At 67.8% G+C, this 48,907-nt stretch carries 50 protein-coding genes (1 of these 50 cut by a window edge); 35 read left to right on the top strand and 15 right to left on the bottom strand.

What is annotated here, in order from left to right:
* From AB4120_RS18395 to AB4120_RS18375, 5 genes are all read left to right on the top strand, one after another.
* On the top strand, window positions 1–204 hold a 204-nt coding region (locus AB4120_RS18395), incomplete at its 5' end, for a hypothetical protein (protein ID WP_441642676.1).
* Window positions 201–587 carry a DUF488 domain-containing protein gene (locus AB4120_RS18390; protein ID WP_149137201.1) on the top strand — a complete coding sequence of 129 codons (387 nt, stop codon included), beginning with the start codon at window positions 201–203 and terminating at the stop codon, window positions 585–587. The genes AB4120_RS18395 and AB4120_RS18390, both read left to right, overlap by 4 nt.
* Before the next feature lie 84 nt (window positions 588–671).
* Entirely contained in the window at window positions 672–1,916 is a 1,245-nt protein-coding gene (locus AB4120_RS18385; protein WP_149137200.1) for a nucleoside recognition domain-containing protein, read from the top strand.
* Window positions 1,917–2,298: 382 nt separating this feature from the next.
* Window positions 2,299–4,410 (top strand): FUSC family protein, encoded by a 2,112-nt coding sequence (locus AB4120_RS18380; RefSeq protein WP_149137199.1) that lies wholly within the window; start codon window positions 2,299–2,301, stop codon window positions 4,408–4,410.
* A 111-nt stretch (window positions 4,411–4,521) separates the two neighbouring features.
* Window positions 4,522–4,800: a DUF1488 domain-containing protein gene (locus AB4120_RS18375; protein WP_144201944.1), complete on the top strand. Its 279-nt coding sequence runs from the start codon at window positions 4,522–4,524 to the stop codon at window positions 4,798–4,800.
* Window positions 4,801–4,818: 18 nt separating this feature from the next.
* On the opposite strand, the gene AB4120_RS18370 is transcribed toward AB4120_RS18375, so the two are convergent.
* On the bottom strand, window positions 4,819–5,286 hold the full coding sequence (locus AB4120_RS18370; protein WP_441642675.1) for a universal stress protein: 468 nt from the start codon (window positions 5,284–5,286) through the stop codon (window positions 4,819–4,821).
* Between the two features lie 258 nt (window positions 5,287–5,544).
* On the opposite strand from AB4120_RS18370, the gene paaA reads away from it, so the two are divergent.
* From paaA to AB4120_RS18335, 7 genes are all read left to right on the top strand, one after another.
* Window positions 5,545–6,561: a 1,2-phenylacetyl-CoA epoxidase subunit PaaA gene (gene paaA / locus AB4120_RS18365; RefSeq protein ID WP_149137171.1), complete on the top strand. Its 1,017-nt coding sequence runs from the start codon at window positions 5,545–5,547 to the stop codon at window positions 6,559–6,561.
* A 42-nt stretch (window positions 6,562–6,603) separates the two neighbouring features.
* A complete protein-coding gene (paaB, locus tag AB4120_RS18360; RefSeq protein WP_149137636.1) occupies window positions 6,604–6,897 on the top strand; it encodes a 1,2-phenylacetyl-CoA epoxidase subunit PaaB in 294 nt (97 codons plus the stop codon).
* Window positions 6,898–6,910: 13 nt separating this feature from the next.
* Window positions 6,911–7,759, top strand: a complete 849-nt coding sequence (paaC, locus tag AB4120_RS18355; protein WP_441642678.1) for a 1,2-phenylacetyl-CoA epoxidase subunit PaaC — start codon at window positions 6,911–6,913, stop codon at window positions 7,757–7,759.
* A gap of 14 nt (window positions 7,760–7,773) precedes the next feature.
* Entirely contained in the window at window positions 7,774–8,379 is a 606-nt protein-coding gene (gene paaD, locus AB4120_RS18350; RefSeq protein ID WP_149137635.1) for a 1,2-phenylacetyl-CoA epoxidase subunit PaaD, read from the top strand.
* A gap of 27 nt (window positions 8,380–8,406) precedes the next feature.
* A complete protein-coding gene (gene paaE, locus AB4120_RS18345) occupies window positions 8,407–9,498 on the top strand; it encodes a 1,2-phenylacetyl-CoA epoxidase subunit PaaE (protein WP_149137170.1) in 1,092 nt (363 codons plus the stop codon).
* A 150-nt stretch (window positions 9,499–9,648) separates the two neighbouring features.
* Entirely contained in the window at window positions 9,649–10,446 is a 798-nt protein-coding gene (locus tag AB4120_RS18340; protein ID WP_144201957.1) for a DUF1835 domain-containing protein, read from the top strand.
* 7 nt (window positions 10,447–10,453) lie between these two features.
* On the top strand, window positions 10,454–11,095 hold the full coding sequence (locus AB4120_RS18335; RefSeq protein ID WP_149137169.1) for a TetR/AcrR family transcriptional regulator: 642 nt from the start codon (window positions 10,454–10,456) through the stop codon (window positions 11,093–11,095).
* A gap of 1 nt (window position 11,096) precedes the next feature.
* On the opposite strand, the gene kefC is transcribed toward AB4120_RS18335, so the two are convergent.
* Together kefC and kefF are read right to left on the bottom strand one after the other, a co-directional pair.
* Window positions 11,097–12,911, bottom strand: a complete 1,815-nt coding sequence (gene kefC / locus AB4120_RS18330; protein ID WP_149137168.1) for a glutathione-regulated potassium-efflux system protein KefC — start codon at window positions 12,909–12,911, stop codon at window positions 11,097–11,099.
* Window positions 12,908–13,504 (bottom strand): glutathione-regulated potassium-efflux system oxidoreductase KefF, encoded by a 597-nt coding sequence (gene kefF / locus AB4120_RS18325; RefSeq protein WP_149137167.1) that lies wholly within the window; start codon window positions 13,502–13,504, stop codon window positions 12,908–12,910. The genes kefC and kefF overlap by 4 nt, the downstream gene beginning before the upstream one ends.
* A gap of 334 nt (window positions 13,505–13,838) precedes the next feature.
* Here kefF and AB4120_RS18320 point away from each other — a divergent pair, with 334 nt between their 5' ends.
* On the top strand, window positions 13,839–14,546 hold the full coding sequence (locus AB4120_RS18320; RefSeq protein ID WP_144201963.1) for a GNAT family N-acetyltransferase: 708 nt from the start codon (window positions 13,839–13,841) through the stop codon (window positions 14,544–14,546).
* Between the two features lie 91 nt (window positions 14,547–14,637).
* Here the strand turns inward: AB4120_RS18320 and AB4120_RS18315 are convergent, their stop codons facing one another.
* The 5 genes from AB4120_RS18315 to AB4120_RS18295 form a co-directional block, all read right to left on the bottom strand.
* Window positions 14,638–15,129 (bottom strand): Lrp/AsnC family transcriptional regulator, encoded by a 492-nt coding sequence (locus AB4120_RS18315; protein ID WP_144201965.1) that lies wholly within the window; start codon window positions 15,127–15,129, stop codon window positions 14,638–14,640.
* Between the two features lie 229 nt (window positions 15,130–15,358).
* Complete coding sequence (locus tag AB4120_RS18310) at window positions 15,359–15,982, bottom strand: EF-hand domain-containing protein (protein ID WP_441642674.1); 624 nt, start codon at window positions 15,980–15,982, stop codon at window positions 15,359–15,361.
* A 163-nt stretch (window positions 15,983–16,145) separates the two neighbouring features.
* On the bottom strand, window positions 16,146–16,841 hold the full coding sequence (locus tag AB4120_RS18305) for a general secretion pathway protein (protein ID WP_262389523.1): 696 nt from the start codon (window positions 16,839–16,841) through the stop codon (window positions 16,146–16,148).
* Between the two features lie 102 nt (window positions 16,842–16,943).
* Window positions 16,944–18,164 carry a globin domain-containing protein gene (locus tag AB4120_RS18300; protein ID WP_149137166.1) on the bottom strand — a complete coding sequence of 407 codons (1,221 nt, stop codon included), beginning with the start codon at window positions 18,162–18,164 and terminating at the stop codon, window positions 16,944–16,946.
* Window positions 18,165–18,264: 100 nt separating this feature from the next.
* Entirely contained in the window at window positions 18,265–18,717 is a 453-nt protein-coding gene (locus tag AB4120_RS18295) for an RrF2 family transcriptional regulator (protein WP_144201971.1), read from the bottom strand.
* A gap of 176 nt (window positions 18,718–18,893) precedes the next feature.
* Between AB4120_RS18295 and gspG the strand changes: the two genes are divergently transcribed.
* From gspG to AB4120_RS18225, 14 genes are all read left to right on the top strand, one after another.
* Window positions 18,894–19,373 (top strand): type II secretion system major pseudopilin GspG, encoded by a 480-nt coding sequence (gspG, locus tag AB4120_RS18290; protein ID WP_149137165.1) that lies wholly within the window; start codon window positions 18,894–18,896, stop codon window positions 19,371–19,373.
* A 29-nt stretch (window positions 19,374–19,402) separates the two neighbouring features.
* Window positions 19,403–19,921, top strand: a complete 519-nt coding sequence (locus AB4120_RS18285) for a prepilin-type N-terminal cleavage/methylation domain-containing protein (RefSeq protein ID WP_149137164.1) — start codon at window positions 19,403–19,405, stop codon at window positions 19,919–19,921.
* On the top strand, window positions 19,918–20,337 hold the full coding sequence (gene gspI / locus AB4120_RS18280; RefSeq protein ID WP_149137163.1) for a type II secretion system minor pseudopilin GspI: 420 nt from the start codon (window positions 19,918–19,920) through the stop codon (window positions 20,335–20,337). Before AB4120_RS18285 ends, gspI begins: the two co-directional genes overlap by 4 nt.
* Window positions 20,315–21,067 carry a PulJ/GspJ family protein gene (locus AB4120_RS18275; RefSeq protein WP_441642673.1) on the top strand — a complete coding sequence of 251 codons (753 nt, stop codon included), beginning with the start codon at window positions 20,315–20,317 and terminating at the stop codon, window positions 21,065–21,067. The genes gspI and AB4120_RS18275 overlap by 23 nt, the downstream gene beginning before the upstream one ends.
* Entirely contained in the window at window positions 21,064–22,077 is a 1,014-nt protein-coding gene (gene gspK, locus AB4120_RS18270; protein ID WP_149137161.1) for a type II secretion system minor pseudopilin GspK, read from the top strand. The genes AB4120_RS18275 and gspK overlap by 4 nt, the downstream gene beginning before the upstream one ends.
* A 189-nt stretch (window positions 22,078–22,266) precedes the next feature.
* Window positions 22,267–23,760 carry a type II secretion system protein GspL gene (gene gspL / locus AB4120_RS18265; protein ID WP_149137160.1) on the top strand — a complete coding sequence of 498 codons (1,494 nt, stop codon included), beginning with the start codon at window positions 22,267–22,269 and terminating at the stop codon, window positions 23,758–23,760.
* A complete protein-coding gene (locus AB4120_RS18260; RefSeq protein WP_149137159.1) occupies window positions 23,757–24,347 on the top strand; it encodes a type II secretion system protein M in 591 nt (196 codons plus the stop codon). The genes gspL and AB4120_RS18260 overlap by 4 nt, the downstream gene beginning before the upstream one ends.
* A complete protein-coding gene (locus AB4120_RS18255) occupies window positions 24,347–25,153 on the top strand; it encodes a type II secretion system protein N (protein WP_441642672.1) in 807 nt (268 codons plus the stop codon). Before AB4120_RS18260 ends, AB4120_RS18255 begins: the two co-directional genes overlap by 1 nt.
* Before the next feature lie 46 nt (window positions 25,154–25,199).
* Window positions 25,200–27,590, top strand: a complete 2,391-nt coding sequence (gspD, locus tag AB4120_RS18250) for a type II secretion system secretin GspD (RefSeq protein ID WP_149137633.1) — start codon at window positions 25,200–25,202, stop codon at window positions 27,588–27,590.
* Window positions 27,591–27,704: 114 nt separating this feature from the next.
* Window positions 27,705–29,180 (top strand): type II secretion system ATPase GspE, encoded by a 1,476-nt coding sequence (gene gspE / locus AB4120_RS18245; RefSeq protein WP_144202148.1) that lies wholly within the window; start codon window positions 27,705–27,707, stop codon window positions 29,178–29,180.
* A 16-nt stretch (window positions 29,181–29,196) separates the two neighbouring features.
* Entirely contained in the window at window positions 29,197–30,414 is a 1,218-nt protein-coding gene (gene gspF, locus AB4120_RS18240) for a type II secretion system inner membrane protein GspF (RefSeq protein ID WP_149137157.1), read from the top strand.
* A gap of 73 nt (window positions 30,415–30,487) precedes the next feature.
* Window positions 30,488–30,772, top strand: a complete 285-nt coding sequence (locus tag AB4120_RS18235; protein WP_441642671.1) for a hypothetical protein — start codon at window positions 30,488–30,490, stop codon at window positions 30,770–30,772.
* 334 nt (window positions 30,773–31,106) lie between these two features.
* The gene (locus tag AB4120_RS18230; RefSeq protein WP_441642677.1) at window positions 31,107–31,445 is read left to right on the top strand and encodes a DUF2778 domain-containing protein; all 339 of its coding nucleotides are present in this window, start codon (window positions 31,107–31,109) and stop codon (window positions 31,443–31,445) included.
* Entirely contained in the window at window positions 31,442–31,705 is a 264-nt protein-coding gene (locus tag AB4120_RS18225) for a hypothetical protein (RefSeq protein ID WP_149137154.1), read from the top strand. The genes AB4120_RS18230 and AB4120_RS18225 overlap by 4 nt, the downstream gene beginning before the upstream one ends.
* A gap of 57 nt (window positions 31,706–31,762) precedes the next feature.
* Here the strand turns inward: AB4120_RS18225 and AB4120_RS18220 are convergent, their stop codons facing one another.
* Window positions 31,763–33,133 carry an NYN domain-containing protein gene (locus tag AB4120_RS18220; RefSeq protein ID WP_441642670.1) on the bottom strand — a complete coding sequence of 457 codons (1,371 nt, stop codon included), beginning with the start codon at window positions 33,131–33,133 and terminating at the stop codon, window positions 31,763–31,765.
* A 280-nt stretch (window positions 33,134–33,413) separates the two neighbouring features.
* Here AB4120_RS18220 and AB4120_RS18215 point away from each other — a divergent pair, with 280 nt between their 5' ends.
* Together AB4120_RS18215 and AB4120_RS18210 are read left to right on the top strand one after the other, a co-directional pair.
* Entirely contained in the window at window positions 33,414–37,007 is a 3,594-nt protein-coding gene (locus tag AB4120_RS18215) for an indolepyruvate ferredoxin oxidoreductase family protein (RefSeq protein WP_441642669.1), read from the top strand.
* Window positions 37,008–37,251: 244 nt separating this feature from the next.
* On the top strand, window positions 37,252–38,727 hold the full coding sequence (locus tag AB4120_RS18210; RefSeq protein ID WP_441642668.1) for a LamG-like jellyroll fold domain-containing protein: 1,476 nt from the start codon (window positions 37,252–37,254) through the stop codon (window positions 38,725–38,727).
* A 57-nt stretch (window positions 38,728–38,784) separates the two neighbouring features.
* Here the strand turns inward: AB4120_RS18210 and AB4120_RS18205 are convergent, their stop codons facing one another.
* From AB4120_RS18205 to AB4120_RS18185, 5 genes are all read right to left on the bottom strand, one after another.
* Window positions 38,785–39,597: a carbohydrate ABC transporter permease gene (locus AB4120_RS18205; RefSeq protein WP_092300097.1), complete on the bottom strand. Its 813-nt coding sequence runs from the start codon at window positions 39,595–39,597 to the stop codon at window positions 38,785–38,787.
* Window positions 39,594–40,478, bottom strand: coding sequence for a carbohydrate ABC transporter permease (locus AB4120_RS18200; RefSeq protein WP_441642667.1), 885 nt, complete (start codon window positions 40,476–40,478; stop codon window positions 39,594–39,596). The genes AB4120_RS18205 and AB4120_RS18200 overlap by 4 nt, the downstream gene beginning before the upstream one ends.
* A 36-nt stretch (window positions 40,479–40,514) precedes the next feature.
* The gene (locus AB4120_RS18195) at window positions 40,515–41,810 is read right to left on the bottom strand and encodes an ABC transporter substrate-binding protein (protein WP_149137150.1); all 1,296 of its coding nucleotides are present in this window, start codon (window positions 41,808–41,810) and stop codon (window positions 40,515–40,517) included.
* Window positions 41,811–41,874: 64 nt separating this feature from the next.
* Complete coding sequence (locus tag AB4120_RS18190; RefSeq protein ID WP_441642666.1) at window positions 41,875–42,855, bottom strand: ABC transporter ATP-binding protein; 981 nt, start codon at window positions 42,853–42,855, stop codon at window positions 41,875–41,877.
* 46 nt (window positions 42,856–42,901) lie between these two features.
* Complete coding sequence (locus AB4120_RS18185) at window positions 42,902–43,672, bottom strand: DeoR/GlpR family DNA-binding transcription regulator (RefSeq protein WP_149137149.1); 771 nt, start codon at window positions 43,670–43,672, stop codon at window positions 42,902–42,904.
* 115 nt (window positions 43,673–43,787) lie between these two features.
* Between AB4120_RS18185 and AB4120_RS18180 the strand changes: the two genes are divergently transcribed.
* From AB4120_RS18180 to AB4120_RS18160, 5 genes are all read left to right on the top strand, one after another.
* Window positions 43,788–44,207 carry a GNAT family acetyltransferase gene (locus tag AB4120_RS18180; RefSeq protein ID WP_149137148.1) on the top strand — a complete coding sequence of 140 codons (420 nt, stop codon included), beginning with the start codon at window positions 43,788–43,790 and terminating at the stop codon, window positions 44,205–44,207.
* Between the two features lie 31 nt (window positions 44,208–44,238).
* A complete protein-coding gene (locus AB4120_RS18175; protein ID WP_149137147.1) occupies window positions 44,239–44,589 on the top strand; it encodes a GFA family protein in 351 nt (116 codons plus the stop codon).
* 17 nt (window positions 44,590–44,606) lie between these two features.
* On the top strand, window positions 44,607–45,032 hold the full coding sequence (locus tag AB4120_RS18170; protein ID WP_149137146.1) for a VOC family protein: 426 nt from the start codon (window positions 44,607–44,609) through the stop codon (window positions 45,030–45,032).
* 101 nt (window positions 45,033–45,133) lie between these two features.
* Window positions 45,134–46,375: an MFS transporter gene (locus tag AB4120_RS18165; protein WP_149137145.1), complete on the top strand. Its 1,242-nt coding sequence runs from the start codon at window positions 45,134–45,136 to the stop codon at window positions 46,373–46,375.
* A complete protein-coding gene (locus AB4120_RS18160) occupies window positions 46,372–47,523 on the top strand; it encodes an MFS transporter (RefSeq protein ID WP_262389520.1) in 1,152 nt (383 codons plus the stop codon). Before AB4120_RS18165 ends, AB4120_RS18160 begins: the two co-directional genes overlap by 4 nt.
* Before the next feature lie 43 nt (window positions 47,524–47,566).
* Here the strand turns inward: AB4120_RS18160 and AB4120_RS18155 are convergent, their stop codons facing one another.
* A complete protein-coding gene (locus AB4120_RS18155; protein ID WP_149137144.1) occupies window positions 47,567–48,451 on the bottom strand; it encodes a dioxygenase family protein in 885 nt (294 codons plus the stop codon).
* A gap of 314 nt (window positions 48,452–48,765) precedes the next feature.
* Between AB4120_RS18155 and AB4120_RS18150 the strand changes: the two genes are divergently transcribed.
* Window positions 48,766–48,907, top strand: the 5' portion of a protein-coding gene (locus AB4120_RS18150; protein WP_392388521.1) for a hypothetical protein. It continues 134 nt past the right edge of the window; only the first 142 of its 276 coding nucleotides appear in the window; it begins with the start codon at window positions 48,766–48,768; its stop codon lies off the right edge, out of view.

Genomic DNA, 48,907 nt, shown 5'->3' with positions numbered 1-48,907 from the left:
TTTCGCTGCGGTCAGCGCTGTAAAACTGCTCAGCCCGACCACCCATCAACCCCGCAACCCTTGTCGCTGCTGCGTTTGCAGCGCGGTTTGTGTTGCGAGGGGACGAATAGTAGGCGACTGATGGCGGGCTGGCAAGCGATTTCGCAAAATAATTCTAAAGTTCATCTCAAGTTACGTTTAAGGCACAAAACAGGAAGATTATGACCATCCGCATCGTGAGATTGGGATCACCGCGCGTCGAGGACGAAGGGCTACGCATGGGCACCGTCCGGCGGCCGCCGCGAGGCGTGCCCAAAGCCGAGTTCGCCAGCCGGGATTATTACGATGTCTGGTACCCGGCGCTCGCGCCGTCCGCAGACCTCGTCGCGCTGGCCCAGGCGGCCACGGACGACAAGGCTTGGCGCGCCTTCGAAAAGAAGTACCGCGCCGAGATGGCCGACCCCGATGCCAGCCGCACGCTTGATCTGCTCGCGGCCTTGTCTCATCAGACAAACTTCTCGCTCGGGTGCTATTGCGAAGACGAATCTCACTGTCATCGCACCATCCTGCGCGACCTGCTGGCCAAGCGGGGCGCCGACCTGGCGTAATCCGCACGCTATGATGCGAAGCTTCGCCGCCTCCTTATTAGTAAGAAGGCGAGGCGAAGCTTCTCACTGGCCTCTCATACGCCGATGGCACTGAACTTCGTCTGGCTTGGATTCTTTCTGATTTCCTTCCTGGCCGCCTGCGTGCGGCTAGCCCACGGCGACACGGCGGTCTTCCCCGCCATGCTCGCCAGCCTGTTCGACAACGCGCGCACCGCTTTCGAGATTTCTCTTGGGCTGGCCGGCGTCATGTGCCTCTGGATTGGCATCATGCGGATTGGCGAGCGTGCCGGCGTCGTCGATCTCTTCGCCCGGGCCATGAACCCACTGCTGCGTCACTTCTTCCCCGGCGTGCCGCAGGGCCATCCGGCACAGGGCGCGATGATGATGAATGTGTCGGCCAACCTGCTTGGCCTGGACAACGCCGCCACGCCGCTCGGGCTCAACGCGATGCGCGAGCTCCAGGCGCTGAACCCCAAGCCAGACACTGCCAGCAACGCCCAGATCATGTTCATCGTCCTGAACACGGCCGGGCTGACGCTGATTCCGACGTCCGTCATCGCCATCCGGCAGGCGATGGCGGTCAAGCAGGGGCTCACTGGCTTCAATGCGGCCGATATCTTCCTGCCTACCCTGCTCGCCACTGGCGTTTCCTGCCTGGCCGGGCTGCTGGCCGTGGCCTGGGTGCAGCGGCTGAACTTATTCAAACCCGCGGTGCTGGCCGCGTTCGCGATCATGGCGGCGGCCGTCGGGGGCCTGTTCGTCTGGCTGCGGCAGGCACCGCCGGACCAGGTCAGCCAGTTGGCGGCGCTCGCCGGTAGCGCATTCATCCTGTCGCTGATCACCCTGTTCCTGGTTTGCGGCGCGGTACGGCGGGTCAATGTCTACGACGCCTTTATCGATGGCGCGAAGGAAGGCTTCGGCGTCGCGGTGCAGATCATTCCCTATCTGGTCGCGATCCTCGTGGCAATTGGGCTGCTCCGCGCCTCGGGGTGCATGGATGTGCTCATGCAAGGTCTGTCGGCCGGATTCGCATGGCTGGGACTCAATACCGACTTCGTTCCCGCCCTGCCGGTCGGCCTGATGAAGATCCTGTCCGGCGCCGGCGCACGCGGGCTGATGGTCGATGTGATGAGCACCTACGGTGTCGACTCCTTCCAGGGGCGTCTTGCCGCAATCATCCAGGGATCGACCGAGACCACCTTTTATGTGATGGCCGTCTACTTCGGCAGCGTCAATGTGCGCAATACCCGTCACGCACTAGGCTGCGCGCTGTTTGCCGATGTCATCGGCATGACCGCCGCCGTGTGGATCGCCTATCTCTTTCGATAAGACTGTTGTCCAAATGCAACGTGATTGTGCGCTTTTGAAGTCATTCTCGAACACAGGACTTGGTGCGTCGCAACAACTTGTGTATAGTGAAGTCTGTCTCCTCCACCACCTCGGTGGATTCCAACCCGCGCATCACCTGCGCGGGTTTTTTTTGCCCAAAATCCGCGGAATCCTCAGATCGATAGGTAGTTTTTAATCGGTCTACATCACGAATCTGACATCTGCACCGGTCAGCGTCACATTTCCCCACCGTGGTGCAAACGCGCACAGTTGCCGCGCAAATCGCAGAAAACCCACAGCTTTGTTGCGATGCACCAATCGGCATCGTAGAGTGGCATCAGCAATAACCCTGATCCCCGCCGCTCTCCTTTATTTGCCTGCGATGCCTACCGCCGCGCGCCTTCTCCGCTACTGGCCCGATGCCGCCTACCTGCGACGTGGCATCGTCTACGCGTTGTCTTTCCTTGCGCTGGCTGGCACTGGCTGGCTGACCGGCGAACACGGTTATCTTTGGTCCGCGACGGCGTCGATCTGGACCTGCCTGGCCGACCGCCAAGGCACGGCGGCAGCCCGCATGCGCGCGCTCGGTACGGTGGGCATCGGCGGCGCGCTGGCCAGCGGTCTGGGCGCGAGCCTTTCGGGGTCGCCGCTGCTGGCGCTGCTCGTGGTGCTGGCCGCAGGGCTGGCAGCCGGTTTGGTCGAGCTGCGCGGCCCCGCAGCCGCTTTGTGCTTCAAGCTGCTCTATGTCGTGCTGATCGCCGCCTGCCTGCAGCCGGCCGAAGGCTTGCCGATCGGCACCTACGCGTGGACTAGCAGTGTCGACTACCTGCTGGGCGGCGTCTTTGCCTGCCTGACTTGCCTGCTGTTGATTCCCTCCCAGCGCGACACCCGGCCGCGTACCGAGGTGGTTGCCGTCTACGACGCCCTGCTGCGATTTGCCGATTTCCTGGCGACAACCTCGCCCGCCCACGACAGCACGCCGCACAAGCAGGAGATCCGCCTTCGCATCGAAGCCGCGCGCGCCGCCGTGACCGCCCGGCGTGGCCTGCGGGACCCGCTGGGCCTGCTCCACTACGCCTACGCCGTGGCGGTAGCCGACGCGATCTTCGCCCTGTTGATCGTTGCCGGCGAACTGCGCGAGCGCGCCGGCGACACCCACGGCCTGCCGCTGGCCTATGCCGCCCGCTGCCTTGCCGATACGCAGGAGCAGGTTCGCCAGGCCCTCGCCCGCCATGCCCCGGACCTGCCGGCTCTCAGCGCGATGCTGACCCGCGACCTGCGCAGCCTTGTGGCGCAGCGCCCCAATGCATCCGCGCCGCCCCCCTACCAGTCCGCCCTGGCCGCGCTGGCCCAGCACCCCGGTTTCGACCGCTGGCGCGAGCGCTTCGTCTGGCCGAATACCGGCGTCACGGCCGTGCTCGACCGTCTGGCCCATACGCTGGCCGACCTCGCCGCGCGCGATGCCCGGGTGTCGCGTCACGCGGTCCGGCTGGCGCTGGCGGGCGGACTGAGCCTGTTGCCGTCGCAGATCTGGCAGGTTCATCACAGCTACTGGGTCGCCGTCACCGTGATCATGGTGCTGAGCCCGCGCCTGCAAACCACGCGGCAGATCTCATTTCTGCGCTTTGCCGGTTCGCTGGGCGGCGCGCTGCTGGCCTGCGGCATCAGCCTGATGCATCCCACCCCGGCGCTGGCGCTCGGCATCAGCGCCGCGTTCCTTGCCGCCGCCTATGCCACGCGACTGGCCGGCAATGCCGGGGCCTTCGCGTTCTGCCTGACGCCGGCCGTCATCCTGTTCTCGTGGCTGGGCGAGCCCGCCGCCAGCAGCAGCCATGTGGCGGCGCTGCGCGGCGCCGATACGGCCATCGGCTGCCTGATCGCGCTGGCCAGCTATGTGGTGCTGGCGCCTCGTGCGGAGCTGTCGCGCGCGTTCCGCCACAGCCTGGATGCGCTCGCGGTCAATGCCGTCTACCTCCGTGCATCGATCAGCGCGGCGCGCGCGCTGTCGGCGGCGCCGGCTCGGCTCGAGGCGCTGCGCGTGGCCGCAGGCCGCGCTTCCACCCGGGCCGAGGACACCCTTGCCCAATGTGCTGCCGAGCTGGACCCCGCTCTCGCGGCCACCCATCGCGCCCTGCACGCCACTGCGCGCCGCATGGCGGCGCTGGCGGGCCTGCTGCGCGCCGGCACCGAATCGGGGGAGATCTACACGCGGCCCGTGCCGGCCGTGCAGGCGCTGCTGGGCGACCTCGAGGCGCGGCTGGCCGAGGTGGCCGTCCGGCCGGGTCACACCGGCGTGACGGACGCGGTTGCGCCGGCCCGGCTGGCACCGCTGACGCCCGCCGATCCGCCCTTCGACCGCTTCCTGGCCGAACAGGCCGGCTACGCGGACAACCATATCGATGCCGCGCATCACACGGTGGCCCGACTGCGCGCCTTGGTGGCAGAACAGGCGCTGGCAACGCGCTCGCGCTTGCGCGGGGTCAAGGCGGGATGAGATAGCCCGGCGTTTTGGGGTTCGGGCAGGCGATCGGGCAGACACCGGCAACTATCCTAGAATGATTGGATACCCGCCGTTTCCCCGTTCCCGACAAGTCCGAGGTGCGCCATGGCTCAAATCTCCTTCCCGACCAGCGTTCCGTCTTACTGCGCCGCCAGTCTGACGCTATCGTGCCCCGCCACGGTCAATGGCAATTCATCGCAGTATTCCGTCACGGCCGAGGCGCTCGAGAATCATTGCGGCGCCCAGTCGCCGCGCGAGGACGACCTGCGCGCCGCGTTCACGAGTCACCGCCAGCGCATCGAACATCTGGCGGAAACCATGTTCGAGCTGACCAAGGCTCGCGAGATTGTCCTGCGCAGCGGGCATTTCCGCTTCGCGGACTGAGCGATTACGACTAAGCGATTACCCTTCGGCCGCCTGCCCGCGTACCAGCAGCACCGGCATCGTCGCCTGACGGATTACCGCCTCGGCCACGCTGCCGAGCACGATACGCCGCACGCCGCGCCGGCCATGGGTGCCGATGACCAGCAAGTCCCCGCCCCACCCGCGCGCGGCTTCATTGATCGACCCGGCGATGTCGCCGGCCACGGCGGGCTCGGTCACCAGCTTGGTCTCGAACGTCGCGTCCGCATCGGCCAGCACCTTGCCGGCCGCCTCCAGCGCGCGTTTGCCGCTGTCTGCGAAGGCGCGCTCGATCTGCGTGGGATCGTAGTAGCCCGCGTCGAACAGCATCACGCCATTGTCCACCACATAGAGCGCCAGAATCGTCGCACCGCCGCCGGCCACCCGTAGGGCCTCGCGCAGGGCCAGGTCGGACGTGCTGCTGCCGTCCACCGCCACCACGATCCTGTTGTAAGCCGTGCTAGTCATCGCCTTGTCCTCCGGTAAGAAGAGAGAAGCGTCGCAGCCGTGCTGCGATCGCTACATCCGATACTACACGTGGCGCCAAACCCACGTGATGAGCCGATGCTGAAAATGGGATAGGCGGATCACCCATCAGCCGCACCCGTCCACGCGGCATTAAATTGACCGACCGGTCGGTTTATATATATAGTGAGCAGACCCGCGCCGCCGTCCAGCCCTCGACAAGAACAACCACCGCGCGGCCACCCACCAGAAGGAGACGTTATGTACACGCAGAGTCTCGACCTGCCCGGCCAGCCCAGCGCAGCCGCGCCACATGGCGGGCCGCAGGACGCCGGCCTCGCCGCGCGCCAGGCCGCGTTCGACGCGCGCATGGCGGAAGACGGCAAGATCGAGCCGATGGACTGGATGCCCGACGCCTACCGCAAGACGCTGGTGCGCCAGATCTCGCAGCACGCGCACTCGGAGATCGTTGGCATGCTGCCGGAAGGCAACTGGATCAGCCGCGCGCCGTCGCTCAAGCGCAAGGCCATCCTGCTGGCCAAGGTGCAGGACGAAGGCGGCCACGGCCTCTATCTATATAGCGCGGCCGAAACGCTCAATGCCTCGCGCGACGATCTGGTCGATGCCCTGCACACCGGCCGCGCCAAGTATTCGTCGATCTTCAACTACCCGACGCTGACCTGGGCGGACGTCGGCGTGATCGGCTGGCTGGTGGATGGCGCGGCGATCATGAACCAGATTCCGTTGTGCCGCTGCTCGTACGGCCCGTACGCGCGCGCGATGATCCGCATCTGCAAGGAGGAGTCATTCCACCAGCGCCAGGGCTTCGACGCCCTGCTGGCCATGATGCGCGGCACCGACGCCCAGCGCGAGATGGTCCAGGACGCAGTGAACCGCTGGTGGTTCCCGGTGCTGATGATGTTCGGCCCGCCGGACGCCGCCTCCACCAACAGCAGCCAGACCATGGCCTGGGGCATAAAGCGCATCTCGAATGACGACCTGCGCCAGAAGTTTGTCGATGCGACCGTCGAGCAGGCCAAGGTGCTGGGCGTGACGCTGCCCGACCCCGGCCTGAAGTGGAATGCCGAGCGCGGCCACCACGACTACAGCCCGCTCGACTGGGATGAATTCTGGCGTGTGATCAACGGCGACGGCCCCTGCAACAAGGAGCGGCTGGCCACGCGCGTGAAGGCGCACGAAGACGGGGCCTGGGTGCGCGAGGCCGCGCTGGCCCATGCCCGTCGCCGCGCCGAACGACCCCAGCGCGAAGCCGCCTGAACGCGGCCCAAGGAGACAGAAATGGCGCAATCGACACCCGAGATGCACCCGAGCAAGAAGGAATGGCCGCTGTGGGAGGTGTTTGTCCGCAGCAAGCAGGGCCTGGAGCACAAGCATTGCGGCAGCCTCCACGCCGCGGACGCCGAGCAGGCGCTGCACATGGCCCGCGATGTCTACACGCGCCGGCAGGAAGGCGTGTCGATCTGGGTGGTGCCCTCGTCCGCCATCACGGCCAGCGCGCCGACGGAGAAGGCCGAGCTGTTCGACCCGGCCGCCGACAAGATCTACCGGCACCCGACGTTCTACCAGCTCCCCGACGAAGTCAACCATATGTAAGGCCGGCCCCATGATGCAACCCCCCGTCGCCGACGACCGCCCCCTCGACCGCACCGCAGACCTCGCCCGCACCGCGCCGTTGCAGTACGTGCTGCGGCTGGCCGACAACGCGCTGATCCTGGGCCAGCGCAACGCCGAATGGTGCGGCCACGGCCCGGCGCTGGAAGAAGACATCGCGCTGGCCAATATCAGCCTGGACCTGATCGGCCAGGCGCGGCTGTTGTACACCCATGCCGGCGAACTCGAGGGCCGGCTGACCGGCCGCGCGCGCCAGGAGGACGAGTACGCGTACTGGCGGGAGGAGCGCGAATTCCGCAACTGGACCCTGCTGGAACTGCCGCACACCGGCCCGCTGGCCGGCACCGCCCGGACCGAGCGCGACTACGCGGTCACCATCATGCGAAATTTCCTATACGGGGCGCTGATGGCCGCACTCTGGCCCGCGCTGGAGAGCAGCCGGGACGCCGGGCTGGCCGCCATCGCCGCCAAATCGGCCAAGGAGGCGCGCTACCACCTGCAGCATGCGGCGGGATGGGTCGTGCGGCTGGGCGATGGCACCGATGCGTCCCACGTCCGCATGCAGCGCGCGCTGGACCACCTGATGCCGTATATGAACGAGTGCTTCGCGCCCGATCCGGTCGAGCAGGCCGCCGCTGACCAGGGCGTGGCCGTGCCGACGGCGAGCCTGCGCGACGACTGGGAGGCCATCGTCCACGCCACCCTGGAGGACGCCACGCTGCGCCTGCCGGCCCCGTCGGCGTTCGTCTCCACGGGCAAGCTCGGCGTGCATTCGGAACACATGAGCTACCTGCTGGCCGAAATGCAGGGGCTGGCGCGCGCCCACCCCGGCGCGCAGTGGTAGGCGGGGATCCGGCCATGCGGATTGCGTCGACGATCCCCTCCCCCTTCGCGCCGGCCTTCCCTGCCGCTCCTCCGGCCGGCCCGCGCTCGGCCGACGACCGGCTCGCCGCCGCGTGGGTCGCGCTAGAGGCCGTGCCAGACCCCGAAATCCCGGTCGTGTCGATCCGTGATCTCGGCATTTTGCGAGACATACGGCTGGCCGACGACGGCGCGACGGTCGAGGCGATCATCACGCCGACCTACTCCGGCTGCCCGGCCATGTCACAGATCGAGGAAGACGTGGGCCGTGCGCTCGAAGCCGCCGGACTGGCGCCGTGGCGCGTGCGCACGGTGCTGGCGCCGGCCTGGACCACCGACTGGATCACCGAGGCCGGCCGCGCCAGCCTGCGCGCGTACGGCATTGCCCCGCCCGGGCGTTGCGGATCGCAAGACAGCGAGATGGGCGCGGGCGCCGCGGTCCGGCCGCTGCGCTTTGTACCGCGCGCAACCCAGGTCATCGCCTGCCCCCATTGCGGCAGCACGCATACCGAGGAGCTGTCGCGCTTTGCCTCCACGGCGTGCAAGGCGCTCCACCGTTGCCTGGACTGCCGCGAGCCGTTCGACTACTTCAAGCCCTACTAAGTCCAGAAAGCCAGAGGCAGACACGCGATGACCCCACAGTTCCACCCGCTGCGCGTGGCGCAGGTACGCCCGGAAACGTCCGACACGGTCTCGATCGCCTTCGAGGTGCCCGAGCCGCTGCGCGACGCCTACCGCTTCACGCAGGGCCAGTTCCTCACGCTGAAGGCCGCCGTCGATGGCAAGGACGTGCGTCGCTCCTATTCGATCTGTTGCGGGGTGCAGGACTACGACGAGCGCGGCGAGCTGCGCGTGGCCGTGAAGCTGGTGGACGACGGCCTGTTCTCCACCTGGCTGCACGACACCGTGGCGCCCGGCCAGGTTTTCGAGGTAATGACGCCCGATGGCCGCTTCCACGTGCCGCTGGACACCGCCGCCGCGCGCCACTACGTGGCCTTTGCCGCCGGCAGCGGCATCACGCCGGTGCTGTCGCTGATCCGCACCACGCTGGCGCGCGAGCCGCACAGCCGCTTCACGCTGGTCTACGGCAACCGCAGCGTGGACAGCATCATCTTCTCCGAGGCGCTGGAGGATCTGAAAAACCAGTATCTGTCCCGTTTCACGCTCTATCACGTGCTGTCCCGCCAGCCACAGGAGGTGGACCTGCTGCACGGCCGGCTCGACCGCGCGCGCGTGGCCGCCTTCCTGGAAACGCTGATTCCCGTCGACGATATCGACGCCGCCTTTGTCTGCGGCCCGGCCTCGATGATCGACGAAGTGGAGGCGGCACTGAAGGCAGCGGGGCTGGATCCCCACCAGATCCATGCCGAACGCTTTGGCGTGCCGCTGGCGTCCGCGCCGCGTAAAACGTCGACGGAACACCACGCCAGCCACGCCGGCACGGCCGAGCTCGTGGTCGTGCTGGACGGCAAGCAGCACAAGATGCGCCTGCCGCTGGAAGACGCCAATGTGCTGGACACCGCGCTGGCGGCCGGGCTGGACCTGCCCTACGCCTGCAAGGGCGGGGTCTGCTGCACCTGCCGCGCCAAGGTGCTCGAGGGCAAGGTCGAGATGGAGAAGAACTACACGCTGGAGCCGTGGGAGATGGAAAAGGGGTTCGTGCTCACCTGCCAGGCGCGCGCGCTCACGCCCCGGGTGGTGGTCAGCTACGACGAACGCTAGTTGTTGCTGGTGGCACGACTGTTGCCGTGATTACAATGGCGGGACACGCTCCATGCGTCGCATCGCCCGCCACAGGGCCGTCCGCTGACGGCGGGGCCGATGACGGCCGGGATTCCTCCGGGACACGTCGCACCCTATACAATCACGGTCATGCAATATATCCATGTCGTCAACGGCGATGTTGCGGGCAACACGCTGCGCCAGGCCCTGGCCCAGGCGGCCCGTCCCGACCCGGTGGTCGTCCTGCGCGACGACCTGGCCGTCGGCCCCATCGCGGACGTGGACAGCACCGGCCTGATCCGCTCCGGCTTCTGGCAGCGGGTGGCGCCCCATACCGATATCGACTTCGCGGCCGAGATGCGCCAGGCGCTGGACCAGCTCCAGTCGCTGCGCCGCGCCGACATGGAGGTCGCCATCTGGCACGGCCAGAGCGCCTCCGACCAGTTGATGCTGCGCCGGGTGGTCTTCCACCTGTACCAGGCGCCCCAGCGGATCAATGAAGTGTCGATGGACCTGCGCGAACTGGAGGTGCCCGCCCAGGGCAACCTCGCCGCCATCGGCATGTACCCGGCCGCGCGGCTGGCGCGGCGGTTCTCGACCATCGCCCCGGTCTCGGTGCTGCGGCTGGGCCGGCTGGGCTACGAATGGCAGCAGAACGTGAAGGAGAACGCCGACGTGCGGCTCTGGAAGGGCAACACGCTCGTGCCTGCCGCCTACCATAACGTCGACGACGTGATCCTGGAGCGCGCCCCCGAGGACTGGAAGCCGGCCGCCGAGGTAGTGGCCAGCGTCATGGGCGCCATCGAGGGCCTGCTGGCCAGCGACTGGTTCGTGTTCTGGCGCTGCCGGGAGTTGATCGGCACGGGCCAGCTCGTACTGCGCGGCAACGCCGATTCGCTCCAGACCTGCGAACTGCGCCGCAACCAACTCAACGCAAGCGCGGAATAAGCGGCCCATGGCAAGAACCAAGGCGCCCGATTTCGAGGCACAGCGCGAGCAGATCCTGGACCTGGCCGCCGCCGCCTTCGCGGCGAGCAGCTACCCGAGCACCTCGATGGCCGACCTGGCAGCGGCCTGCGGCACGTCCAAGGCGCGGCTCTATCACTATTACGAGAGCAAGGAAGCGATCCTGTTCGACCTGCTGGACCGCTACACGCGCCAGCTGATGCTGATCGTCACCGAGGTGGAGGCCGAAAGCGAGCGCCAGGGCCGTACGGACGCCGAGAGTTTCGGCGATCTGCTGCGCGCCTTCCTCGCCGAGTACGAAACGTCTCAAACCCGGCACATCGCGCTGATCAACGACGTCAAGTTCCTGGCCGAAGAGCAGCGCGACCTGATCCTGAAGCGCGAGCGCGACGTGGTGGCCGCCTTCTCCCGCAAGCTGCGGCTGGCCTACCCGGCGCGCGTCACGCGCGACAACCAGACCGCGCTGGCGATGACCGTGTTCGGCATGATCAACTGGACTTTCACCTGGCTCAAGCCGGGCGGCAAGCTGTCTTACGCCCAGTTCGCCGAGATGGTCGTGGACCTGCTCGACAATGGGTTGGCAACCGGGTTGGCAACCGGGCTGGCGCGCAGTGCGCCGGCCCAGCCCTGAATCAGGACCACTCCGCGTCTTCCTGCTTCTGCCGCTGTTCGCGGTCCTGGCGGAACATTTCCTCGAGTTCGTCGCGCGCCTGCCGCGCCAGCGACACCAGCTTGGTCTGGTCGCGGTAGTGCGGGTAGAAGCGGTCGATCGCCTGGATATTGTGACGCCGGAAGCGCAATGCCACGCTGCGCGCATCGGCCGGATCGATTCCCAACCCTTCCAGCACGCGGCGCCCCATCATCAGCGAACCCTCGAACATCTCGCGCTCGAAGATCTCCACGCCACGGTCCTTGAGCTGGTACACGTGCGAGACGTGGCGCGCCCGCGCGTAGATCTTCAGGTGCGGAAAGCGCGCCCGCACGCGGTCGATCAGCGCCAGGCTGTCTTCCATGCCCTCGATGGCCACCACGAGGATCTTGGCCGTGCCGGCGCCCGCCGCCTCGAGCAGGTCCACGCGGGTGGCATCGCCATAGAACACCTTGAAGCCGAAGCCTTTGAGGAACTCGATCTGGTCCGGGTCGTGGTCGAGAATCGTCGCCGTAATGCCCTGCGAGTACAGCAGGCGGCCGACGATCTGGCCAAAGCGCCCGAAGCCGGCAATCAGCACCGGGTTGTGCTGCGGCGGGATCGCGTCGTCCTTACGGCGCGACAGTGCATGCAGGCGCGGCGCGATCAGGCGGTCGAAAGCCAGCAGTAGCAAGGGCGTCGCCACCATCGACAAGGCCACCACCAGCACCAGCAGCGCCTCCATATGCGGCGGCAGCAGGCCCGCCTGGGCGGCCACGCCGAATACCACGAAGGCGAACTCGCCGCCTTGCGAGATCAGCAGCCCGAACAGCAGCCACTGCCCGCGCGAGATGCCGAAGCGGCGCGCCAGCAGCGCCAGGATCAGCGTCTTGACCACCACGAAGCCCGCCACGAGGCCCAGCACCTGCCCCGGCGCCTGCGCGAGCACGCCGAAGTCGATCGACATGCCCACGGCCATGAAGAACAGGCCGAGCAACAGGCCCTTGAACGGCTCGATATCGGCCTCGAGCGCATGGCGGTACTCCGAATCCGCCAGCAGCACGCCGGCCACGAAGGTGCCGAGCGCCATGGAAACGCCCACCGCGTCCATCATCAGCGCGATGCCCACCACCAGCAGCAACGCAAACGCGGTGAACATTTCGCGCATGTCCGTGCGGGCGATAAAGCGCAGCACCGGGCGCACCAAGTAGCGGCCCACCACCACCAGCAACGCCATCACGGCCACCGCCTTGCCGGCGGTCTGCCATGCCGGCGGGCCGTGCGGCACCGCGCCGACGGCGTCGGCGGCCAGCAGCGGCAGCAAGGCGATCATCGGGATTGCGGCGATATCCTGGAATAGCAGAATGCCGAAGCTGGCCGCGCCGGCCGGGGTGCCCATCAGGTTCCGCTCGGCCAGCGTGGCGAACGCGATGGCCGTGGAAGACAGCGCCAGGCCAAGCCCCGCCACCAGTGCCACCTGCCATGGCGCCCCCAATAGCGCGGCCAGGACGCCCAGCACCAACGCACAGGCCGCAAGCTGTGCCGATCCGTAGCCGAAAATCGATTTCTTGAGGTTCTTGAGCTTGCGCGGCTCCAACTCCAGGCCGATGACGAACATCATCATCACGACGCCGAATTCCGAGAAATGCAGGATCGACTCGACATTGGTGACCAGCCGCAGTGCAAACGGGCCGATGGCGGCGCCGGCAATCAGGTAGCCGAGCACCGCGCCCAGGCCGAGCCGCCGCGCCAGCGGCACCGCCACCACGGCCGCCACCAGGAACACCAGCAGCGCGATCAGGAAGTCATGCTGGTTCATGGCGCGTCCTCCGGCTCCTCGGACGGCACTTCATCGGCCGAGGACACCTCGGGCGGTACCGGCAGGGGCGGCGTCAGGTGCCGGGCCACGTGTTCGACATGCAGGGCAATGGCCTCCGGATCGGCATTGCCCGCATCGTGCAGCACCACCGGCGGCAGCCAGGTCATGCCGCACAGCAAGGCGGTTTGCTCCAGCGGCAGCAGGAAATCGGCAATCGGATGGCCGTGGGAGCCGTCCGGCCCGTAGGCGTCGGCGTGGCCGCCGGTGCTGACCACCACCAGCATCGACTTGCCGCGCAGCGCGGTGCCGCCCGGCCCGTAGGCCCAGCCGGATTCGAGGACTTCGTCGATCCAAAGCTTCAGCAGCGCAGGCACGCTGTACCAGCGCACCGGGAATTGCAGGACCACCGTCTCGGTGGTGGAAAGCAGCCGCTGCTCGGCCACGACGTCGATGTCGTAATCCACATAGAGCCGGTAGAGCTCGCGCACGGCCACGTGAGGGAGGGCCGACAGTGCCTCGGCAAGCGGACGGTTGACGCGTGAACGGCGGGGCGCAGGATGCGCATAGATCACAACAATGGGGGGCTCGTGCATGGAGGGTGGCAAGGCGAAGATTTCCGGTTAGCGTCTGATCACCACAGACCGCTGGATCTGTGCGGCGTTGCAGCAAATCCACAGACGCCACCCATATGACGTTGCAGGCTCCCCGGCAACCGCTTGATTTTACGGGATTTTTTTGGCCGTCACAGTCTGATGCAATTTCCCGCGGCGACTGTTGCGCCCGAAAGCTTACGCGACCCTGACAAATCCACTACAATACTTTTCGCATTGCAGCAACCTAGTGTTTGCCCCGAGTATCGCTGAAAGTGACTGGGCATTCATGGCGTGGATGCTATTTTCATACTGATTGTCGCAAGAGGAAACCAAAGTGAACCCGCTCGAACTGAGCAAGGCCGTCGGTGCCGTAACCGATGAAGATCTTCGCCGTGCCGCCGAGGCCAGTGCCGCCAGCCGGGCCGGACAACGCTCCACCGTCCTGGTGCGGGAGTTGGCCGCGCATCACCGCTCGCGCCTGCTCAAGCATTTTCTCGCCCTGGGCGAGGAAGATCGCCTGCTCCGTTTTGGCCAGTCCGTTGGCGACCATGTGATCGAAGCCTACGTGGACAGCATCGACTTCGACCACGACACCGTATTCGGCGTCTATGACGAAGACCTCGTGCTGATTGGTGTGGGGCACTTTGCCAACCTGCGCGACAACGCCCAGGGCCGCGTGGCTGAGTTCGGCGTGTCGGTCTCGCAGAGCGCGCGCGGCCGGGGTATCGGCAGCGCGCTGTTCGAACGCGCCGCAATGCATGGCCGCAATACCAATGTCCGCACGCTGTATATGCACTGCCTGTCGCGCAATGCCGCGATGATGCACATCGCCAAGAAGGCCGGCATGAAGGTGCAATATGCCTATGGCGAGGCCGATGCCTATCTGGAACTGCCGCCCGCCGACACCGTGAGCCGCCTGACCGAGGCGCTCGACGAGCAGGTGGCCGACCTCGACTACATGGTCCGCCGCAACCTGCGCGACGCACGGCGCTTCGGCCTGCGCTTCTGGCGCTCGCTGCTGCCGCAGAAGCGCGTGGTCTGACGGCTCGCCCTCAACGGCATGACCGATCGGCGCACCCTGGTGGTGCGCCGATTGCGTTTACCGGGCCACTTATCGGGCCGACTTCCCCCGATCAGCCGCCGGCCACCGGCAGCGCCGTGGTGTCCTTGATCGACTCCAGCGCGAAGCTGGACCGCACATCGATCACCGACGGATGCGCCAGCAATTGCTCCTGCATGAAGCGGGCGAAGTGCTCCATGTCCTGCACATAGACCTTGAGCAGCAGGTCCATCTCGCCGGTCATGGCGTGGCAGGCGGCCACCTCGGGCCAGTTCTGGATGGCCGCACGAAACTGGTCGAGCGGCGCCTTGCCCTTGGGCGTACCGCCCTGCTTCTCCAGCCGCACATTGATATAGGCGAGCAGCCCCAGCCCGATCTTGTAGGGCTCGAGCAGCGCCGCGTACTGGCGGATCACCCCGATTTCCTCGAGCCGGCGGATCCGGCGCAGGCATGGGCTCGGCGACAGGTTCACGCGCTCGGCCACTTCCAGGTTGGTCAGCCTCCCGTTGGTCTGCAGGACCTCCAGAATCTTGCGGTCGATCTTGTCCAGCTCCACCTTGCTCACGTTTTGTTGCTCCGCAGTATATTTGTCGGCAATTTTTTTGCGCAAATTTAGCAAGTCAGGCACAAGTACGCAATTTATTTGATGAGATATCCGCCTGAACCGCCCTCGACGTGCGCCGGCGGTGCGCCCCGGAGAGGCAAGGATGGTGCCAACTCCGGCACTTTCCGGGGTGCCCAGGCAAAAAAAAGCGCGACCCGAAGGTCGCGCTTTCCAGCGGGGTGGCGAAGACTTAGCCGCCGCTGCTCGACGGCACCGCCGGGGCCGAGGCGCCCGGGCCGCGGCCAGGGCCGCCGTGGCGCTTCATGTGTTCGTCGCGCATCTTCTTCATGCTCGACTCCACTTCGGCGGTGGTCACCTTGCCGTCGCGGTTGGCATCGATCGCATCGAAGCGGTTGGCCATGCGCGGGAACGCGGCCTTGAACTCGTCACGGCTCAGCGCGCCGTCGTTGTTCTTGTCCGCTGCCTTGAACTTGGCCTCGAATTCAGCCTTCATCTTGGCGCGCTGCTCTTCCCTGGCGGTCTGGCGGTAGGCTGCCAGTTCCGACTTGTCGAGCTTGCCGTCCTTGTTGGTATCGATCTTGGCGAACATCGCGTCGGCCTCGGCCTTCGAGATGGCGCCGTCGCCGTCGGTATCCACCGACTTCAGCCACATGCCGCCATGGTGGTGGCCGGGGCCGCCGTGGCGACCCGCCATGTCGCCGCGCGGGCCGCCTTGGGGGCCTTGCGCTGCCGGGGGGGTGGTCGGTGCCGGGGCCGGGGTGGTGGCCTGGGCGAAAGCGGCGCCCGCCACCACGACCATGGCCGAAGCGGCCGCGAACTTCTTCAGGATGTGGGTCTTGTGAGTCCGTTGCATGTCTGTGCTCCTTTTCGTCATGTTGGGCATGTACGGATTAGAACGCAGACGATCTCGCAAAGTTGGCACTTTTAATACGATGTTACGGGCCTCACAGAATGGACGACTCGCGTAAACATGCGAAAGACAGCCCAATATTGCGCAACCTTTTGAAACGGTTGCGTCAGCCGCCCCCGGGGGCGTCAGGCATGCCCGGAGGCATCTGCGCCGGCGCCACCTGGGGCTGCGGCTGCATGGTCTGCTGCGGTGGTGGCTGATAAGGCTGCTGGGGCTGCTGGGCCGGTTGTGCCATCGCGCCAGCCGTCACGGAAGGCGGCGGTGCGAGACTGGCCGGCGGTTGCAGCGGCGTGGAGAGCGGCGCGGCGGCGCCCGATGGCGGTGCCGCCGGCGCGGGGCCACGGCTGCCAGCGCTCACGCCGGTCTGGAGCGGCAGCGCGATTTCCTGCCGCACGCCGTTGCGTTCGATCACGATGTTGCGACCGTGGATCTCGGTCAGCTTGATCTGCGGCGACAGCGACGTCCCGGCGCGCACGGCCTTGGCCGGCCCGCCATCGAGCGAGAGGATGGCGGCGGCCGGACCCACGCCGTCGAGGTCCGCCACTACGCCGATCAGCTGCACGTCACGCACGCCCGACTGGGCGCTGCCGCCGAACAACGTAGCCACGGCGCCTGTCTCCACCGCCTCCGTCTGCGCCACGCGCGCGCTCTTGGGCACCGGGATCGTGCGCATCGCGCTGAACGCGAGCACCCAGTGCGTCACCAGCGCGCACAACGCAACAAATAGCAACAGCCCCGCGACGCGGGGCAGCCAGGGAGCGGAGAGGTCGAAGCGAAGCGGAGACCGGGAAAGGGTGGCCACGAGACAGTACGCCGGCACGCCGGCGATCAAAGAAGATCGCCTAGCGTACCAGACGCATGTGTCGGCTGTCAGTCGACTGTCAATCGGCGGTCCGCCAGCCGGTCAGAGCAGGTCGTCGAGCAGGTCGGGACCGAACACTTCGCGATGAATGTGGCCCACCGGAATCCCTGCCGAGATCAGCGCCAGGCGCTGGGCCTGCATGAAGCCGATCGGGCCGCACATATAGAACTGGCCGTCCTGGAACGCGGAGGTTTCCTCGGCCGTCAGCAGCGCGTGGATCGGCAGCGTGCCGACGTGATCGTAGTCGTGCCCGGCCACGTCGCCCGCCTGGGGCGTCTCGTAGCTGATATGGGTACGCAGGTTGGGCATGCGCTCGCGCGCCCAGGTCAGGTCCTTGCGGTGGGCATGGTGACGGCCATGGCGCGCGGCGTGGGCGAACAGCACCGGGCGGTTCGGGTTCTCCAGCGCCAGCGTGCGCAGCACGGCAATCATCGGCGTGATGCCGATGCCAGCCGACATCAGCACCATCGGCTTGCTGCCGACCAGCGCGGGCGCGAAGTCGCCCCACGGCGTGCTCACGTTCAGCGTCGTGCCGACATGGGCGGTGTCATGCAGCCAGTTGGAGACGGCGCCGGCCGGGGTCTCGGCATTGCCGGCTTCCCGCTTGACCGAGATGCGCCACGTCGGCAGGCCACGTTCGGCGGAGAGCGAATACTGGCGCAGCTGACGGCCGCCATCGGGGAAATTGGCTTCCACGCTGATGTACTGGCCCGGCGCGAAGTCACGCAGCGGCGTGCCATCCTCGGCGGCCAGGGTCAGCGCCACCACGGCATCGCCCTCGTTCTCGCGGCGCACCACGCGCACGGCCTGCAGCTCGCCCGCCTTCACGTTGTGGCGGTCGTAGAGGCGTGCCTCGGCGGCAATCAGTTCGCCGGCCAGCAGCCAGTAGGCTTCGTCCCAGGCGGCCATCAGCGGCGGCGTGGCGGCGTCGCCCAGCACGGCGGAAATCGCTTCGAGCAGGTGCTTGCCGACGATGGGGTAGTGCGCGGAGGTCAAACCCACGGCCACGTGCTTGTGGACGATGCGCTCCACCACGGGCGCGAGCACGTCGGCGCGGTCCACATTGGCGGCATAGGCAAACACGGCCGAGGCGAGCGACTGCTGCTGCGCGCCATTGGCCTGGTTGCCCATGTTGAACAGCCGGGTCAGTTCCGGCCGCGCGGCGAACATTTCGCGATAGAAGTGCGTCGTGATGGCAAGGCCGTGCTCACGCAGCACGGGAACGCTGGCATCGATATAGGGGCGGGAAGCTGCCGACAGCATCTGGAAAACTCCGAATTATCATGCATGTTGGATGCATGTTTTATCGCACAATAAAGCCGGCGCATGGCTCGGGGGTCCGGGATCTGTGGTCCCGGAACCGTCAGGCTGCTCGCCGGCTCAGGAAATTACGATGCAGGGTGATGATCGACTCGGCGGTACGGCTGCCGATGACATCGCCCAGGGTGACGCCGTCCAGCGCGCGGTAGAAGGCCTCCTCGGCCTCGTCCAACGCCAGCTTCAGCCGGCAGTTACCCTTGAGCGCGCACGGCGGATCGGCGCAGTCGACCACCGACTTGTGCCCTTCCAGCTCGCGCAGGATCGTGCCCACTGACAGCCGTTCCGCACCCGGCCCAAGCTGCAGGCCACCATGGCGGCCGCGCGTGGCCGTGATCCAGCCGAGCTTCGACAGCCGCGCGGCCACCTTCACGAGGTGGTTGTGCGAGATGTCGAATTGCTGGCCGACCTCGGCAATCGTGATCGGCCGGCTGCCATCCGCCCGCGATACATACATCAGCAGGCGCAGCGCATAGTCGGAAAAACGGGTCAGTTGCATCGTGGTTGAAATACTAAATAAGATGCATTGAAGATGCAAGTTATAAATGCGCGGTTGCCGGGTACGCCACACCCCACACGAAACAGTCACGCCGCGGGGGTTATACTTTCTGGCCATACCCGGCCGTGCCTGCCCGCCAGGCGCGGAATGTCCATCCCGATAAGGCCAGACACACGATGCGCAGATTCGCCAACTTCTCCTCCGCCCGCACGCCCGCCACCGCCCGCCCGCATGGCCAGCGCCGTGCCGGCGGCTTCACCCTGATCGAGATCATGGTGGTGATCGTCATCCTGGGGGTGCTGGCAGCGCTGGTGGTGCCCAAGATCATGAGCCGCCCGGACGAAGCCCGTATCGTAGCCGCGCGCCAGGATATCTCGTCGATCATGCAGGCGCTCAAGCTGTATCGCCTCGACAACGGCCGCTATCCGACCACCGAGCAAGGCGTGCAGGCGCTGGTCAGCAAGCCGACCACCGAGCCGGTGCCGAACAACTGGAAGGGCGGCGGCTACCTCGAAAAGCTGCCGAAAGACCCCTGGGGCCAGGCCTACCAGTACCTGAACCCCGGCGTGCGCGGCGAGATCGACGTATTCAGCTTCGGCGCCGACGGCCAGGCCGGCGGCAGCGCCAACGACGCCGATATCGGCAACTGGGAATAAGTCCTCCCGCCTCGCGCCCCTTCATCCACATGGTCCCGGCGACGCCCGCCTTGCTACCGCGCCGCCCTTGCCCGCAGCGCCGCCGGCCCGCCGGCTTCACGCTGCTCGAATTGCTGGTGGTCATGGTGATCGCCGGCATCGTCATCTCCCTGGTGGCCGTCAACGCCTCGCCCAACGAGCGGGGCCGTGTGCTCGATGACGGCCAGCGCATCGCCCGGCTGTTCGAACTGGCCCAGGAGGACGCCCAACTGGGCGCCCGCCCGCTGGCCTGGGAGGGCGATGCCGGCGGCTGGCGCTTCCTGGAATCCACCCCGCAGGGCTGGGTGCCGATGCGCGCCGATGTCTTCGCGCCCGGCCGCTGGCGGCTCGGGCTGGACAGCGTGATGATCGTCGAAGGCGGCCGGCGCGTGGGCACCGGCCCGCAGCGGCTGGTATTCGGCCGCGAACTGGTGGACGAGCCGCAGCGTCTGGTCCTCACGCGCGGCGACATCCGCGTGGACATCACCGGCGACGGCAGCGGCCGCTACCAGGCCACGGTGCCGCAATGAGCCGCCGCACTGCCCCCCGATCGACCTTCCGCCCGCAACACCGGTCCGGCTTCACGCTGATCGAGGTGCTGGTGGCGCTGACCATCCTCGCCGTGGCGCTCACGGCCGCCATGCGGGCGATGGGATCGATGACCGAGTCCAGCGCCGCGCTGCAATCGCGCATGCTGGCCGAGTTCAGCGCCGAGAACCATTTCGCCACGCTGCGCCTCTCCAAGACCTGGCCCGAGCCCGGCACGCGCGGCTACGACTGCCCGCAGGGCGGCACGCCGCTCTGGTGCGAGGAATCGGTCTCGGGCACCCCCAATCCGTCGTTCCGGCGCGTGGAAATTGCCGTGTACCCGTCGGCCACCGACAAATCGGTCAGGCTGGCCTGGCTCGTCACCCTGGTTCCCAATGAAACGCGCGGCGTCCTCTGAGCAGCCCTCCCCCCGCAGCCGGCGTGGTGGCTTCACGCTGCTGGAGATGCTCGTCGCCATCACGCTGCTGGCCGTGATGGCCGTGATTGGCTGGCGCGCGCTGGATTCCCTCACCCGCAGCCGCGAACGCCTGACCGACCACGACGCGCGCCTCGACGCCCTGAAGGTGCTCTACGGCCAGTTCCAGTCCGATTGCGAGCACCTGGCCAACCCCACCCAACTCCAGGCCAGCCCCGTGGAACTCGGCGCCAACCAGCTGATGCTGGTGCGCGACCGCCGCGACGAAGGCCAGCCCACCGCCTGGCAGGTGGTGGTCTACCGTGTGGATAACAACACGCTGGTCCGGATGGCCAGCCGCCCGGCGCTCTCCCGCAACGCGGTGCAGGGCGCGATGGTGAACCTGCGCCAGGGCGCGCCCGGCGGCGCCCAGGTACGGCCGCTGCTGGCCGATACGGCCGAACTGGCCGCGCGCGTCTGGGTGGAGCCGGCCGGCTGGCAGGCCGAGAACGGCCGGGTGCGGGCCGCGCTGATGCAGCAAAGCGCCATCGACAGCGCGGCGACACAGGCCGCAACTGCCGCCACGGCTGCCGGCGCCAGTGACGCGGGCGCCAGCGCCACCAATATCAACGGCAACGCCACGCTGCGCGCGCTGGAGTTGACCGTACTCGCGCGGATGGGTGATGGCGACGCGCCGCGTCGGTTCCAGAAAGTCTGCATGACCGGCCTATGAAAGCGCGCCCCGTCCTCCCGCGCCGTACCGGCCGCCAGCGCGGCGCCGCCGTGGTCACGGCCCTGCTGATAGTGACGCTGGCCGTGGTCATCGTCTCCGGCATGCTGTGGCGTCAGCAGGTGCAGATCCGATCGATCGAGAACCAGCGCCTGACCGCACAGGCCGCCTGGATCGAGCGCGCCGCCGTGGACTGGGCGCGGCTGATCCTGCGCGACGACCAGCGCCGCTCCAACGTCGACTATCTGGGCGAGCCGTGGTCGGTGCCGGTGGCGGAGACGCGGCTGTCCGACTTCCTCGGCGCCGGACTGCGCACGGACCAGGCGGGGGAAACCTCGTTCCTGTCCGGCCGCATCGTCGATGCGCAGGCGCGCTTCAACCTCAACAACCTCTATATCTGGAACGCCTCGGGCACCGGGCGCGTGGTGGAGATCGACCTGCCCTCGCTGCTGGTCTACCGCCGCCTGCTTCAAACGCTCGGCATGAACCCGTCGCTGGCGGAGCCCACCGCGCAGTATCTGGTACGCGCGGCGCGCGGGGCGTCGCCCGACGGCCAGCCCGTTCCACGCCCGCCCGACACCGCCGCCGACCTGCTCGCCATTCCCGGCTACAACCCGGAAATGGTGGCCGCGCTGGACCCGTTCATCGCCTTCCTGCCCGAACGGACCAAGATCAACGCCAACACGGCCGAGCCCGAGGTGCTGGCCGCCGCCATCGACAAGCTCCCGCTGGACCGCGCCCGCGAACTGGTGCGCCAGCGTGACCGCGCCTACTTCCGCAATACGGGCGACATCAGCACGCAGCTGCGCGCCGTGGCGCCGCAGGCCGGCAGCACCGCCGGCGAAGCCCTTGAGGTAAGTACCCACTATTTCCTGGTGTATGGTCTGGTGCGGCACGAGCGCGCGCGGCGGCTGCAGGTATCACTGGTCCAGCGCGCCCCCACGTTCGGGAGTGGCAACACCACCCGTGTACTCTGGGTACGCGACACCGACCGCCTGCCCGAGGTGCCCTGAGCCGCGCAGGCACCCCGGGTGCGGCATGCTCCATAAATGTCGGATGAACGTCGGACAAACGTCGTCCCCAGATTCAGACAGGACTGTATTGACGTGCTTTAGTCACACAGGCAAGGTACGCTGTTGCGCCGAACCCGGGCGGCCTGCCGCGCCGCCCACCCAGACCGAGCGATTCCATTTAGGTAACCCTTGAGCACCACCCTCTACGTCCGCCTGCCGCAACGGCCGCACGACCAGCCGCAACCGTGGCAGTTTGGCGCCATGGCGTTTGCCTTGGTCCGCACGCCGGTGGCGGACAAGAGCCGTCGTCCGGGCCTGCCCCACGCCCCCGAACTGTTGCGCGAAGGCCACGCCTTGGCCGCCGACATGCCGGCGGCGGACCGCCTGGTGCTAATCGTCGCCGCCAGCGACGTGCTGCTGACCACTGCGATGGTGCCCCCGCTGCCCCCCGCGCGGCTGCGGCTGGCCCTGCCGAACCTGGTCGAGGACATGCTGGCGACGGACGCCGCCCCGTGCCATATCGCGCTCGGGCCGGCGCTGGACCCCGCGGCGACCGCCCGCGGCGCGCGCCGCCGTCTGCTGATGGTGACGGACCGCGCCTGGCTGCGCGCCGCGCTCGACAACTTCGCCGAACACAAGCACCGCCGCCGCCACGTGGTGGCCGCGCAGCTTTGCCTGCCGCTGCCGGAACCGGTCGAGGCTGCGCCCGCCGATGCCGAGGCGCCCGAGCCCGCGCTGGCTGGCGCCGGCGCTGCCCAGCCGGCCCCGGCCGTCCCGGTAGCGAAACCGGTCGCCCCGGTCCAACCGGCCACGTTGATCGTGGAAGCGGCTGTCACGGCACTTTCGCAATCCGCCTCCCTGCTCGACGTCACGGCCACCGCCACGACGGAAGCGACGCGCACGTGGCAGGTCACCGCCCGCACCGGCCAGTACGAAGGCTTCGGCCTGTTGCTGGGCGATGCCGCGCTGGCGGCCTGGCAGGCGCTCGCCCCGGCCGGCCAATGGCATGGCGATGCCACGGCGCGCGCCCACGCCCCGGTGCCGGCGCTCCGCGCGCAGCCCACGGTTACCCGCGCCTCGCGGATTTCCGAAACCTGGCGCATCTGGCTGACCGGCGCCGAAGAATGCCTGCAGAATCCCCAGCTCGACCTCGCCCAGTTCGAGTTCGCGCAGGGCCGCATGGATCGCTGGAACCTGCGCGCGTGGCGCCTGCCCGTGGCGCTGGCCGTCGGCCTGCTGCTGGTGCAGATCATCGGCACGAATATCCAGTGGCTGCTGCTGCGCAACGAGGCGAAGCGGGTCGAGGCCGCGCAGGCGGACCTGCTCCACACCGCCTTCCCCAATGTGCCGCAGATCGCCGAGCCGCCGCTGCTGATGCGCCGCCAGGTGGAACAGCTGCGCACGGCGAGCGGGCGCAGCGTGCCGGGCGATTTCCTGCCGCTGGCCGATGGCTTCGCGCGCGGCGCCCAGCAGTTGCCGCCTGATGCGCTTCTTGCGCTCGAGTACCGTGCGGGCACGCTCTATGTGACGCTGAAACCCGGCACCAACACCGGCGCGCTGCGCAACGCGGTGCGCCAGACCGGCCTGCAGATGGAAGAAGACAAGAATCCGCCGGACGCCGCACGCGGCGGCAGCTCGCCCCCGCAGGGCGCCACGCGCTGGATCGTGAAGGCTGCATCATGAAGATTTCGCGCCCTTCCACCCAGCCCAGCGCCGTTTCCGCCCTGTCCGCCCGCTTCGCGCGCCTGAAGCCGCGTGTGCCGGAACGCTGGCGCGAACGCTTCGATGCCTTCTGGAACGCCCGCAACCCGCGCGAGCAGGCCATCCTTGGCGGCGGCGCCGTGTTGCTGGTGCTCGTCTTCGGCTACCTGCTGCTGTGGGAACCGGCCGCCGATGGCCGTGCCCGCCTGAACCGCAACCTGCCGCAGATGCGCGCGGACCTCGCCGAGATGGAAACGCTGGCGCACGAGGCACGCGGGCTGGCCGCCAGCCCGGCGCCCACGCTGCGCGGCGATGCGCTGACCCAGGCGCTGCAGGACAGCATGGGCCAGCACGGCCTGAAACCGACCCGGCTGGCGCCGACCGGCGACAATGCCGTGCAGCTTCAACTCGACAAAGTGCCGTTCGGCGCGGTAGCCGGCTGGCTCCAGGACGTACGCGCGCAGCAGCGGCTCAAGGTGGTCGATGCCCGCATCGCCTACGTGGGCGCCACGGCGCTGGTCAACGTGACCGCCACACTGCAAGGCCCCGGCTCGGGCGGCCGCAACTGATGGTCCGGCTGGAATCGCTGCGTCTGACGCGCCGGCGCGCGCCCGTGGCGCGTGGCTGGAAGCGCATGCGCTGGACGCTGCTGGGCGTGGCCACGGTAGCCGTGACGGTGGCGGCCTGCGCGCCCGCCGCGTGGCTGGCCGAAAGCGTGGCCAGCCGCACGCAGCGCCGGGTACTGCTGGCCGATGCGGCCGGCACGATCTGGCACGGCAGCGCCACGCTGGCGCTGTCCGCCGGTTCGGGCAGCCAGACCACGACGGTCCTGCCGGGCCGGCTCGAATGGAACGTAGCGGGCTGGCCGCTGCTGGCCGGCACGCTGCGCGTGGCGCTGGCGCACAGCGAGGCCATGGCGGCCCCGGTGACGCTGGCCGTGACGCCCACCGGCTGGACCGCGCAGGCCGGCGCCATCCGCCTGCCCGCCGCGCTGCTGGAAGGCATCGGCGCCCCGTTCAACACGCTGCGGCCAGACGGCCAGATGCGGATCGACTGGTCCGCGCTGCGCGGCCAGTTTGCCGGTAGCCAGACCTTCGGGCACCTGACGTTGCAGTTCGACCAGGTGTCCTCCGCCGTGAGCCGGCTGCGTCCGCTGGGCAGCTATCGTGCCGAAGTGGACCTGGCCGGCGCGGACGGCAAGCTGCAACTGAAGACCACGGCCGGACCGCTGTACCTGGAGGGCAGCGGCACCCTGGGCCGGCAGGCGCGCTTCGAGGGCACCGCCCGTACCGACCCCGACGCCGCCACGCAACTGGCAGGGCTGTTGAGCCTGCTGGGTAGACATGAGAACAACGTGACACGGCTGCGCTTCTGAGCCACCACTAGCCCTTGACCCCGAGCGCAGCACGCTTCGAACCATGATGACAACGCACGCACACCACCGCTTTCTCCGTACCGCCTGCGCCCGCGCCACCGCGCTGCTGTGCGGCCTGTCCCTGCTGGCCCCGGCCCCGCTGTGGGCCCAGGGCCAGGGCCAGCCGCCGCAGCCCAACGACATCACGCCGCGCACGCAGAACCGCGACCAGGTGGTGCTGAACTTCGTCAACGCCGACCTCGACTCGGTGGTCAAGGCGGTTGGCCAGGCCACGGGCAAGAACTTCGTCATCGATCCGCGCGTGAAGGGCACGGTGAATCTGGTGACGGAGCAGCCGGTGTCGCGCGCGCAGGCGCTGGAGACGCTCGGCTCCGTGCTGCGCATGCAGGGCTATGCGATGGTGGAGAGCAACGGCTTCACCAAGGTGGTGCCCGAGGCGGACGCCAAGCTGCAGGGATCGCCCACCGTGATCGGCGCCGGCTCGAGCCGGGGTGATCAGGTTGTCACGCAGGTGTTCCGGCTCAACTACGAGTCCGCCAACAACCTCGTGCCGGTGCTGCGCCCGATGATCGCGCCGAACAACACCATCACCGCCTACCCGGCCAACAACACGCTGGTCATTACCGACTACGCCGACAACCTGCGCCGGCTGGCCCGCATCATCGCCGCCGTAGACGCGCCAGCGTCGGGCGAAGTCGAACTGATTCCGCTGAAGAACGCCATCGCCAGCGACGCCGCCGTGGTCCTGCAACGGCTGCTCGACCCGTCGGCCTCCGGTGGCGCCGGTGGTGGCGCCGCGCCGGGTGGCGATGCCAGCCTGCGCACCTCGGTGGTGGCCGAGCCGCGCACCAACTCGCTGATGATCCGCGCCTCCAGCCGCGCACGGGTGCAGCAGGCGCGCCAGCTGATCGAGAAGCTCGACCAGCCCTACGCCCGCCCCGGCAACATCTGGGTGGTGCCGCTCAAGAACGCCGATGCGGTGAAGCTGGCCGCCACGCTACGGGCGATCGTCGCCGCCGACACCAGCTTCGCCAGCTCCACGCAGCCGGGCGGGACGGCCGGCGCGGGCGCGAACACCGCCACGTCCGGCGCGTTCCAGAACCAGGCGTCCACGCAGAGCGGCCAGTACGGCGGCGGGTCGTCCAGCAGCGGCGGCTATGGCCGCTCGGGCTCGTCGGGCTCGGGCTTCGGCGGCGGCGGGTCGAACGCGTTCTCGTCGTCGTTCGCGGTCAACCAGCAGCCGACCACCGGCGGCACGATCCAGGCCGACCCCACTACCAACGCACTGATCATCACCGCCAGCGAGCCGGTCTACCGCAACCTGCGCGCCGTGATCGAGGACCTCGACGCGCGCCGCGCGCAGGTCTATATCGAGTCGATGATCGTGGAAGTGAGCGCCACGCAGGCCAGCGAACTGGGCATCCAGTGGCAGGGCCTGATCAACTCGGGTGGGAATGCCATCGGCTTCGCCGGCACGAACTTCGGCTCGGGCGGCAAGAACATCATCAACCTGACCGGCGCCATCGCGGCCATCAACAACGACAGCACGGCGGGCATCGCGGCCGCCACGCAGCTGGTGCCGGACATCGGCGGCCTGAACCTGGGCGTGGTCAACAAGGCCATCGGCCTGGGCGCGCTGCTGCGCGCGCTGGGCAGCAACGACAGCGTGAACCTGCTCTCCACGCCGAACCTGATCACGCTGGAGAACGAGGAAGCCAAGATCCTGATCGGCCAGAACATCCCGATCACGACCGGCTCCTACGCCCAGACCGGCAGCTCGGCCTCGGTCACGCCGTTCCAGACCTTCGACCGCAAGGACGTCGGCATCACGCTGCGCGTGCGCCCGCAGATCACGGACGGCGGGCTGGTCAAGATGCAGATCTACCAGGAGTCCTCGTCGGTGGTGGCCAACACGGTCAACGCCACGCAGGGCCCGACCACCAACGTGCGCTCGATCGAGACCAACGTGCTGGTGGATGACGGCCAGATCATCGTGCTGGGCGGCCTGATCGAGGACAGCTACGGCGACGGCGTGCAGAAGGTGCCGCTGCTGGGCGACATTCCCTACCTCGGCGCCCTGTTCCGCTACGAGAACAAGAACCGCAAGAAGACCAACCTGCTGGTGTTCCTGCGTCCGTACATCATGCGCACGGCGCAGGCTACGGACCGCCTGACGCAAGACCGCTACGAGTACATCCGCGGCCAGCAGCAGGGCTTTGTCTCGCCTAACATGTTCGTACGCGACAAGGACACCCCGGTGCTGCCGCCGGCGGACGCGCCGGGTGCGCCGTTCGTCGATCCGCGCTACAACGGGCCGGTGCAGAGCCCGCTGCCGCTGGACCCGACCGTGCCTGCCGCGCCGTCGCCGGCCCCGCAGGCAGCGCCGCGCCCGATCTCCAAGGGCCCGCAAGCCACCGATACGCCACACGCCGGTTAAAGGGCGAACCAAAGGCGAACCATGGCCACCGAAACCCTCGACAACACCGCCCCGCCGGCGCCGTCGGCACCTGCACTGGCACCGGCACTTGCACCACTCGAGCCGCCTTCGCCGATGGCGGCGCGGCTGGTCTCGTACTCGTTCTCGCGCGAAGCCCCGCTGCTGATCGCCCACCAGCGCCCCGATGGCGTGGAGGTCTGGGTCAGCCGCGCCACGGCGCCGCAGGCGCTGGCCGAGGTGGCCCGCGTGCACGGCGCGCTGCAACTGCGCGTGCTGGAGCCGGACGCGCTGATCGCGGCGATCTCCGATGCCTACAACCGCCAGGACGGCAGCGCCGCCCAGGTGGTGGGCGAGGTGGAGGGCGAAGTCGACCTGTCGCGCCTGATGCAGGACATTCCCGCCGTGGAAGACCTGCTGGAGTCCGAGGACGACGCGCCGATCATCCGCATGATCAACGCCCTGCTGACCCAGGCGGCGCGCGAGCAGGCCTCGGACATCCACATCGAGCCGTTCGAGTCGTCGTCCGTGGTGCGTTTCCGCGTGGATGGCACGCTGCGCGACGTGGTGCGGCCCAAGAAGGCCCTGCACGGCGCGCTGATCTCGCGGATCAAGATCATGGCGCAGCTCGACATCGCCGAGAAACGCCTGCCGCAGGACGGCCGCATCACGCTGCGCGTGGGCGGCCGGCCGGTGGACGTGCGCGTCTCCACGCTGCCCACGGGCCACGGCGAGCGCGCGGTGCTGCGTCTGCTCGACAAGGAAGCCGGCCGGCTGGACCTTGCCAAGCTCGGCATGGCGCCCAATACGCTGGTCGGCTTCGACCATCTCGTGCGCCAGCCGCACGGCATCGTGCTGGTGACCGGGCCGACCGGCTCCGGCAAGACCACCACGCTGTACGCGGCACTGTCCCGGCTCGACGCGCGCACCACCAACATCATGACGGTGGAAGACCCGATCGAGTACGACCTGGACGGCATCGGCCAGACCCAGGTGAATCCGCGCATCGACATGACCTTCGGCAAGGCCCTGCGCGCGATCCTGCGGCAGGACCCGGACGTGGTGATGATCGGCGAAATCCGCGACCTGGAGACGGCGCAGATCGCCGTGCAGGCCTCGCTGACCGGCCACCTGGTGCTGGCCACGCTGCACACCAACGATTCGGCCTCGGCCGTGACGCGTCTGGTCGACATGGGGATCGAGCCATTCCTGCTGTCGTCGTCGCTGCTCGGCGTGCTGGCGCAGCGGTTGGTACGCCGGCTGTGCCCGCACTGCAAGCGCGAGGAAGTGATCGAAGTGACACCCGCCGAGGCCGAGATCCTGCACGCGCAGGGCAAGCCGCTCCAGCGCGTGTGGCACGCCGTGGGCTGCGACAAGTGCGGCCATTCGGGCTACCAGGGCCGGATGGGCGTCTATGAACTGCTGACCGTGGATGCCGACATCCAGACCATGATCCACCGCCAGCAGCCGGAATCCGAGATCAAGCAGGTGGGGCTGGCCAAGGGCATGCACACCATGCGCGCGGACGCCCAGCGCTGGATCGACAGCGGCGCCACGTCGCTCGAAGAAGTGCTGCGCGTGACGCGCGAATAGCCGGGAGCCGCACCGCATGCCCGCCTATCGCTACGAAGCGGCCGACGCCGCCGGCCGCGCCGACCGCGGCGTCATCGAGGCCGACAGCCCCAAGCAGGCGCGCACGCAACTGCGCGCGCGCGGCCTGACGCCGATTACCGTCGATCCGCTGGCCGGCGCCGGGCTGGCGCCGCGCACCGGCAGCAGCGTGCTGGTGCGCCGGCTCTCCACGCAGGAGCAGGCGCTGTTCACGCGCCAGCTTGCCAGCCTGATCGTCTCCGGCCTGCCGCTGGACGAGGCGCTGGGCGCGCTGGCCGATCAGGCTGAACGCCAGTACGTGCACGAACTGCTGGCCGGCATTCGCGCCGAGGTGATGGGCGGCAGCTCGCTCTCCGTGGCGCTGGCCCAGCATCCGAAGGACTTTCCCGATATCTACCGCGCGCTGGTCTCGGCCGGCGAGCACTCCGGCCACCTCGGCGTGGTGCTGGATCGGCTGGCGACCTATATCGAGACGCGCAACCAGCTCACCTCGAAGATCCGGCTGGCCTTCACCTACCCGGCCATCGTCACCGTGGTGGCGTTCGCCATCGTGATCTTCCTGTTGTCGTACGTGGTGCCGCAGGTGGTGAGCGTGTTCGCCAACACCAAGCAGAAGCTGCCGACGCTGACCATCGTCATGCTGGCGCTGTCTGACTTCGTGCGGAACTGGTGGTGGGCGGCGCTGGCCGTGATCGCGGTGGCTACGCTGGCCATCCGCAGCGTGCTGCGCCAGCCGGACGTCCGCCTGGCCTGGCACCGCTGGCTGCTGACCGCCCCGCTGGTGGGCAAGCTGATCCGGGGCTACAACACGGCGCGCTTCGCCAGCACGCTGGCCATCCTGGTCTCGGCCGGCGTGCCGATCCTGCGCAGCCTGCAGGCCGCCGGCGAAACGCTGACCAACCTCGCGCTGAAAACCAACGTCGACGACGCCACCACCCGCGTGCGCGAAGGCGCATCGCTGGCGCGCGCGCTGGCCGCCCAGAACCAGTTCCCGCCGGTGCTGGTCCACCTGATCCGCTCCGGCGAAGCCACCGGCAACCTGCCGATCATGCTGGAACGCGCGGCCATCGGCGAAAGCCAGGAACTGGAACGCCGCACGCTGTTCCTGACCAGCCTGCTGGAACCGCTGCTGATTCTGACGATGGGCGTGGTGGTGCTGCTCATCGTGCTGGCGGTGCTGATGCCGATTATCGAGATCAATCAGCTGGTGCGTTGAGTTTCGGGGTTTTACGATGTTCGCGGCGATACGTAGTCGCTAGCCTCGTGGGCTTTGCTACCTGCGAGGTGATATGACTACGCTTATCCGCTACCTTCTGCTCGGCCTGTGGACCATTGTCGGGACGCTCGGCCTGACCTACGTGTGGTTCCACTGGGTCTCGTACCTCATCCCATTTCCGGAAACGTTCTGGGTCTGGATGTTCACCCTGTTCCCAGAGTTCGGGGGCTGTGAAGCGTCCCACGACCTCGTCATGCTGATCCACCTCGGGCTGTCATTCGGGGTGGTGGTCATCGGAACCTGGCTGGCGCGCAGGTGGATGCTGGCCCGGCGTGGGCGCATGGCCGGACTTCGTTGATGCGCCTGCCCTCTCCCTCGGTCCCTCTCCCACGGGGAGAGGGAAGCACCCCGAAGGCATAGCCACGGCTGGCGGTTAGCTCCCCGCGCCCGCCTGCTCAAGCGCGCAGCCCTCTGATGCGCTGAGTTTCGAACTCGTACGATGTTCGCGCCAAAGTCTGAGGCGTAGCCTCCTTCGTGCTCTCACGGTTGAGAGACTTCGATGGAGAACGAACATGCTCGAATGCACCTTTGAACTGAATGGCAAGGCAATGAGTGCGCTGCGCTGCGGCGCTCTAGCTTTTCCAGCGTTTTCTGGGATGCCGACCTACAAGAATCAGCCCTAATCTACCTGCATTCCGGACTTCGGCGCGATTCCCCGCGGCACCTATTTCATAGTTGACCGTGAATCAGGGGGGACGCTCGGCCCGTTCAAAGACATGTTCACTGGCAAGAGCGACTGGTTCGCGCTATATGCAATAGATCGTCGGATTGACGACTACACCTTCTGCCGCGCCGTAGAACGCGGAAATTTTCGGCTTCATCCCAAAGGCCTGATCGGCAAGAGCAAGGGGTGTATCACCATAGAGAGCGCTCTGGATTTTTACCGTTTGCGGGTGCTTCTACGAGGGCGTAGAACGGAGGCCATTCAGGGAACATCCCTCAGGACCTACGGCAAGGTCGTGGTCAAATGAGAAAACTCGCGCGTTATCTTTTGCTCGCCGTATGGTTGCTCACTGCCACCTTAGGCTTGACCTACTTCTGGATTCACTGGCTCGCCCGCTTTATTTACTTCCCTGACGCATTTTGGATGTGGCTATTCGCAAATATCCCGGGTTTCTGGGATGGAGAATCAGCCTACGACCTCGAGGTCCTGATTTATATGGCGGCCTCTTTCGTGGTCGTTTCTATTGGGACGCTGCTGGCGTACAGGTTCGCGCGAATCCGGCGGTAATCCACTGCGAGAAGAGGGCCGGGGCGTCTAGTCACCCCGTCGCCCCTCCCTGACTACTTACTCCGCCGCCTTCTTCACCGCCTTCTTGGCCGGCGCGCGCTTGCGCGGGGCGGCTTTCTTTGCGGGAGCTTTCTTGTCGGCGGGCTTCGGGGCTTCCTCGGCGGGGGCCGGGGCGGGCTCGGTGGGTTCCTCGACAACCTGGGCGGACAGCACCGTCGTGCCCGGGGCGGCGAAGACCGACTGGTCGATCGGCCACGGGGTGTCGCTCAAGGCGACTTCCGGCCGCTTGGCGCGCTTGCCGCGTGACGAGGCCGGGGGTTCCACGGCTTCCGGGATCAGGGTCGAGGCGGAGCCTGCCGGCTCATCTTCGGACGCCGCCGAGAAGATCGGGGCCGGCTCGGGGATGGCGTCGATCTCGACCACCGGTGCGGGCGTTTCCACTGGCGGCACAGCCTGGGCCACCGTGGTGGCCGGCAGCGGCGGCGGCGACGGGCGGCGCTCCTGCTGGTGCGACTGGTGCTGCGGCTGGTTTTGCTGCGGGCGCTGCTGCTGGCCGGACTGACCAGACTGCTGACCGGACTGCTGACCGGACTGCTGGCCCGATTGCTGGCCAGACTGCTGGCCAGACTGCTGTCCACCCTGCTGCCCCGGCTGGCCGCCCTCCCCCCTGGCGCGCTTCTTCAGCCGCACCCAGATGGTCTTGTTGTTCCCGCCGTTGCGCGTCTCCACCTCGAACAGGTTGGTCGACGCCACGAGTTCGGACAGCTTGCCGTACCCATAGTTACGCGAGTCGAATTCCGGCGCCTGCTTGGCGATGTGGTTGCCCATGCCGCCCAGCGTGGACCAGCCGTCTTCGTCGGACACCGCCTGCGCGGCGCTTTGCAGCAGGCGCACCAGCCGCGAGTCCTGCCGCAGCTCCTGGGTGTTGCGGCGGCGCGCCGGCGCCACGGCGCCCTCGGCTTCCACGTCGGTATCGGTGTCCGCGCGCAGCACATCGGAATAGATGAACTTGTCGCAGGCCGTCACGAACGGCTTGGGGGTCTTGCGCTCGCCAAAACCGTAGACGATCAGCCCCTGCTCGCGGATGCGCGAGGCCAGCCGCGTGAAGTCGCTGTCACTGGAGACGATGCAGAACCCGTCGAAGCGGCCCGTGTAGAGCAGGTCCATTGCGTCGATGATCATCGCGCTGTCCGTGGCGTTCTTGCCCACGGTGTAGCGGAACTGCTGGATCGGCTGGATCGAGTGCGACAGCAGCCGCTCCTTCCATCCGGCGAGGTTGGGCTTGGTCCAGTCGCCGTAGATGCGCTTCACGGCGGCCACGCCGTACTTGGCCACTTCGGCCAGCAGGCCTTCCACGATGGCGGGCGCCGCGTTGTCGGCGTCGATCAGCACAGCCAGGGTCGCGCCCTGGCGAGGGGAATTTGTCATGTGTCGATAGGGGGGTTGCGGTGCAGCCGGCGCCGCCCGGAGCGGGCAGCCGCGGCCGCCTGGATGCAACGCAGTGTACACGCTGGAGGCCCGCCCCTACGGGAAATCACGGGGGTAGCTGGCCCGGTTTATGCTGCATAGCAAGGTACCGCGCGCGCTACGCGGGTGCTACCATGCCGCGCAGAGACACGGCCTTCCCACGCCTCCACAAGAGGCCCCGGAAGGTTGCCCACAACTGATGTGTCGGTGATCCCGACAGCATGCCCATAGAGGAGCACTTATGAATGCCCCCCTGACCCCGCCGGTCAGCGACGCCATTCGTCGCGCGCTAGAGAACGTTTCCCTCGAAGACAAGTACACGCTGGAACGTGGCCGCATCTATATCAGCGGCACGCAGGCGTTGGTACGGCTGCCGATGCTGCAGCAGGAACGGGATCGCGCCGCGGGCCTGAACACTGCCGGGTTCATCTCCGGCTATCGCGGGTCGCCGCTCGGCGCACTCGACCAGTCGCTCTGGAAAGCCAAGAAGCATCTTGCAGCGCACAACGTCGTCTTCCAGGCCGGCCTGAACGAAGATCTCGCCGCCACCTCGGTGTGGGGCTCCCAGCAGGTCAACATGTATCCGGATGCCAAGTTCGATGGCGTCTTCGGCATGTGGTACGGCAAGGGCCCGGGCGTGGACCGCACCGGCGACGTCTTCAAGCACGCCAACTCCGCCGGCTCCAGCCAGCACGGCGGCGTGCTGGTGCTGGCCGGGGACGACCATTCGGCCAAGTCCTCCACGCTGGCGCACCAGTCCGAGCACATCTTCAAGGCCTGTGGCCTGCCCGTGCTCTACCCGTCCAATGTGCAGGAATACCTCGACTACGGCCTGCACGGCTGGGCGATGAGCCGCTACTCCGGCCTCTGGGTGGCCATGAAGTGCGTGACGGACGTGGTGGAGTCGTCGGCCTCGGTCGAACTCGATCCGCACCGCGTGGAGATCGTGCTGCCCGACGACTTCATCCTGCCGCCGGGCGGCCTGAACATCCGCTGGCCCGACCCGCCGCTGGAACAGGAAGCGCGCCTGCTCGACTACAAGTGGTACGCCGGCCTGGCCTATGTGCGGGCCAACAAGCTCGACCGGATCGAGATCGACTCGCCGCACGCGCGCTTCGGCATCATGACCGCCGGCAAGGCCTACCTCGACACCCGCCAGGCGCTGTCCGACCTCGGCCTCGATAACGAGACCTGCGCGCGGCTGGGCATCCGCCTCTACAAGGTGGGCTGCGTGTGGCCGCTGGAAGCGCACGGCGCGCGCAAGTTCGCCGAGGGGCTGCAAGAGATCCTGGTGGTGGAAGAGAAGCGCCAGATCATGGAATACGCGCTCAAGGAGGAGCTGTACAACTGGCGCGACGACGTGCGCCCCAAGGTGTATGGCAAGTTCGACGAGCGAGACAACGCGGGCGGCGAATGGTCGATCCCGCAGAACAACTGGCTGCTGCCGGCCCACTACGAGCTGTCGCCGGCGATCATCGCCAAGGCCATCGCCACGCGGCTGGAGAAGTTCGACCTGCCGTCCGATGTGCGCGCCCGCATCGCCGCCCGGCTGGCGGTGATCGAGGCCAAGGAGCGCGCGCTGGCCACGCCGCGCGTGACCGCCGAGCGCAAGCCGTGGTTCTGCTCCGGTTGTCCGCACAATACGTCCACCAACGTGCCCGAGGGTTCGCGCGCGCTGGCCGGCATCGGCTGCCACTACATGACCGTGTGGATGGACCGCAGCACCAGCACCTTCAGCCAGATGGGCGGCGAAGGCGTGGCCTGGATCGGCCAGGCGCCGTTCGCGGGGGACAAGCACGTGTTCGCCAACCTGGGCGACGGCACCTACTTCCATTCGGGGCTGCTGGCCATCCGCGCGTCGATCGCGGCGGGGGTCAACATCACCTACAAGATCCTCTACAACGACGCCGTGGCCATGACCGGCGGCCAGCCCGTCGACGGCCAGCTCTCGGTGCGGGACATCGCCTGGCAGGTGGCCGCCGAGGGCGCGAAGCAGATCGTCATCGTCACGGACCAGCCCGAGAAGTACAACGGCGCGATCAAGCTGCCCGAGGGGCTGACCGTCCACCATCGGGACCAGCTGGATCGCATCCAGCGTGAACTCCGCGAGGTGCCGGGCTGCACCATCCTGATCTACGACCAGACCTGCGCCACCGAGAAGCGCCGCCGCCGCAAGCGCGGCACCTTCCCCGATCCCGCCCGCCGCGCCTTCATCAACGACGCGGTGTGCGAAGGCTGCGGCGACTGCTCGGTCAAGTCGAACTGCCTGTCGGTGGAGCCGCTCGAGACCGAGCTGGGTACCAAGCGCCAGATCAACCAGTCGTCGTGCAACAAGGACTTCTCGTGCCTGAACGGCTTCTGCCCGTCCTTCGTGACGGCCGAAGGCGCCCAGGTGCGCAAGCCCAAGGCGCAGGGCATGTCGATGGAGAACCTGCCGGCGCTGCCGGAGCCGACGCTGCCGGGGCTCGATCATCCGTTCGGCGTGCTGGTCACGGGCGTGGGCGGCACGGGCGTGGTGACGATTGGCGGCCTGCTCGGCATGGCCGCGCACCTGGAAAACAAGGGCGTGACAGTGCTGGACATGGCCGGGCTGGCGCAGAAGGGTGGCGCGGTCCTCTCCCACGTGCAGATCGCCGCGAAGCCCGATGACCTCCATGCCACGCGCATCGCCATGGGCGAGGCGGATCTGGTCATCGGCTGCGATGCCATCGTCTCCGCCAACGACGAAGTGATCTCGAAGACGCAGGCGGGCCGCACCCGCGCGGTGGTCAACACCGCGCAGACGCCGACCGCCGACTTCATCAAGAATCCGAAGTGGCAGTTCCCGGGGCTGTCGGCGGAGCAGGACATCCGCACCGCCGTGGGCGAGCAGTGCGAGTTCATCAACGCCAGCGCGCTGGCCGTGGCGCTGATCGGCGACGCCATCTACACCAACCCGCTGGTGCTCGGCTTTGCCTGGCAGAAGGGCTGGATTCCGCTGACGCTGCAGGCGCTGGAGCGCGCCATCGAGTTGAACGGCGTGTCGGTGGACAAGAACAAGGCCGCGTTCGACTGGGGCCGCCACATGGCGCACGACCCGGCGCAAGTGCTGGCGCTGACCGGCAAGCTCAAGCCGGCCATGGAAGGCGCGGACGTGGTGAAGCTGCCGACGTCGTCCGGCGCGCTGCTGGAGAAGCTGATTGCAAGCCGTGTGGACCTGCTGACCCAGTACCAGGACGCCGCCTACGCGGCCCAGTACCGCGACGCCGTGCAACGCGTGCGCGCGGCCGAGTCGGCCTTGGTGGGTACCGGCAAGCCGCTGCCCCTGACCGAGGCCGCTGCGCGCAACCTGGCCAAGCTGATGGCGTACAAGGACGAGTACGAGGTAGCGCGGCTCTACACGGACCCGGTGTTCCTCGACAAGCTGCGCGCGCAGTTCGAAGGCGAACCCGGCCGCGACTATCAGCTCAACTTCTGGCTCGCGCCGCCGCTGATGGCCAAGCGCGATGAGAAGGGGCATCTGGTCAAGCGCCGCTTCGGTCCGTCCACCATGACGCTGTTCCGCCTGCTCGCCAGGCTGAAGGGCCTGCGCGGCGGTGCGCTCGATATCTTCGGCAGGACCGAGGAACGGCGTACCGAGCGCGCGCTGATCGGCGAGTACCGGGCGCTGCTGGACACGCTGACGCAAGGCTTGTCCGCCGCGAACCATGACACCGCGATTGCGCTGGCGAACCTGCCGGACGACATCCGCGGCTTCGGGCACGTGAAGGAGAACAATCTCAACGCGGTGCGCGGCAAGTGGACCAAGTTGCTGGCGCAGTTCAAGCATCCGGAGGCGGGGCAGCAAGCCGCCTGATAGCGCTGAGGTAATCGGGAAACTGGGGCAGGTGTCGGCAATCGCTGGCACCTGCCCTTTTTTTCGTCTATGAATGTTCAAGTGAATCTTGGTGACTTGCGTATCGCCACAACAACAGCGTCACGGCGCTGACATGGTCAGCCGGAACAATCCGCATTGCCGCCACCCAGTCGTGCATCAGGCGGCACTTTTCGCAGTTCCATCGCCAATTCCATCGCCATTTCACCTTCAAAGCGAGGTTCGCATGTCGTCCACTACGCTGGTGTTTCGACGTTTCATTCGCGTATGTTCCGGGCTGTTGTTGATCGCCGTGTGCTCGCCGGCGTTCGCGGGCTACTGGACCGGCGTGTCCCGCAGCCTGCCCGTCTCGCCGCTCGGCAACACGGTCGCGCTCTCTTGCCACAACTGCTACGGCACCACCAACGCTGCCACGACCACCCAGGTGTCGATGGCGCTGAACCGCGGGCTCGACCTCGTGGAGTTCGACCTGACCCTGCATGCCGATGGCCAGGTCTACGTCGAGCACAGCGACTCCGAGTCCGCCGTGGGCACCTTCGCCAGCGCGCTGGCCAATACCGCGCTGCAACAGAGCGACCGCATGCTGTTCCTCGAAATCAAGGAGGGCTACTCGACGGCGACCGCCAGCGACACGCTGATGCTTGGTGTGCTGCGCGCGATCCGCGACTGGGGCTACGCCACGGCGGGCCGGCCGGTCATGCTGCGCGCCTTCATGGACGGCAATAACCGCCACCAGCATCTGGTGCGGGCGCAGGCGCTGCTGGCCCAATCGGAATTCGCCAGCATCCGCGACCATGTGCGCTTTCACGCACTGATCGAGAGCGATATCCGCAACCGCATGCGCACGGCCAAGAGCCTGGGCTTCCAGGGCGTGGAACTTGAGTATCGGATGGCCAGCCTGTTTGGCGCGATCGATCAGGCCAAGCTGCTCGGGCTCGGCGTGGGCGTCTACACCACGCCGGCCAGCCTCGGCGAGCTGTACCTGTCCGCGCTGCGCGAGGACGTGGATTTCATCACCTCTGACTACGACCGCGGCGCCACGCCGCTGGCCACCTCGGCCCGCGCGCTGATCACCGAAGCCACCTCGCTGTTGCACATGAACACGCTGACGCAGACCGCCTACCCGCTGACCTACAAGCGCACCGGCCCGACGAACGACTCGGTGGCCCAGACCGGCACCACGCCGACGCTGGAAGTGCTGTCGGTCACGTCCGATGAAGACCGCGTGGGCGGCAGCATGGTGTTTGCCGGCGCGCAGTCGGTCACGACCTGGCAGGCCGACAACGACACCAACGGCGGCTTCCTGGTCAGCGCGGTGGTGAACTTCGACGACCTGACCTCGGGCGCCACCGCCGCGATCCTGGCCAAGAGCGACGCGGGCGGCTTCGCGCTGGAGCAGGCGGGCACGCTGCTGCGCTTCGGCGTCTACGTGAATGGCGGCTACCAGTACGCCACCGTGCCGCTGTCCTCGCTCAATGGCACGGATTCGTACTTCATCGTCGGCGCCTATGACGGCGACGGCGCGGTGCGGCTCTGGGTCAACAACGTGGAGCGCACCCCGTCGGTCTCGGTGACGGGCGGCGTGGGGCTGAACACGAGCCCGATCGTGATCGGCGCCGACCCGCAGGGCGCCACCGACCGCCGCTACTTCTTCAAGGGCAAGGTCCAGCAGGTGATGGTGCAGCGCTGGCGCAATCACTAATCGCGCCGTCGGCCCCGCCTGGCGCGGGGCCGGTTTTTCGGGACGAGTGTTGCCGGGCTACTTGATGCCGGCGTTCATGAACGACTGCATGAACTGGCGCTGGAACAGCAGGAAGGCCACCAGCAGCGGGCCGATCGACAGCAGCGTGCCGGCGGACAGCACGCCCCAGTCCACGCCGGTCTCGGGCGCCGCGAACAGCGCCATGCCCACCGTCACCGGGCGGCTCGCCTCGGTGTTGGTAATCACCAGCGGCCACAGGAAGTTGTTCCAGTGATAGCTGATGGAAACCAGCGCATAGGCCAGGTAGGTGGGCCGGGCCAGCGGCACGTACACCTTGAGCAGGATCGCCAGCCGGCCCAGGCCCTCGATGCGCGCCGCGTCCTCCAGCTCCTGCGGCACCATCATGAAGGTCTGGCGCAGCAGGAAGATGCCGAACGCGCTGCCGATGTAGGGCAGCGCCACGCCGAGGTAGTGATCCACCTGCCCGAGGCGCGCCACGCTGACGTAGTTCTCGGTAATCAGCACCTCGGGCATCACCATCAGCTGGAGCATGACGATGGCGAACACCAGCCCCCGGCCCGGGAAGCGCAGCCGCGCCAGCGCGTAGCCGGCCAGCGTACACACCAGCAGCTGGAGTACCAGCAGCAGCGTGACGATGCAGAAGGTGTTGACGAGATAGCGCGCGAACGGCGCCACGCGCCACGCGGCAGGGAAGTTGCCGAAGCCCCAGCGGGTGTCGAACGACAGGCGCAGCGCGTCGCCATCAGGGTGGAACGCCGCCCAGAACATCAGCAGCAGCGGGGCGATCCACAGCAGGCCGGCCAGCCAGCCGGCCACGGGAAGCAACAACCGGGGAGGAGCGATCGTCATCGGTAATGGACCCGCTTGCGGGAGAACCAGAACTGGAGCGCCGAGCACAGGGCCAGCAGCGCCAGCAGCACCAGCGTCAGCGCCGAGGCGTAAGAGATGTCCTGAAACTTGAACGCCACTTCATAGAGGTAGTAGAGCAGCAGCGTGCTGGCGTTGTTGGGGCCGCCGCGCGTGAGCACGAACAGGTGATCGACCAGCTTGAACGCGTTGATCAGCGCGTTGACCACCACGAACAGCGTGGTCGGCGCCAGCAGCGGCAGCGTGACGCGCCGCAGCCGGTACCAGGCGGACGGCGCCTCGATGCGCGCCGCGTCGCGCTGCTCGGGCGAGATCGACTGGAGCGCGGCGAGGTAGAAGATCATGAAGAAGCCCGCCTCCTTCCAGATCGTGATGACCATCAGCGCAGGCAGCACGGTCTCCACATCGCCCAGCCAGTTGCGGCCGGCGATGCCGGCGGCGCCGAGCAGTTGGTTGAACAGGCCGATGTCCGGTGCGTAGAAGAACAGCCAGACGTTGGCGGCGGCCACCATCGGCAGGATGGTCGGCGTGAAGAAGGCCAGCCGCAGCAGGCCGCGCCCGGCGAAGCGCTCGTTGACCCAGAGCGCCATCGCCAGCGCCAGCACCACCGAGACCGGCACCGTGACCAGCGCGTACCAGAAGTTGTTGCGCAGCGCCTGCAGGAACACCGGGTCGTCCAGCAGCGCGGCAAACTGATCCGCGCCGCTGAACATCGGATCGACGCCGGGCGCCTGCGTGTGCAGGCTCTCCCAGACGCTGCCCGCGATGGGCCAGTAGGTGAACGCCGCCAGCAGCACCAGCGCCGGCAGCAACATCAGCCACGCATGGACGGCCGGCCTGGAGACGAAGGATCGGGAAGTCATGGCGTGGCGGATGTCGTTCACGGTGGGCCCGCCGCGTCAGCGCTGGTACGGCTTCAGGATGCGGTCAGCCTGCGCCTGGGCGCCGGCCAGCGCGGCCTTCGGCTCCTGCTGGCCGGTGATGGCCGACTGGAGCGCATCTTCCAGCACCTTGCGCACGCGGCCCGCCTGGTGCGTCGACAGTTCCGCCGTCGCCACCTGGAGCTGGTCACGCGCGACCAGCGTCTGCGGCACCTTGGCGGCGTAGCTCTTGAGCGTCGGCGTCTCGTAGCTGGCCGGGCTCACGCCCATGTAGCCGGTGGCCACGCTCCATTCGGCCGAACGCTCCGGCGCGGTCAGGAAGCGCACCAGACGGTAGGCGGCCTTCTGCTCGGCCTCGCTGCCGCTCTTGAACAGGTAGAAGTTGCCGCCGCCGGTGGGCGAGCCGCCCGTCGGGTTGCCCGGCAACGGAGCCACGCCCACATCGAACTTGGCGTCCTTGAGCACGGCGGTCAGGTTGCCGGTGGAATGCCACATCATCGCGGTCTTGCCCTCGACGAAGTTCTGGCGCAGCGTGCCCCACTCGATCAGGCCCTTCGGGCTCAGGCCGTCCTTGGCCAGCGAGGTCCAGTACCGAAGCGCCTCCACCGTCTTGGGCGTGTCGAAGGTGGTGTGCGAGCCGGCCGCGTTCATCAGCGTGGCCCCGTTCTGCTTGGCCAGCGCGCCGAACATCCAGTAGGCGTAGCCGGTGGACGGGATCATCACGCCCCAGCGCGACGTGGCGCCGCCGTCCTGCTTCACCAGCTTGGCGGCAGCCTCGCGCATCTCGGTCCAGGTGCGCGGCGGCTTGTTCGGATCCAGGCCGGCCTGCTTGAAGGCGTCCTTGTTGTAGAACATCACGATGGTCGAGCGCTGGAACGGGATGCCCCAGGTCTTGCCGTCGGCGCGGCCGTTGTCCATCAGGCCCGGGTAGAAGCTCTGGAGCCACGCCTTGTCCTCGGGCGTGGTGGCGAAGTCATCGAACGGCCGGATCACGTTCTGGTCCTTCAGCTCGAACAGGTCGATCGAGAACAGCACCGAGGTCTGCACCGGCGTGCCGGCCTTGAGGGCGGCCAGCGCCTTGGTGCGGGCGTCGTCGTAGTTGCCGGCGTAGATGGCGTTGACCTTGACGTCCGGGTTGGCCTGCTGGAACTGGTCGACCAGCTTGTCCACCACCTGCGTCAGCGGGCCGCCGACCGAGACGGGGTAGTACATGGTGACCTGCGTGGTCGCCTGCGTTTGCGCCGCCGCGCCAAGCGCGGCCATCGAGAGAACGGCGCCCAGCGCAAGGGCCAGGCCACGGGATTTGAACGACATGAAGGCTCCTGGTGAAAGACGAATCAAAACATCGGGAAAGTCGCAAACGGCATGGGGGCGAATCTCACGCGGCAAACCGGTGGGCGCGCGCCGCCGGCCATTCCAGCGCCAGCCGGCTGCCAATTTGCAGCGCAAGCCGGCCCGGATGGCGCACCAGCACGGGCTGCTCGTACACCTGCACTTCGATCAGCGTGTCGGCGCCGTGATATTCGCTGCGCGCGACGACGCCATCGTGAACATCCGTGCCGGCAGTGCCGGGCGCGGCCAGCGCAATGTGTTCGGGCCGAATGCCCACCAGCCCGTCCAGCCCCGGCACGCGCAGCAGGTTCATCGGCGGCTGGCCGATAAAGCGCGCCACCACCGGCGTGGCCGGCTGCTCGTAAAGCTGTTCGGGCGTGCCGACCTGGGCGATCTCGCCCTGGTGCATCAGCACGATGCGGTCGGCCATGCTCATGGCTTCCACCTGGTCGTGGGTCACGTAGATCACCGTCAGCCCGAGCGCGCGCTGGAGCTTGCGCAGTTCGGCGCGCATCTCGGCACGCAGCTGGGCGTCGAGGTTGCTGAGCGGCTCGTCCATCAGGCAGACCGGATGATGCGAGACGATGGCGCGCGCCAGCGCCACGCGCTGCCGCTGGCCGCCCGACAGTTCGCCCGGCTTGCGCGCGAGCAGCTTGTCCAGCCCGAGCATGTCGGCGGCCTGCTTGAGCCGCGCCGCCTGCTCGTCGCGCGGCAGCTTGCGCGCGCGCAGGCCGAACACGATGTTCTCGCCCACGCTCAGGTGTGGAAACAGCGCGTAAGACTGGAACACCATGCTCAGGTGGCGCTCGGCGGGGTCCACGTCGGTCACGTCCGCGCCATCGAACCAGATCCGCCCACCGCTCGGCCGGTCCAGCCCGGCAATCAGCCGCAGCAGCGTGGTCTTGCCGCAGCCCGAGGCGCCGAGCAGCGCGATGAACTCGCCGCGCGCCACGTCGAGGTCGATGCCGCGGAGCACGTGCTGCTCGCCGAAGCGCTGCTGCAGGTTGTCGAGTCGCAGGTAGGCCATGGTTGTTTTGTTGGCGTAGGGGTCGGCGAATCCGTCAGCGAATGCGTCAGCAGATATGAAGCGTCACGCCCGCGCGCTCGCACAGCGCGGGCAGGTCCGCGCCGGCGACGGTGCGGGCTTCCTCATCGGTGAAGAAATGGTCGATCTGGGCGAGCGTGGCCACGCGGCACGGCGCGTCGCGCAGGAACTTGCTGCTGTCGGCCAGCACGGCGCGCACGTGACTGTTGGCGAACAGCACCTGGGTGAACTCCGCCTCGTCCGGGTGGAACTCGAACAGGCTGCCCTCGGCATCCACCGCGCCCGCGCCGCAGATCGACAGGTGCGCGCGAAAGCGGCGGATAAATTCGAGCGTGGCGCTGCCCATCACGTCGCGGTCGCCGGGGCGCAGGCGGCCGCCGGCCACCCAGGTCTCGATGGCGGGCTTCTCGGCCAGCGCGTGCACGGCGTCCAGGTTGTTGGTGACCACGCGCAGCGGCCGGTCGGCGGGCAACGCGCGGGCGAACTCGGCCACCGTGGTGCCGTAGCCGAGGAACAGCGTGGCGTTGTCCGGCACCAGCGCGATGGCCGCATGGGCAATGCGCCGCTTGCGTTCGATCTGCGCCGTGCTGCGCTGCAAAAAACTCAGGTTGCGCTGGCCCGCCGGCAGGCTCAGCCCGCCATGCAGCCGCCGCACCAGACCCTGCTCGCTCAGATCGTTGATGTCACGCCGGATCGTCTGCGTGCTGACCTGGAAGCGATCGGCAAGCTGGTCGGTGCTCAGTTCGCTGGCTTCGCGCAGCCAGTCGAGGATTTCACGTTGTCGCGGAGTTAGGCTCATTCGATCATGTTAGATGTTCGAATGAAAATTTAAACCAGAAGTGTGTCGGCGCGATGACTGTCGCTTTCGGTACACTGGGGTTCACCCTGTCTTCCCCCGTTCCGGTCTTACGCGCATGCATATCCGCCCCTTCCGCCCTGCCGACGAATCCGCCGTGGTTGCCCTGTGGCAAGCCTGCGGCCTGATCCGCCCCTGGAACGATCCCCACCGCGACATCGCGCGCAAGCTGACCGAGCAGCCCGAGCTGTTCCTCGTCGGCGAGGCGGATGGCCACGTGGTGGCCTCGGCGATGATCGGCTTCGATGGGCATCGCGGCTGGGTCTACTACCTCGCCGTCGCGCCCGCCTGCCAGGGGCGTGGCTATGGGCGTATGCTGATGGCGCGCGCCGAGGCGCTGCTGATCGAGCGCGGCTGTCCCAAGATCAACCTGCTGGTGCGCGAAGGCAACGACGCCGTGATGGCGTTCTACGCGAAGCTTGGCTATGGCCGGGATGCCGCCGTCAGCCTGGGCAAGCGGCTGATTCCGGACCAGTAGGCGGGCGGAAATCCACAAAAAAGGAGACCCCATGACCACGTACCAAGGAAGCTGCCACTGCGGCCGCGTCGCCTTCGAAGCGGACGGCGAGATCACGCAGGTGCTCCAGTGCAACTGCACCATCTGCCGCCGGCGCGGGCATCTGCTGTGGTTCGTGCCCAAGGCGCAGTTCCGGCTCAAGACGCCGGACGAGCACGCCTCCACCTACCGCTTCAACACGATGAAGATCGCGCATCGCTTCTGCCCGGTCTGCGGCTGCGGCCCCTACGCCGAGGCGACCGACCCGAAAGGCAATCCCACCGCCGCCGTGAACGTGCGCTGTGTGGATAACGTCGATCTGGCCGGCCTCAAGGTCATCGAGTACGACGGCCTGCACGCCTGAACCTGGCTGACGCGCCCATGCTCCGCATCGCCGGCATCGACCACCTCGTCCTGCGCACCGCCAACGTGCCGCGCCTCGTGCGGTTCTATGTCGATGTGCTCGGCTGCGCCGTGGAGCGCGAGCAGACCGCCATCGGCCTGACGCAACTCCGCGCCGGCAACGGCCTGATCGACCTCGTCTCGCTGGACGGCCCGCTAGGCCGGGCCGGCGGCGTGGGGCCGGGGGCGGAGGGGCACAACCTCGACCACTTCTGCCTGCGTATCGACCCGTTCGATGCCGAGGCGATATTTGACCACCTGCACATTCATCATGTCGATACCTGGCCGGTCGAGCAGCGCTACGGCGCCGAGGGCACCGGCCCGTCGATCTATGTGAAAGACCCGGACGGCAACACCGTAGAACTGAAAGGCCCACCCAACCTGCCCGGCGATGGCGGTCCCTGAGCAAGTGCGCTGACGTAGGCATTCGCGCGCCGCGCCGATACAATTCCCGCTTCATCCATCGCATCGCCACCGGCGCGCCCCCGCCCTGCGCCGGGCGCGCCATGACCACCATCGACGCCCCCGCCGTACCCACCGCTGCGCCCCCGCCCCGCCATATCGTCTGGACGCTCGGTCTGACCGAGATCATCAGTTGGGGCACGCTCTATTTCACGTTCACGGTCTTCATCGACCCGATGCACCAGTCGCTGGGCCTCGGCAAGCCGTTCCTGGCCGGCGGGTTCTCGCTCGGGCTGCTGGTCTGGGCGATGTGCTCGTTCGCCGTGGGCCGGCTGCTGGACCGCGTGCCGGCGCGCAAGGTGATGGGCGGCGGCTCCGTGCTGGCCGCTATCGGCCTGTTGCTGTGGGCCTGGTCGCCCTCGCCCACGATGTTCCTGCTGATGTGGATACCGCTCGGGCTGGCCATGGCGTCCACGCTCTATGAGCCCGCCTTCGTGGTGCTGCGCCAGGCGTATGGCGATGGCTACCAGAAGCCGATCGTCCACGTGACGCTGCTGGCCGGCTTTGCCAGCACGATCTTTATCCCGCTGGGCCAGTGGCTGGTACTGCACCTGGGCTGGCGCAGCACGCTGGTGATCTTTGCCGCGCTGAACCTGTTCGTCTGCGCGCCGCTGCATGCGCGGCTGCGCTACACGGCGCATGCCACCTATGCGTCCGCGCAGGCCGGTGGGCCGCTGGCTGGTGCCGGCGGGCCCAGCATCGCGCGGCTGACGCTGCGCCAGCCCGTGTTCTGGGCCGTGGTGCTGGCCTTCACGGCGACGGCGGTGGTGGCCTCGCTGCTCGGCGCGCACCTGATCCCGATGCTGACCGAGAAGGGCATGCCGGTGGGCCAGCAGCTCATCGTGGCGGCACTGATCGGCCCCGCGCAGGTGGCCGGCCGGCTGGTCATGGCGCGCCTGCCGATCCACCATCCGGTACGGCTGTCGATGCCGGTCTACTTCCTGATGGGCGCCGGGCTGCTCTGCTTCGCGCTCGGCCACGGCTACTGGCTGATGCTGGCCGCCGTGCTCTATGGCTGCGCCAACGGCGTCAACACCATGCTGCGCGCCATGGCCATGCCCGAGCTGATCTCCCGCCACCACTACGCCACGCTGAACGGGCTGATGATGACGCCGGTGCTGATCATGCAGGCCGCCGCGCCGTGGTTCGGCGCGCTGCTGTGGCGCGCCGCCGGCGGCTACTGGCTGATGCTGTGGGTCATGGCGGCGCTGGCCGTGGCCGCGCTGCTGGCGTTCGGCTTCGCCCTGCACCGGCGCGGGCTGCTGCGCCCGGGGGCCGCGGCATGACGGATGTCTCCCGCGCCACGCGCGGCACCATGGCGCTGTTCTTCGTCAACGGCGCCACCTTCGCCACCTGGGGCGTCCATATCCCGACCATCAAGGCGCGCTTCGGGCTGTCCGACGCCATGCTCTCCTTCGCCATGCTGGCCGTAGCCGGGGGCGCCATCCTGGCGATGGGCCCGATCGGCCGCTGGGTGGCGCGGCTGGGCAGCGGGCGGGCCTCGATGCTGGGCGGCGTGGCATTCGCGCTCTGCACGCTTGGCATCCTCGCCATGCCGGCCTTCACGCTGCTGCTGCCGATGCTGCTCGTCTTCGGCATGGCCAACGCCGCGTTCGACGTGGCCATGAACGCGCAGGCCGCCACGGTGGAGGCCAGCCGCACCCGGCCCGTGATGTCGGCCCTGCACGGCATGTTCAGCCTCGGCGGCATGGCCGGCGCGGCATTCGGCGGACTGATGCTGACGCTGGGCGTGCCGCCGCTGGCCCATGCGGCAATGATCGCGGCCATGACGGCGCTGACCGCCGTGGGCGTCGCGGGTGGGCTGCTGGCCGATCATCCGGCCATGCCGACGACCGATCATCACCACCGCGCGCACGCCTCGCGCGCGCTCTGGCTGCTTGGGCTGATGGCGTTCCTCGGCCTCGTCGGCGAAGGGGCGATGTACGACTGGACGGCAGTCTATATGCGCGATGTGGCGGAGGCGCCGCTCGGCTGGATCAGCTTCGGCTACGCCACCTTCTCGGGCGGCATGGCCTGCGGGCGCTTTGGTGGCGACCTGCTGCGCGCACGCCTTGGCGATGCGCGCACACTCACCGCCAGCGCCTGGCTCGGCTTTACCGGCATTGCGCTGGCCATCGCGGCGCCGTGGCCGGTGCCGACGCTGATCGGCTTCAGCCTGATGGGGCTGGGCGCGGCCAATATGGTGCCGATCTTCTTCGTGGCGGCGTCGCGCCTGCCCGGCGTGACCGCCGCCGAGGGCATCGCGCGCGTGGCGCGCTTCGCTTATGTGGGATTGCTGCTGGGGCCGGTGCTGATCGGCGGCGTGGCGCACCTGGCCAACCTGCGCTTCGGGCTGGCCGTGGTGGCGGTGACGATGGGGGTGATCGCGCTGTTCGGGGCGCGCGCCGCGCGGCGGTATCTCACGCCGCGCTAGGCCGAAGTTCGAAGGTCGAAGTTCGAAGTTCGAATAACGTCGATCAGGCAGCCTGCCGCGCCGGGGCGCTGCCCGCGCCCTGGCCCTCGAACACGAAGGTGTCCATGGCGAGCACGCCGTAGGTGACCTCGTCCGCAATGCGGTTCACCTGGGCCTGCCCGTCGGTTCCGGACGCAGGACCGAGCGCCGCGCCCAGCGTCACGAAGAACGGCAGCAGGTGCTCGTCGGTGGGGTGTGCGCGGCGGGCGAACGGGGCGTCGTCACGATAGCCGGCGATCCGGCTGGTGTCGCCGGTGGCCAGCGCCTCGTCCAGCGCATCGGTCATCCAGGCTCGGAACGCATCCACATAAGGCTCAGTCTCCGGACCATGCTGGGCCTTGCGCCCGCCGCCGAATACTTCCTGCAGGTTATGCGTGAAGCTGCCCGAGCCGATCACGATCACGCCTTCGTCGCGCAATGGCGCCAGCGCGCGGCCAATCTCGATCTGCGTGGCGGGGCTCAGGTACGGGTTCAGCGACAGTTGCACGACCGGCAGGTCGGCGGCCGGGAAAAAGTGACGCATCGGCATCCAGGCACCATGGTCGAGCGGACGGTCGGCGTCCTCGGCCACATAGCAGACACCCGGTACGCCGGCGGCTTCGACCAGCGCCTTGACCCGGGCGGCCACGTCCGGGGCGCCGGGGGCGTCATAGCGCAGCGCGTACAACTCGCGCGGGAAGCCGCCGAAGTCGTGCCATGCCTCCTGGCGCGCGCGCGTGCCGACGACCAGCGTGCTGTAGATCCAGTGCGCGGAGATCACCAGTACCGCCTTGGGCTGGCGGGCGCGCAGGCGTTCCCCCAGCGCATCGAATGCGGCGCCGGTGGGGCCGGGGTCGATCGCCAGCATCGGCGATCCGTGTGACACGTAAATGGCGGGAAGCGTGCTCATGGCCTTCAATCCTTTTGTCCAACTGCATGAAGTTTGGCAACATTGGCCGTCACCAGCGCACCCGGATTGCGGACACCTCGTGCAAATTTTCTGAACATGGACTGGCGCGCGTCACACTGGTCGCGCCACCGCGTTGGATAGCGCACACAGGCCGAGAGCGTAGGCCGCTGCCTGACGGCAAGCACATGGCGATTGGGCCTATGATGGCGAAAAGCACGCGATCCCCGGATCGCCTCCCCAAGCTGCCTCGGACCGGCTCGCCGGCGAACATCGTGTTCAAGCCCCACGCTCCGCTTCACGCCCTGCCCCACGCGCTGTGGTGGCAGCCGGGCGTCTATGGCAGCGGGCCCGCCGTGTTGCTGTGGATCGTGGCGCGGCTGCCGGCAGACGCGCTGGCCACCGTCTTCGGCACGCCGCTGGCCCCCGCACTGTTCAACCATGCTGGGGATACCGTCT

Source organism: Cupriavidus sp. 2KB_3 (assembly GCF_052115685.1).
In the GTDB taxonomy this organism is placed as follows: domain Bacteria; phylum Pseudomonadota; class Gammaproteobacteria; order Burkholderiales; family Burkholderiaceae; genus Cupriavidus; species Cupriavidus campinensis.
Note: the sequence above shows the minus strand (reverse complement) of the source record. Positions and strands in the feature narration are given on the sequence as shown.

What these genes read in the sequence shown, in the direction of transcription:
- AB4120_RS18390 (WP_149137201.1), top strand. Translation starts at nt 201, where the DNA reads ATGACCATCCGCATCGTGAGATTGGGATCACCGCGCGTCGAGGACGAA.
- AB4120_RS18385 (WP_149137200.1), top strand. Translation starts at nt 672, where the DNA reads ATGGCACTGAACTTCGTCTGGCTTGGATTCTTTCTGATTTCCTTCCTG.
- AB4120_RS18380 (WP_149137199.1), top strand. Translation starts at nt 2,299, where the DNA reads ATGCCTACCGCCGCGCGCCTTCTCCGCTACTGGCCCGATGCCGCCTAC.
- AB4120_RS18375 (WP_144201944.1), top strand. Translation starts at nt 4,522, where the DNA reads ATGGCTCAAATCTCCTTCCCGACCAGCGTTCCGTCTTACTGCGCCGCC.
- AB4120_RS18370 (WP_441642675.1), bottom strand. Translation starts at nt 5,286, where the DNA reads ATGACTAGCACGGCTTACAACAGGATCGTGGTGGCGGTGGACGGCAGC.
- paaA (WP_149137171.1), top strand. Translation starts at nt 5,545, where the DNA reads ATGTACACGCAGAGTCTCGACCTGCCCGGCCAGCCCAGCGCAGCCGCG.
- paaB (WP_149137636.1), top strand. Translation starts at nt 6,604, where the DNA reads ATGCACCCGAGCAAGAAGGAATGGCCGCTGTGGGAGGTGTTTGTCCGC.
- paaC (WP_441642678.1), top strand. Translation starts at nt 6,911, where the DNA reads ATGCAACCCCCCGTCGCCGACGACCGCCCCCTCGACCGCACCGCAGAC.
- paaD (WP_149137635.1), top strand. Translation starts at nt 7,774, where the DNA reads ATGCGGATTGCGTCGACGATCCCCTCCCCCTTCGCGCCGGCCTTCCCT.
- paaE (WP_149137170.1), top strand. Translation starts at nt 8,407, where the DNA reads ATGACCCCACAGTTCCACCCGCTGCGCGTGGCGCAGGTACGCCCGGAA.
- AB4120_RS18340 (WP_144201957.1), top strand. Translation starts at nt 9,649, where the DNA reads ATGCAATATATCCATGTCGTCAACGGCGATGTTGCGGGCAACACGCTG.
- AB4120_RS18335 (WP_149137169.1), top strand. Translation starts at nt 10,454, where the DNA reads ATGGCAAGAACCAAGGCGCCCGATTTCGAGGCACAGCGCGAGCAGATC.
- kefC (WP_149137168.1), bottom strand. Translation starts at nt 12,911, where the DNA reads ATGAACCAGCATGACTTCCTGATCGCGCTGCTGGTGTTCCTGGTGGCG.
- kefF (WP_149137167.1), bottom strand. Translation starts at nt 13,504, where the DNA reads ATGCACGAGCCCCCCATTGTTGTGATCTATGCGCATCCTGCGCCCCGC.
- AB4120_RS18310 (WP_441642674.1), bottom strand. Translation starts at nt 15,982, where the DNA reads ATGCAACGGACTCACAAGACCCACATCCTGAAGAAGTTCGCGGCCGCT.
- AB4120_RS18300 (WP_149137166.1), bottom strand. Translation starts at nt 18,164, where the DNA reads ATGCTGTCGGCAGCTTCCCGCCCCTATATCGATGCCAGCGTTCCCGTG.
- AB4120_RS18295 (WP_144201971.1), bottom strand. Translation starts at nt 18,717, where the DNA reads ATGCAACTGACCCGTTTTTCCGACTATGCGCTGCGCCTGCTGATGTAT.
- gspG (WP_149137165.1), top strand. Translation starts at nt 18,894, where the DNA reads ATGCGCAGATTCGCCAACTTCTCCTCCGCCCGCACGCCCGCCACCGCC.
- AB4120_RS18285 (WP_149137164.1), top strand. Translation starts at nt 19,403, where the DNA reads ATGGTCCCGGCGACGCCCGCCTTGCTACCGCGCCGCCCTTGCCCGCAG.
- gspI (WP_149137163.1), top strand. Translation starts at nt 19,918, where the DNA reads ATGAGCCGCCGCACTGCCCCCCGATCGACCTTCCGCCCGCAACACCGG.
- AB4120_RS18275 (WP_441642673.1), top strand. Translation starts at nt 20,315, where the DNA reads ATGAAACGCGCGGCGTCCTCTGAGCAGCCCTCCCCCCGCAGCCGGCGT.
- gspK (WP_149137161.1), top strand. Translation starts at nt 21,064, where the DNA reads ATGAAAGCGCGCCCCGTCCTCCCGCGCCGTACCGGCCGCCAGCGCGGC.
- AB4120_RS18260 (WP_149137159.1), top strand. Translation starts at nt 23,757, where the DNA reads ATGAAGATTTCGCGCCCTTCCACCCAGCCCAGCGCCGTTTCCGCCCTG.
- AB4120_RS18255 (WP_441642672.1), top strand. Translation starts at nt 24,347, where the DNA reads ATGGTCCGGCTGGAATCGCTGCGTCTGACGCGCCGGCGCGCGCCCGTG.
- gspD (WP_149137633.1), top strand. Translation starts at nt 25,200, where the DNA reads ATGACAACGCACGCACACCACCGCTTTCTCCGTACCGCCTGCGCCCGC.
- gspE (WP_144202148.1), top strand. Translation starts at nt 27,705, where the DNA reads ATGGCGGCGCGGCTGGTCTCGTACTCGTTCTCGCGCGAAGCCCCGCTG.
- gspF (WP_149137157.1), top strand. Translation starts at nt 29,197, where the DNA reads ATGCCCGCCTATCGCTACGAAGCGGCCGACGCCGCCGGCCGCGCCGAC.
- AB4120_RS18235 (WP_441642671.1), top strand. Translation starts at nt 30,488, where the DNA reads ATGACTACGCTTATCCGCTACCTTCTGCTCGGCCTGTGGACCATTGTC.
- AB4120_RS18225 (WP_149137154.1), top strand. Translation starts at nt 31,442, where the DNA reads ATGAGAAAACTCGCGCGTTATCTTTTGCTCGCCGTATGGTTGCTCACT.
- AB4120_RS18220 (WP_441642670.1), bottom strand. Translation starts at nt 33,133, where the DNA reads ATGACAAATTCCCCTCGCCAGGGCGCGACCCTGGCTGTGCTGATCGAC.
- AB4120_RS18215 (WP_441642669.1), top strand. Translation starts at nt 33,414, where the DNA reads ATGAATGCCCCCCTGACCCCGCCGGTCAGCGACGCCATTCGTCGCGCG.
- AB4120_RS18210 (WP_441642668.1), top strand. Translation starts at nt 37,252, where the DNA reads ATGTCGTCCACTACGCTGGTGTTTCGACGTTTCATTCGCGTATGTTCC.
- AB4120_RS18205 (WP_092300097.1), bottom strand. Translation starts at nt 39,597, where the DNA reads ATGACGATCGCTCCTCCCCGGTTGTTGCTTCCCGTGGCCGGCTGGCTG.
- AB4120_RS18200 (WP_441642667.1), bottom strand. Translation starts at nt 40,478, where the DNA reads ATGACTTCCCGATCCTTCGTCTCCAGGCCGGCCGTCCATGCGTGGCTG.
- AB4120_RS18195 (WP_149137150.1), bottom strand. Translation starts at nt 41,810, where the DNA reads ATGTCGTTCAAATCCCGTGGCCTGGCCCTTGCGCTGGGCGCCGTTCTC.
- AB4120_RS18190 (WP_441642666.1), bottom strand. Translation starts at nt 42,855, where the DNA reads ATGGCCTACCTGCGACTCGACAACCTGCAGCAGCGCTTCGGCGAGCAG.
- AB4120_RS18185 (WP_149137149.1), bottom strand. Translation starts at nt 43,672, where the DNA reads ATGAGCCTAACTCCGCGACAACGTGAAATCCTCGACTGGCTGCGCGAA.
- AB4120_RS18180 (WP_149137148.1), top strand. Translation starts at nt 43,788, where the DNA reads ATGCATATCCGCCCCTTCCGCCCTGCCGACGAATCCGCCGTGGTTGCC.
- AB4120_RS18175 (WP_149137147.1), top strand. Translation starts at nt 44,239, where the DNA reads ATGACCACGTACCAAGGAAGCTGCCACTGCGGCCGCGTCGCCTTCGAA.
- AB4120_RS18170 (WP_149137146.1), top strand. Translation starts at nt 44,607, where the DNA reads ATGCTCCGCATCGCCGGCATCGACCACCTCGTCCTGCGCACCGCCAAC.
- AB4120_RS18165 (WP_149137145.1), top strand. Translation starts at nt 45,134, where the DNA reads ATGACCACCATCGACGCCCCCGCCGTACCCACCGCTGCGCCCCCGCCC.
- AB4120_RS18160 (WP_262389520.1), top strand. Translation starts at nt 46,372, where the DNA reads ATGACGGATGTCTCCCGCGCCACGCGCGGCACCATGGCGCTGTTCTTC.
- AB4120_RS18155 (WP_149137144.1), bottom strand. Translation starts at nt 48,451, where the DNA reads ATGAGCACGCTTCCCGCCATTTACGTGTCACACGGATCGCCGATGCTG.